We start from the raw sequence: 55,870 nt of genomic DNA on the forward strand, positions 1-55,870 counted from the left end.
GGGAGGTGGCTTTGGTGGGTGGGGTGGTGGGTGGGGCACTGGTTGTTTGGGCGGGGTTCATCTGGTGGTCGGGGGGAGTCAGGTTAGGTGTAATTGGTCCGGACCAATCTGACGATCATGCGGATTGTGGTGGTTGGTGGTGGTGTGCTGGGGATGTTTCATGCCTGGGAGGGGGTGAGGCGTGGGTATGACGTGGTCCAGATCGAGCGGGAGCGCGAGGGCCGCGGGGCCAGCGTCCGGAACTTCGGGCTGGTCTGGGTCAGCGGCCGGGCCGTGGGCGCCGAGCTGGAGGCCGCCTTGCGGGCCCGGGAGCTGTGGGAGCGCGTGCCCGGGATCGGTTTCCGCCCGGCCGGCTCGCTGACCGTCTGCCGGACCGAGGACGAGCTGGCCGTAGCCAAAGAGGCTGCCGGCAAGCCTGATGCGGCCGCACGTGGCTTCCAACTGCTCGACGCCGAGCAGACCACAAACCGCAACCCCGCGCTCAAGGGCGACCTCCTCGGCGCTCTCTGGTGTGAGCGGGACGCGATCGTCGAGCCGCGCAAGGTGCTCCGCGAGTTGCGGGCCGAACTGGAGAAGTCCGGTCGGTACCAGTTCGTCCCCGGCCGTGAGGTCCGCGACGTCAGTACCGGCGAGGTGCGGGACGACCACGGCAAGATCCACGCGGCCGACGAGATCTTCCTCTGCACCGGCGCCTGGCACAGCGGGCTGATCCGCGAGCTGGCCGGCGAGCTGCCGGTACGCCGGGTCCGGCTGCAGATGATGCAGACGGCTCCGCTCGACGAGCAGCTCACGACGGCGGTCGCCGACGCGGACAGTTTCCGGTACTACCCGGCGTACCAGGGAACGGCGCTCGATGCGCTCAAGCAGACGCCCCAGGCAACTGTTGCCGCCGACAACGCGATGCAGCTGCTGATGGTCCAGCGCGCCGACGGCGGGCTGACGATCGGCGACACGCACGAATATGCGGAGCCGTTCGGCTTCGACGTACAGAGCGATCCCTACGACTACCTGAGGTCGACGGTCGAGAGCCTGCTCGGGCGCGAGCTGCCGCCGGTCGTACGCCGGTGGGCGGGCGTCTACTCGCAGGCCACCGAGGCCGAGATCGCCGTACGCCGAACCGTCGCCGACAACGTCACGCTCGTCACCGGTCCCGGCGGCCGCGGCATGACGATGTCGCCCGCGATCGCCGAAACCAGCTACTCGGAGGCAGGACTGTGATCCAGCTCGTGGTGCTCGACATGGCCGGTACTACGGTCGCCGACGACGGCCTGGTCGAGAAGGCGTTCACCCAGGCGATCGGTGCCCAAGGCATCGAATCCGGCAGCCCGAAGTACGACGGGATGCTGGCCCATGTCCGGGCGACGATGGGGGAGTCGAAGATCACCGTCTTCCGGCATCTGCTCGACAACGACGAGGCGGCGGCGCAACAGGCCAACCAGGCGTTCGAGACCGCGTACGGGATGCTCGTCGACGGAGGTCACAGCGCCCCGGTCGACGGCGCCGAGGACGCGATCCGCGAGCTCAGGAGCCGTAGGATCAAGGTCTGCCTGACCACCGGATTCTCCGAGACGACGCAGCAGCGGATCCTCGGCGCGCTCGGCTGGAAGAACCTCGCCGACCTCACCCTCTGCCCCGCGCAGGCGGGTCGCGGCCGGCCGTACCCGGACATGGTCCTCAAGGCATTGCTCGAACTGAAAGCCGATGCCGTGGCCGACGTGGCCGTGGCCGGCGACACGGCGTACGACATGACCACGGGGGTCCGGGCCGGTGCCGGGATCGTCGCCGGGGTCCTTACCGGTGCCCATGGCAACGATCAGCTCGTTGCCGCGGGTGCCACCCATGTACTCGAGTCGGTCCGGGACCTGCCCGGCCTGCTAGCCAAAACGGAGTTGTGATGTTCCGCTCGCGTGCCCTCACCGGTCTGCTCGCCGGTGCCCTGCTCACCTCGCTCGTCGCCTGCGGTGGTACCGGCGCAGCCTCCACCAACGGGGCCGGTGACTCCAGCGGCAAGATCGTCACCGTCTACAGCGCTGATGGTCTGGCCGATTGGTACAAGACCAGGTTCGACGCCTTCACCAAGCAGACCGGTACCAAGGTGCAGCTGGTCGAGGCTGGTTCGGGTGAGGTCGTCTCCCGGCTGCAGAAGGAGAAGTCGAACCCGCAGGCTGACGTCGTCATCACACTGCCACCGTTCGTCCAGAAGGCGTCGGCCGACAAGCTGCTGCAGGACTATCAGGTTCCGGGCAGTGACCAGGTCAAGGGGCCGAAGGCCGCCGACTACGTGACGGTGATCGACAACTATCTGAGCTTCATCGCGAACCCGTCGAAGGGTGCGCTGCCGAAGACGTTCGACGAGCTGCTGGATCCGCGCTTCAAGGGCAAGATCCAGTACTCGACGCCTGGGCAGGCAGGCGACGGTACTGCGGTGCTGTTGCTGCTGCAGCACCTGCTCGCCAAGCAGGGGGCGCTCGACTATCTGAAGAAGCTCGAGGCGAACAACGTCGGGCCGTCCGCGTCCACCGGCAAGCTGCAGCCGAAGGTGAGCAAGGGTGAGATCTACGTGGCCAACGGCGACGTGCAGATGAACCTGACCTCGATCGCCAACGACAAGTCGGCGTTCCAGGTGTTCTTCCCGGCGACGGCTGATGGGAAGCGCAGTACGGTCGCTCTGCCGTATGTGATGGGGCTCGGCGCGGGGGCGCCGAACAAGGATGGTGGCGAGAAGCTGATGACGTACCTGCTCTCGCCTGAAGCGCAGCAGACGGTCTCCGGGGATGCCTTCGGGATTCCGGCTCGGGCGGACGTCAAGCCGACTGATGCGAACTACCAGTCGGTGCTCAAGGCAATGGCTGGGGTGGAGGTCTGGCAGCCGGATTGGAACGCGGTGCTTGCCTCGCTTGATGCGGATGTCGCGGCGTACGACAAGGCAGTTCAGGGATGACTGTTCGGCTCGAGGATGTGACCGTCCAGTTCGGTCAGACGGTCGCGCTGGAGGGGCTCGATCTCACGGTCGCGGCTGGTGAGACGGTGGCGTTGCTCGGGCCGTCGGGGTCGGGCAAGTCGACTGCTTTGAAGGCGGTTGCGGGGTTTGTGCGGCCTAGTCGGGGGCGGGTGTGGCTGGGCGGGCGGGACGTCACCGGCGTACCGCCGGCTCGGCGTGGGATTGGGGTGGTGGTGCAGCAGTATGCGCTGTTCCCGCATCTCCGGGTTGCAGACAACGTCGCCTTCGGGTTGAAGGCGGCTCGCAAGCCGAAGGCGGAGGTCGCTCGGCGGGTTGCTGAGATGCTCGAGATGGTGGGGATGGCGAAGTTCGCTCGCCGGTATCCGCGGGAGTTGTCCGGTGGGCAGCAACAGCGGGTCGCCATCGCCCGGGCACTCGCCATCCAACCGCCGGTACTGCTGCTCGACGAGCCGTTGGCTGCGTTGGATGCACAGTTGCGCGCCGACCTGCTGGGCGAACTGCAGAAGCTCCGGCGCGAGGTACCGGACGTGGCGATCATCTACGTAACCCACGACCAGTCCGAGGCGCTCGCGCTGGCCGACCGAATCGCCGTCATGCGAGATGCTCGACTTGTCGACATCGCGCCGGCAGCCGACCTCTACGCCACCCCACCCACAGCCTTCACCGCCTCCTTCCTGGGCGGCGCCAATCTCCTCCCGGTCGAGGTGGAGGAGGAAGAAGTCCGTCTTGCTGGACAGCAGGTCAAGGGCCTTCGGCCCCCAGCGGCAGGCGGGCGCCGGTACGACGTTCCCGCGCCGGGAGACGAGGGTGAGGCGGCCGCCGGCCGCCAACTCGGCGAGGAGTTGCTGCTTTGCATCCGGCCGCACGCCATCAAACTCACCGACCGCGCCGGCGGCGCCAGCGCGGTCGGCGGAAGTAGTGGGGGCGCGGCCGGAAGCGGTGGGACTGACGGTGGCGACGGCGTTGATCGGTGGGCGGCGCAGTTGGTGGCCGCGCAGTGGCGTGGGGCGTCCAGTCGGTTGACTTGTGCGATCGATGGGCTGCCGGGGGTGGCGGTGCAGGTCGACGTACCGGCTGGTGGGCGGGTGCCTGCGGTGGGGGCGAAGGTGTCGATCGAACTGCCGGTTGAGGCTTGTACTTTGGTCGCGGCGGAGGGGCGCTGATGGCGGTTGAGGCGTTGGGGACGCCGCTTGCTCTAGGCAACCAAGGGTCGTCGAGGCGGGTCGGTCGGTCGGTGTGGTTGGTGCCGCCGCTGCTGGTGTTGGTGGGGCTGGTTGTTTATCCGTTGGTGTTGGTGGCGCAGGAGTCGTTCACCGGCGGGTTCGCGACCTGGCGGGCGGTGGTGGGGTCGGGGGAGTTTCGGGCTGCGTTGGTGCGGACCGTGCAGATCGCGGTCTGTTCGACGGTTGGGTGCATGGTGGTGGGGACGTTTCTGGCGGTGGTGATCAGTTTCGTGCCGTTTCCGGGGGCTCGGGTGATCGCCGGGATGGTTGACGCGATGCTGGCGTTGCCGTCGTTCCTGGTGGCGTTGTCGTTCACGTTCGTTTACGGGTCGGCGGGAGTGCTGGGGGCGCTGGTCGGGGACAGCGGGTTCTTGACTACGCCGTGGGCGGTGATTCTGGCGGAGATCACCTTCTATACCCCGTTCGTGATGCGGCCGCTGCTCGGGGCGATGGGGCAGATTCCGCGGGTGCAGCTCGATGTCGCGGCGAGTCTCGGCGGTGGGCCTTGGCGAGTGCTCCGGCAGGTCGTACTGCCTGAGGTGAAGCCGGCCTTGGCGGCGGGTGGCGGGCTGACTTTGTTGTTGACGCTCAATGAGTTCGGGATCGTGTTGTTCCTCGGGGCGCGGGATACGACGACGTTGCCGATGCTGGTGCACACCAAGGGCATCGTGATGTTCGACTACCCGGGCGCGTGCGTGATCGCGGTCGTCCAGGTAGTGCTCTCGATCGGCCTGTACGTCGCCATGCGCGCCGTTCTGACCCGGCAAGGAGGCCGCCGTGCTGCTCTGGACTAAGCCGGGCAAGCTCGTCGCCTGGGTCGCGTTCGCACTCGTCTTCGGCGTACTCGTCCTAGCGCCCTTCATCGTCGTCGCGGCGGCCGCCTTCGCGGGCAGCTGGAACGGGGTGTTCCCGTCCGGCCCGACCGGGTCGCATCTGATTGAGGCGTTGTCGGGCGACGAGTTGGCCTCGCTCACGGTTAGTCTGCAGACGGCGTTCCTCGGCGGGTTGCTCGCGGTTGCCCTCGGTACGTGGGCCGCGCTCGCAGCACGCAGCGCGTCGAAATCCCTTGCCCGGTTGGCGGATGCGCTGCATCACCTGCCGATCGCAGTACCGTCAGTAGTCGTAGGCCTCAGCCTGCTCGTCGCGTTCTCGCGCCAGCCGGTACTGCTCAACGGCACCAAGTGGATCGTGGTGATCGCGCACCTGGTCCTGATGGTTGCCTTCAGCTACGGAACGGTCACCGCCGCACTGCAACGAACAGACGACGCGTACGCCGAAGTCGCCGCCTCGCTCGGAGCGTCGCCCGCGCGAGTGCTCTGGCGGATCCGGCTGCCGATGCTCCGTCCGGCGATCGTCTCCGCCGCGAGCTTGTCGATCGCGCTCTCGATGGGCGAGGTCGGCGCCACGATCATGGTCTACCCGGCGTCCTGGCGCACCCTGCCGGTCAGCGTCTTCGCCCTCACCGACCGCGGCCAAACCTTCACTGCAGCGGCCGAGTCGCTCGTGCTGCTCGCGGTAACGGTGGTACTGGTCGTCACGCTGGACCGGCTGCGGGGCCGCTCGGTCGAGCGCTGAGCGACGGTCCGTCTGAGCTTGCGCTGGCTGACCAGTCCGGCGGTCAATCGGTATGCCGACGAGCTCGGTCATCGCGGGCAGTCAGAGGAGTTCGTTGAGGAGGTTCGCGGCGCGGGTGGCACCGTTGGTGGGGATGGGGAGGTAGTCGATGGGTTGGGTCAGCTGCTTGGCGATCGCCTCGGCGAGGAGTTGCGGATTGCTGGCTGCTTCGTAGGGCAGGTGGTGGCCGGCGTTGTGGCGTTCGAGGCGGGCTCGGACGTGGAAGTTCTGCTCGAAGTGGTGCTCGAGTGGCACGTAGATGAAGGGGATGCGAAGGGCGGTCAGCTCCATGCAGGTGGACAGGCCGCCCTGGGTGACAGCGAGGTCCGCTACGGCCAGCTGCTGGTTCAGATCGGGTAGGTAGCCGTGGATGGTGACGCCTTCGGTGGGTGGCAGGTCGTTCGGGTCGATGCGGGGGCCGGTGACGAAGACGAACTCCAGGCCGGGCACCAGTCGGCGGGCCATGGGTACTGCGTCTAGTACTCGGTGCAGCAGAGCCTTGCCGGCTGCTGATCCGCCTACGCTCACCACACAGCGGGGCTGCTTGCTGCGTGGGCCTGCTGGGGTGGGTGGAGTGGCTCCGATGTAGCCGGTGAAGGTGTAGTTGGTGGTGGCCCAGTCGCGGATCGAGGGGAGGCCGGGGCCGAAGGTGGTGGTGACGATGTCTTCGGGGTCGCCGACGAAGATCGAGTGGTCGCGGAGACGCGGGTAGCGGGCTCGGTGTTCGAGCATCTCGGCGTTGTAGTCGGCGGTGAGGGCGGTTTCGGCGGGGCCGCCGTCGGGCATCGGGAGCCAGCCGATGAAGTCGGTCAGCCAGGCGTAGCCGAAATGCTTCAGCTCCGGGTTCTCGTGCAGGAAGTAGTCGACCTCCCACGCTTCGTCGGCGATCACCAGGTCGTAGTAGCGGTCGTCGACCACGTCGGCGAAGGTGAGGAAGTTCGCGACCAGGATCTCGTCCATCCGGCGGATCGCCTGGAACGCGTGCAGGTCGTGGTCGTCGGCCTCGAAGTCGACGTGCGCGGCTTCGCTGATCAACAGGCTGGATGCCGGATGCACGATTTCGCCGGCATCCTGCAGCACTCTGGTGACGGGATGCTGCGCGAGCCAGTCGAGCTGCAGGTCGGGGCGGAGCAGCCGGAGTTCTTGGGCGATGGCCAGGTCGCGTTTCGCATGGCCGAGGCCGATGGGCGACGAGAGGTAGAGAGCTCGGCGGGGGCGGTTGAGTGCGCGTACCCAAGTACGCCGTACCGGCTGCTGCCCAGCGGCGACTACAGGCTGCTGGGCGGTGATGAAGTCTTTCAGGAGGCGGTTGAAGAAGACGGGGTCCCGGGCGTGTGGGGCGTGGCCGCCGCCTTCGATGGTGACCAGGGTGCCGCCGGTCAGCTCGGCCAGGAGTCGAGCGTCGGCAAGCGGTCGTACCGGGTCGTCGGCGCCGTGGACTATGAGCACTGGGCACTGCACAGGTGGCAGCGACGGCTGCTGGGCTTGGCGGGCGGCTTCTGTGTCGACCAGGCGGTCGGGGCCGATCTGCAGACCCCAGCGGACGCCGTCCTCGATCTGCTTGCTCGAGTGCGGCTCGATGAAGACCTGACCGAAGAAGAACTTGAGGAACTCCTCGTAGTCGCCTTCCTGCCAGTAGTAGCGGTTGTACTTCGCCCAGCCCTCGCTGCTCGGCTGGCGCTCGCTCCACAACCCCTTGGGGTCCGGGACGAGGCCGGGTGCGCTCCCCACGCACACGACCCCGCGTACTCGACTTGGCTGAGCCGCAGCCACCTGCAATGCCCAGGGAACGCCACGGGAGAAGCCGACCAGTACGCACTCGCTGACCCCAACCGCGTCCAGTACTGCGAGCGTGTCGGCCACGTATTCCGCTTCGGCGTACGCCGCGGCTCCTACCGGCTTACTGGACGCCCCGGAACCCCTGCCGTCGATGGTGACCACCCGGAAGTGCCTGGCCAGGTACGGGACCTGCGCCTTCCACATGCGAGACGGCACGATCGACCAGGTCGGCATCAGTACGACCGTGGGCCCGCCGTTCCCCCTCTCGACGGCGGGCCCGTCCCACACCTGGTACGCGATGGTCACCCCGTCCCGCTCGACCGTCCCCACCTGGTCCGCCGGTCGAGCGAGTCGCTCCGGTTTCATCTCCCTAGCCCCCAAGGCCCTTCGATGTCAGCTATTTCGGCACTGTCTCAGGGCCGGACCTCGAAGACCAGGTTGAACGGGGTCTCGGCCGCAGTACGGAACCGGGTGAAGCCCGCCGCCGTGGTGACGTCGCGGATCCGGGCCGGTCCGGCCTGCGTTCCCAGCGCCAGGCCGACGTCCTGGGAGAGCGAAGCCGGAGTACAGAGCAGCGTGGAGAAGCCGTAGTACGCACGGCCGACCGGGTTGAGGTTGTCCTCGACTCGGTCACCGGCCATCGGCTCGACGACCATCCAGGTGCCGTCGGACGCCAGCGACTCGCGTACGTGCCTGGCGGCGCCCACCGGGTCGCCCATGTCGTGCAGCGCGTCGAACGTGGTCACCAGGTCGTACGCGGTTCCGCTGTACTTCGTCGCAGGCGCCACCTCGAACGTCACGCGGTCCGTGACACCTGCCTCGGCCGCACGCCGGCGGGCCGTCTCGATCGACTCCGGGTGGTAGTCCGAGCCGATGAAGGTGGACTGCGGGTACGCCTGTGCCATCAGGATGGTCGAGGCGCCGTGCCCGCAGCCGATGTCGGCCACCCGGGCTCCCGACTCCAGCTTCTGGACCACGTCGTCGAGCGCGGGGAGCCAGCCGGCGATCAGGTTGGCGTTGTAGCCGGGGCGGAAGAAGCGCTCGCAGCCGAGGTGTACGTCGGAGTTGTGCTCGTGCCAGCCGATCCCTGCGCCGCTGCGGGCCGCCTCGATGGTCTCGGTGGTGTGCTGCACGGTGCCGAGCGCGATCTGGAAGAAGCCGGGCAGGAACGCCGGGCTGCTCTCGTCGGTCAGCGCTACAGCCTGTTCCGGTGGCAGTAGGTACTTGCCCGTGTGCGGGTCGTACTCGACGAAACCGCCTGCTGCTTGGGCATTGAGCCACTCGCGGGCGTAGTGCTCACTGGTGGAGGTCTTCTCCGCCAGTTCGGCCGGTGTGGTCGCGCCACCGTCGGCCAGTGCGTGGTAGTAGCCGAGGCGGTCGCCCATCACCACCAGCGCGGCGTTGAGCGTCGCGCCTACCTCGCCTACTGCCTGGCCCACGAAGGCCATCAGTTTGTCCATGTCGATCGCAACTGTTGTCATCTCAGTTCCCTCCCTGGATCTGTACTGCGAACCTAGGAAGCGCGGGTAGGTGCTCGCATCAGGTGACCCACCTGGTGTGTACTGCCAGACATGCTGATCGGGCGGGACGCCGAACGGCGGGCGATCGAACGGCTGGTCGCGGGGGCGCGGGTGGGATCCAGCGGGGTACTGCTGATCACCGGGGAACCGGGCATCGGCAAGACAGCTCTCGTGACGGAGGCGGCGATGCTCGCCGCAGGTCTGCGCGTCCTCAAAGCCCAAGGCACCGAAGCCGAACAAGAACTCCCCTTCGGCACCCTCCTCCAACTCCTCCGCCCCGCCCTCGGAGAACTACCCCGCATCCCACCTCCCCAACGCAGAGCACTCTCTGCAGCTCTCGCTCTAGATGACAGTGCTGGTCACCCCAGTGCTGAGGAGCGGTTTGCTGTGGGGGCTGCGGTGTTGAGCCTGGTTTGCCGGTATGCGGAGGGGGCGCCGGTGGTGGTGTTGGTTGATGACGCGCAGTGGGTGGATCTGCCGTCGGCGGAGGCGTTGTTGTTTGCGGCGCGGCGGTTGGTGGCGGATCCGATTGGGCTGGTGATCGCTGCTCGGGCGGGGGAGACGCATCCGTTGGCTGGGGCTGATTTGCCGGAGCTGCGGTTGGGCGGGGTGGGGTTGGCGGCGGCTCAGGAGTTGGTTGCTGGGTTGCCGGTTGATCTGGTGGCTAGCTTGCATCGGACTGTGGCGGGGAACCCGCTGGCGTTGCTGGAGTTGGCTAGGGATCCGGAGCAGTTGCAGCGAGTGCCGCCGGGAGTGCCGGTGCCTGTGCCGGCTCTGCTTGCGGATGCCTTCGCTGCAAGGGCTCACAAGCTCAGCGACGCCGCACAGCGGGCACTGCTCGTTGCCTCGGTAGAGGACGGCGACCTGGGAGTGGTGGCGAGAGCTTGCGATGAGCTTGAAGTAGATGTTGCAGTGCTGGGTGAGGGCGAGCAGGCAGGGCTCATCCACCTCAGGGACGGCAGAGTGGAGTTCAGGCATCCTCTGGTGCGGTCGGCGATCTATGCGAATGCCGAGCCCGCGCAACGCCGCACTGTTCACCTCGCGGTCGCCAACGCAGTACAGGATGCCGACCGCCGGGCCTGGCATCTGTCGGAGACAGTGCTTGGCACAGACGACGTAGTGGCGGCAGCACTGGAGCTAGCGGGCGACCACGCCGTCGACCGAGGAGCACACGCAGTAGCAGCAACCGCCTACGAGCGAGCCGCCCGCCTCACCGGTACTCCGAGCGCTCGCGCGCTACGCCTGGTCGCAGCCGGCCAAGCAGCCTGGTTCGCCGGCATGCCCGACCGAGCCGACGCCCTACTCAACGAGGCGCTGACCCTCGACCCACCCGGCCCCGTCCGCACGCAGGCCGACGAACTCCGTGGTGACATCGCAGTGAAGTGTGGCTCCCCAGCACGCGCACGCGACATCCTCGTCGCCGCGGCAGCCGAGACCACCGACCCCGAAGCCGCCGTAGGCCTGCTGGCCGATGTGGTCAACGCCTGCTTCCGTCTAGGCGACGCAGCCACAGCACTGAAGACAGCAGACGACCTGAGCGACCTGCTGCAGCAGGTCGAGCGCCCAGGAACACGTGTCATCGGCCTGCTCGCCAGTGGTGTCGCCAAGGTGCTGTCCGGCCGCGGTGGTACCGAGGAGATCCGCCAGGCCATCGAGCTTGCGCCATCGGTCGCCTTGGACCACGACCGGCGACGGCAGGTCTGGATGATGCTCGCACCGATGTTCCTGCGCGAGACCGGCACCGGCAGGGCCCTGATCGAAGCGGCAATGCGCGAACGCCGTGACCAGGTCGCAGTAGGCGTACTACCGGCCGTCCTGTTCCAGCTGGCCCGCGACGACGCGACCACCGACCGGTGGGCCGATGCAGCGGCCTCGTATGACGAAGGCATCCGGCTGAGTCGCGAGACCGGGCAGACCACGGAGCTGGCGAGCAACCTGGCCGGCCTGGCGTGGTTGTTGGCGCACCAGAGTCGCACCGACGAGTGCCGGGCAGCCGCGGCCGAAGCAATGCAGATCGGCGCGGAACGGCAGGTCCACCTCGGGCTGGTCTGGTCGCTGTTCGCGCTGGGCGACCTCGAGCTGGGCAAGGGCGATCCGCAGCGGGCGCTACCGCAGTACGAGCGCTTGGCGGAGGTACTGGCATCGCTTGGCGTGTTGGATCCGGACCTGTCACCAGCGCCCGAGCTGGTGGAGGTCTACCTGCGCTTGGGGCGAGTTGAGGACGCGAGAACCGCGGCGCGGGTGTTCGCGAAGCAAGCGACCCAGAAAGGGCAGCCCTGGGCGCAGGCGCGTGCTGCCCGCGCGCTGGGGCTGGTCGAGGACGACGAGCAACAGTTCCAGGACGCGCTGGAGTGGCATGCGCGGACGCTGGACGTCTTCGAGTTCGCACGCACGCGTCTCGCCTACGGGGGTTGGCTGCGCCGGATGAGGAGGAGAGTGGACGCCCGCGAGCAGCTACGCGAAGCAGTGGCGGCCTTCGACCGGCTGGGCGCACCTGGCTGGGCTGACCAGGCCGCTGCGGAGCTCAAGGCGACAGGGGAGACAGCACGTCGGCGGGAGCCCAGTACCGCGGACGACCTGACTCCACAGGAGCGGCAGATCGCGCTACTGCTCGCGAGCGGCCAGAGCATCCGCAGTGTGGCGGCTCGGCTCTTCCTGAGTCCCAAGACGGTCGAGTACCACCTGCGCAAGGTCTACACGAAGCTGGGCATCCACTCCCGTCCCGAGCTGGCCGAAATCCTCGAGAAGGCCGGCCATCGGTAATTGGCGGGCGGTCTGGGCCGGGGCGTGGCATGGTCCGAGTGTGGATGCTGCGACGTGGACCTCTGAAGAGTGGCTCGGTCAGGCCCGGGCCTGGCTTGATGAGCAGTTGGTGGCTGCTGGTGTCGAGCGGGTGGGGGAGGTGGCTCAGCCGCGGGTGCGGGCGTGGGGGACCGTACTGCGCGCCGACACGACCGCCGGTCCGGTCTGGCTGAAGGCTCCGGGCCCGGCGACGGTCTTCGAAGTGCCGCTCTACCGGCTCCTGGCCACGATGGTCCCGCGCTTCGTACTGGACCCCATCGCCATCGACCTCCAGCGCGGCTGGGTGTTGCTGCCGGATGGCGGCCCGACGCTGCGCGAGCAAATCGGCGACCGGGACCTGTCCGAGGTGATGACGCGCGTACTTCCGCAGTACGCCGAACTGCAGCTCGAACTGCAACCGCACGCCGAGGACCTCCTCGCCGCCGGAGTCACCGACATGCGACCGGCTGTGATGCCCCAGCGCTTCGACGAGGCCCTGGAGGTCACCGGCCGGTACGCCGAGACGTCGGGCGACGCCGAGGCCAAAGAGCGGCACGCGTGGATCGCCGGGCAACGCGCGGAGTTCACCGCACGCTGCGCAGACCTGCCCGATCGGGCCAGCCTCGACCACAACGACCTGCACACCAACAACATGCTCGGCGGCCCGGACGACTCGGTGCGTTTCTACGACTGGGGCGACAGCGTGCTCGCCCACTCCTTCAGCAGCATGCTGATCCCATTGCTCGCACTGACCAAGCTCCTCGACGTCGGCCCGGACGACGACCAGGTACGCCGCCCGCGCGACGCCTACCTGGAGGTGTTCGGGAACCCGGCCGAACTGGTCGCCGAGCTCGACCTGGCCTGCTGGATCGGCAAGGTCGCCCGCACCCTGGTCTGGGAACGTTCCCTGCACGGCGACCCCGGCGAGTACGCCGACGCGCCGCTGGAAACTCTGTGGTCCCTGAGGATGAATTCCTGGCACTTCCCCGCCTGAGCGGCCGTCCGCCGATTGGGTCGAGGTTGACATCTGATGGCATGCTTCCTGGGGTGACAGAGTTGATGGAAGCCGCGCGGCACCTCCTCGGGATCGCCATGGCTTCGCATTGGCTGATCCTGGTGCTGTTCGTGGCCGCGACCGTCGACGCCGTCTTCCCGGTCGTTCCGAGTGAGGGTCTGGTCGTCACCGCGGGGATGGCGGCTGCCGCCGGCCACCAGAACCTGTTGCTGGTGATCGTCGCCGCGATGGTCGGCTCGGTCATCGGCGAGTCCGTCTGCTACTTCCTCGGCCGGGGCTCCGGTCCCGCGCTGCATCGCTGGATGCGCCGCCAGGAGAAGCGACAACGGATCTTCGAGAAGGTCTCCAAGGCGCTGCACTCACGCGGCGGGCTGATCCTGATGACGGTGCGTTACATCCCGGGCGCGCGGATGGTCGCGACGCTGACCGCGGGCGCCACGGCGTACTCGTTCCGCAAGTTCATCCTGTTCACCATCGCCGGCGTGACGATCGCCTACACCTACGTCGCGCTGCTCGGTTACCTGGGCGGCGACGCGTTCGCGCACGACTCGCTCAAGGCGCTCGCCTTCAGCCTCAGCCTGGCCTTCACCATCGGCCTGGTGATCGAGACCACCCGCCGGGTCGCCAACAAGCGCAAGGCGATGGCGGCGGCGAAGGTCACAGCCGGGTAACGATCAACCGTTCGCTTTCCGCGCGAACGCGTGTCCCCGGCCAACCCGGGCGGCGGTCCGTGCGTCAGTAGAGGCGTGGTGAGGCCCGCAGTACTGCGTTTGCTGACCTGTACCGTCGTGATGGCGGCACTGGTCGGTGGCTGTGCCGACGTCCCACTCGATGGGGCTGCACCCGGCGGCAACCCGTCTGCGCCCACCAAAACCCCGACCAAGAAGCCGAGCAAGCCGCCCACGAGCCACACCCCCAGCCATACACCGAGCGTGACGCCGGATCCGTCGACCACGCTTCCGCCGGGAGTGAAGGCCCCGGCCGCCGCGCCGGTCACGCGGAGGTTCCCGAAGACGCTGAGGAACGGCAAGCCACCGCTGTTCGTGGTCATCTCGTTCGACGGCGCCGGCGATCTGCCGCTCTGGGCGCACTGGCGGGCCGTCGCCAAGCAGGTCAACGCCCGGATGACGTTCTTCCTGTCCGGCCCGTACCTCTACCCGCAGTCGCACAAGACCAACTACAAGCCGCCGTACAAGAAGCCCGGCTCGTCCGACATCGGCTGGGGCGATCCCGAGAAGATCCTGCGCCGGGCGGTCGTACTGCGCCAGGCGATCGCCGAGGGCCACGAGATCGGTACGCACGCCAACGGGCACTTCTGCGGCAAGGACGGCATCGACCGCTGGACCGGCCCGCAGTGGACCAAGGAGCTGACCGCCTTCGACGCGATGGTGCGCACCGGCCCGACCGTGGCCGCGGGCAAGACGCTCGCGCCGCCGTTCGATCCGAGCACGGTCAAGGGGATGCGAACTCCATGCCTGGAGGGCAACAGGCCGGCGTACCGGGCAGTGATGAAGCAGCGCGGGATGCTGTACGACGCCTCCGAGCCCGGCTACATCGCCTGGCCGAAGAAGGAGGACGGGCTGTGGAACTTCCCACTGCAGTCCGTGCAGCTCGCGGGCACGCACAAGAACACGCTGACGATGGACTACAACCTCTGGTACAGCCAGACAGAGGCGCATGAGGCACCGGCTGCGCATGCGCCCGCCCTCAAGGCACAGGTGCTCGCCACCTACCGCATGGCGCTGGCCCGCTCCCGGGCGGGCGGCAACCCGCCGCTGTTCCTCGGCAACCACTTCAACCGCTGGAACAACAGCGTGTACTCCGATGCGCTCACCAGCTTCGTCCAGGAGACCTGCACGCAGCAGGACGTCCGCTGCGTCTCCAACATCGAACTGGTCAACTGGCTGACCCGGTACGGCGTACCTAAAGCCTGAGGTAGCCGAACGCGTTCTGCCAGGTGCCGCCGGCCTTGATGCGGGCGACGATCAGGCGCTGCAGGGTGGTGTCCTGCGGGAAGTCGTCCAGGTGGTCGAGGTCATGGCTGCGGAAGGTGAAGAAGATCGCGCTGTCCTGCGAGTCGCGCGGTACGCCGTACGGGGTGAAGCGGCGGCCGAAGCGAACCATGTTGGAGTCCTGCGGCAGGTTGTCGAGCAGGTACGGATCGAGCAGCCAGGAGCCGAGCGTCGCGGTCTTGACCGGGTACTCCGGGAAGACGCGCGGGAAGAACTCACGAGCCTGCGCGAAGCTGTCGTCGATCGCCTCGGGTGTCAGCGGGCCGGTCTCCGGGATGTGGACGCCGATCACCCATTCGCCGGGCTCGGTCCCCGGCACCGGGTTGCTGTCCGGCACCTGGTGGAGCATGAACTGCAGCCGGCCGAGCGCGAAGATCATCCCGGTCCAGTGGATGCCCAGCCACCAGTGCGTGGCCAGCCCGTACTCCCCGAAGGTGCGGCGATGGACGTCCAACTGCTTGCCGAGGTCGGCCAGGGTCGCCCAGCTGATCTCGTCGCTGATGCCGCGCTGCTGGTGGTACCGCCTGATGTCGGGCAGCGTCTCCAGGAGCGCCGCCACCGTGTTCCGCGGGTCGTCCGGCATCTTGACGGACTCACCCTCCGCCGGGAACGTCCCGATCGCGGCCCGGATCTGCCCGGCCAGCTCCGCGACGACGACCGGATCAGCCTCGAACTTCTCCGCGTCCTCCCGATCGGCATCGGTGAAACCCAGCAGTCGGTACTCCTCAACGGTGGTCACGCCCCAACCGTAGTCGTTGGATAGTTACGAGTCCCCGCCATTTCCCGCCAGTCCGCCCGCCAAGACGGCGGCGGGCGGCGGGCTCACGGTCCCTAGGATCGGATCCATGGTTGAGTTCCGGCCGGCGGATGCCGGCGATGCCGAGCAGGTCGCAAGGCTGCACGCGGACAGTTGGCGGCGGCATTATCGCGGGGCGTTCGCTGACGCGTTCCTCGATGGGGAGCTGGTCGCGGAGCGGGTAGGGGTGTGGTCGAAGCGACTGGGGGATCCGGAGGGGACGGCGACGATCGTCGCGGAGGTTGATGGGGAGTTCGTCGGGTTCGTGCATGTGATGTTCGATCTCGACCCGGTGTGGGGAAGCCTGGTCGACAACCTGCATGTGGATCACAGGCAGCAGCGGGGTGGGATCGGCAGGCAGTTGCTGGCGCGGGCGGCGCGGGCTGTGGTCGAGCAGGCGCGGGGCGACGCGATGTATCTGTGGGTGCTGGAGCAGAACGTTGCGGCGCAGCAGTTCTACATTGCGGTCGGAGCCAAGCATGTGGAGACCGCGCCGGTGGCACCGCCCGGCGGCGATCCGGCCCGCCTCAACGGAGAGCCCAACGGCTTCCGCATGGCGTGGCCGGACGCGGCGTCCTTCGGCTCCGCCTGACCGGCGCAGGCCGGCTCCGGCTGAGCTGCGGTAGAGGGTGCGCGGGTCAGCCTGCGGCGGTGTCGATGTGGCGGGCGAGGACCAGGTCGTCGTCGGTGAGGCCGCCGGCCTCGTGGTTGGTGACCCGGAAGGTGATCGTGGTGTAGCGGATGTCGATGTCGGGGTGGTGGTTCATCGACTCGGCCAGCTGGGCGACGGTCGCGACCAGCCGGATGCCGTCCATGAACGAGTCCTTCTTCACGCTGCGCACCAGCGCGTTGTCCACGACCTTCCACTCCGGCAGGTGGTCGCGCAACGCGGCATCGATCTGGTCATCGGTCAGCAGCTCAGACATGAGCCACACTCTAGTCCTACTTACTGTTTGGTACGGATACGGTTTGCGGCTCCAAGCGCGGCGAGGGCCAGGCCCGCGCTCGTCGCGATGATGGCGCCGAAGACCCAGGCGCCCGGGGCGTCGGCCTCGAGGGCGAGCAGGGTGCCGCTGACGGCGAGCGCGGTGGCGATGCTCATCGTGCCGGCCATCTGCGCGGCGCTGACGTTGCGGCCGGAGTTGTTGTCGTCGGACAGGCCGAGGGTGAGCACCGACAGGCTGGACGAGCTGAGCCCCATGCCGATGCCGGCGACCGTCCAGCCGATCAGACCGAGCCAGATGAGGCCGTCGGTCCAGGCGAGGAGCGACGTGCCGGCCAGTCCAACCGTCATCAGGGTCAGGCCTGTTCGGAGTACCGTCACTCGCTGGATGCCGTGGTCGCGGCCTTGCAGCCAAGAGCCGAAGGCCCAGCTGATGCCGGTGATCGACAGTGTGACGCCTGCGTGCGACGGGCTGAAGTCGTACCGCAGGGTCAGCAGCAGCGGTAGATAGGCGCCGGTTCCGGCGAAAGCCGCGCCGGTCAGTCCCCGTACTGCGACGACCGAAGGAAACCCGCGCCGGAGTACGAAGGTGCCGGCCGGCATCACCCGGACCGCAGCGACGCCTAGCACCAGCAAACTCACCAGAATCGTCAACCCTGCAAGGAAATGGTGCCGCTCCAGCTGATCGCCCGCCAGCGTCATCGAGAAGAGCGCGACGGACGCACCGAACGCCCACGGCATCGCCGCCCGCCACGCGGTCAGGGCCGCGGCATCCTCGGTACTCCGCTCAGGCGCGGGCGTCCGCTTGGAGAGCCGCATCGCCGGCTGGAGCAGGAACCAGCTCGGCACGAGCAGCGCGACCGCGCCGAGGAACACCCAGCGCCAGCCGACCTGCTCGGTCACGAACCCGGTCAGCACCGGACCGGCCACCGACGGGAGGATCCACATCGCCGCGAACAACGAGAACATCCGCGGGCGCAGTACGGCGGGAAGCGTCCGGGCGACGAGCACCATCAACGCGACGTCGAGCAGCCCTTCCGCCAGGCCGCTCAGCAACCGTCCGGCCACCACCATCGGCATCCCTTGCGCGGTACCGACGAGCAACTGGGCCAGAGCGAAAGCGATCGCGCCGGCCCGCAACGCCGGGATCGGCCCGCGACGATCGGCCCATTGACCGGCGATCGCGAGCGCGACCAGGTAGCTCGCGTTGGGAGCCGCGTTCGCCAGCCCGAACAGGCCCAGCGCGTCGAACTCCCGGACCATCGTCGGCAACGCGGTCCCGACCGCGCGGTTCTCGAACGCACCCAGCGTGACCAGCGCGACAGCGCCGAACACCAGTGGCAGATGTGGCCCGCTGAACAGTCGCGGCGGTTTCGTGGGGACCTCGGTCGCAGACATGGGCCCCATGGTTGAACTTAAAGTTCGCTTGAGGTCAATGGCGGGAACGGGTGTCGGGCAACCGGAAGACCAGGACGAGGACACGGAGTACCAGGACCGCGCAGACGACCAGCAAGTTGTAGGCGAAGAGCTGGTAGAGAGTCACGGTGTCGGTGACCTTGGGGCCACCTGGCGTGCCGAGCAGGAGCACTGCCATCAGGCCGGCGGTGGCGCCGAGGACAGCGAGCAAGGCCTGGTGGAGCAGTCCGGTCAGGTGGCGGCGGTCGCGTTCGTCGGCGAAGAGACGGACGTTGAGGCCGAGGCGGCCGCTCTCCGCGGCGGCGGCGATCCGGTCGATGCGGCGCGGGAGCCTGCGGAGCATCGGTAGCAAGGTGGCCAGTTCTTCGGTCGCGGTACGGCGAAGCGCGTCGGGCGCGAGCCGGTCGGTGACGCGGGCGGCCGCGAAGGAGCGGGACGCGGCGACGAGGTCGAAGGCGGGGAAGATCCGTGCGATCGTGCCCTCGACGGTCGCCAGTGCACGGAAGACAGCGGCGACCTCCGGCGGCACGCCCAGCTCATGCGTCGTGATGATCTTGAACAGGTCGTTGAACATGGCCGGCCCGATCGCCGCGCCGGCGCCCAGATGCCGGGCCATGAACTGCCCGACCGCGCGCTCCAGGCTCTGCTCGTCGATGACGTCCGGCCGGTAGACGATCTCCAGCAGCGCGTCGGTCGCGGCCACCGGATCGCCGTGGTCGACGGCGAGCAGGAACCGCTGCAACGACTCGCGGGTGGACGGGTCGAGTCGCCCGACGGAGCCGAGGTCGAGCATGCCGATCCGGCCGTCGGTGAGCAGCAGGAAGTTGCCCGGGTGCGGATCCGCGTGGAACACGCCGTCGATCGCGACCTGCCCGAGCAGGCAGTCGAACAGCACCTTCGCCAGCTTGGCCGCGTCCAGCCCGCGCTCGGCGATCGACTTGGCGGCGCTTCCGAGGCCGATCCCGTCGAGACGCTGCATGGTCAACACCCGGCGGGTGGAGTACTTGGGGTACAACTCCGGTACGACGATGTCGCGGTTGCCCACCACCGACTTGCCGGCCGCGACGCTGGCCATGTTGCCCGCCTCGACGGTGAAGTCGAGCTCCTCCCGCATCGCGTCGGCGAACCCGGTCGCGAGCGAGCGCACGCCCATCGACCGGCCCCAGTCGGTGTTGCGCTCGAGCAATCGCGCCAGCCGCTGGACGATGTCCAGATCCCGCTCGACGACGGACGCGATACCGGGGCGCTGAACCTTTACGACGACCGGTACGCCGTCGAGGTTGGCTGTGTAGACCTGAGCGACCGAGGCGGCGGCGAGCGGCTCGGTGGCGAAGTCGGCGAACACCTGTTGCGGTGGCGCGCCGAGTTCTTCAGTGAGTACAGACTCGATCTGACTCCACGGCGCGGGGGAGACCTGGTCCTGCAGGCGGCTGAGCTCCAGCGCGACGGATGGCGGGATCACATCACTGCGGGTGGACAGCACCTGGCCGAGCTTCACGAAGGTGACGCCGGCCTCGTCGAGGGCGAGCCTCAGCGATCGGGCGAGATCGGCCTGACCGGCCGCGTTCTCGTGGCCGGGGCGGCGGCGACCGCGCAGGTACGGGCCGAGGCCGTGCTTGATCGCGATCCGGAGGATCTGGAGGTACCGCCGGGTGCGGGCGAGCTTGCCGCCCAGGTCCCGCCGCAGATCACGGGCCCTGGGCAACGATCCGGTCGGGACCAGCGCCTCGGCCAGCACCAGGAAGATGAGTCCGGCAAGCATCGAGCACAACGCCGTCAACGCCAGCAGGGCGAAGGCCGCGCCGTTCGACCCGGTCCACGGCGGTGGTCCGGAGACCGCCTTCGCCAGCGGGCCGGCGAGCGCGAGTGTCAGCGCGGCACCGATCGCCAGCCGCCCCAACCCGAACCGAACCCCCAGCAACCGTTGCGATACCGGCACGAACAAGAACATGAAGATGCCGATATTGACCAGCCCGACCAACGCCACGTCCATGCCCGCACCCTAGAGCTCCGAACCGTCCACCCACCTCACCCACGCGGGGGAGGGCAACCATCGCTCAGGTGAGATCGCCGCGGCGGGTGGGCGCTGGGAGCGGTCTCCCCGCCCGGTATGGGCTGGGCGGGGAGACCGGATGGCGGGCGTCGAGGAACCCGCCTGCCCGGACCTACACAGTCCGGGCGGCCCCGGCCGACCCTGATTGCGGCCGAGGCTGCTGTTGGGTCAGTGCAAGGCCTCGTTGATCAACCTCGCCTGCTCTTCGGTGTGTTTCTTGGCCGAGCCGGTGGCCGGCGCCGCTGAGCGAGGACGCGAGACGACCTGGAGCGGCCTGGTCAGCAGTGGGTTGAGCTCCGAGTGGAGGAAGGTCCAGGCACCTTGGTTGCGCGGTTCGTCCTGCACCCAGAACGGCTCGGCGTTCGGGTAGGAGTCGAGGACCTCAGCCAGTTCGGTCGCCGGGAGTGGGTAGTACTGCTCGAGTCGAATCAGCGCGACGGCCTGGTCTGAAGTCTTCTCGAGTTCGTGCCGCAACTCGTAGTACAGCTTGCCGGAGACGACCAGGACTCGTTGGACGGACGACTTGTCGGTGATCCGGGGGTCGTCGATGACCGGTTCGAAGCGGCCTTCGGTGAGGTCGGCGATCGAGCTGGTCGCGTCGCGGGTGCGGAGCATCGACTTCGGCGTGAAGACGATCAGCGGCGTCGACGACTCGTGTGCCTGCCGGCGGAGCAGGTGGAAGTAGGAGGCAGGCGTCGACGGCTGTGCGACGGTGAGGTTGTTCTCGGCGCACAACTGAAGGAAGCGTTCGATCCGGGCCGACGAGTGATCGGGCCCACGCCCTTCGTGGCCGTGCGGGAGCAGCAGTACGAGCGACGACCGCTGGTTCCACTTCTGTTCGGCCGACGAGAGAAACTCGTCGACGACGATCTGCGCGCCGTTCGCGAAGTCCCCGAACTGCGCCTCCCACGCCACCAGCGCATCCGGCCGCTCAACCGAATACCCGTACTCGAAGCCCATCGCCGCGTATTCACTGAGCAACGAGTCGTACGCCGAGAACGCACCGAGCTTCTCCAACGGCACCCACTCCTGCCCGGTGACCCGGTCATGCAGCACCGCATGCCGCTGGACGAACGTCCCCCGGCGCGAGTCCTGCCCGGCCAGCCGGATCGGCGTCCCCTCCTGCAGCAGCGACCCGAATGCGAGCAACTCCCCGAACGCCCAGTCGACCCCACCGGCCTTGCTCATCTCCTGCCGCTTGGCCAGTAGCTGTCCGAGCTTGGGATGCACTGTGAACCCTGCTGGCAAGTTGGCGAACGCATCCCCGATCGCCCGGATCATGTCCTCCGATACTGCAGGTGTAGTACCAGTCTGTACGTCGACTACCTGGGTGCTCTCGATACCGGCGGTCTCACGTGTTTCCGCGAAGGCCTGATCGAGCCGGGCATGGAAGTCGTGGTCGGCCTGCTCGTACTCGGCCCGCGTGATGTCACCGCGCCCGACGAGCGTTTCGAGGTAGAGCGTGCGCACACTCTTCTTGCTCGCGATCAACGCGTACATCCGCGGCTGCGTCATCGACGGATCATCGGCCTCGTTGTGCCCACGCCGCCGATAGCAGACCAGGTCGATGACCACATCCCGATGGAACTCCTGCCGATAGGCGAGCGCCAGCTCCGCAACGCGCACCACCGCTTCCGGATCGTCGCCGTTGACGTGGAAGACCGGAGTCTGCGTCGCCTTGGTGACGTCGGTCGCGTAGACCGAACTCCGTGCGTGGGACGGCAACGTCGTGAAGCCGACCTGGTTGTTGAGGTTGATCCGGATCGTGCCGCCGGTCGTGTACCCCCGCAGCCGCGACATCTGCACGGTCTCGGCGACGATTCCCTGCCCCGCCATCGCGGCGTCGCCGTGGATGATGATCGGCAGCGTCGAAGACCCACGATCCTGCTTGCCCCGCGCGATCCCGAGCAGCACGCCGTCGACCGCGTCCAGATGCGACGGGTTGGCCGCCAGGACGACAGGCAGTTCCTCCCCCCGAGCGCCGCGATAGACGCCCTCGGTGCCCAGGTGATACTTCACATCGCCCGACCCGTCGACGTCGTCGGTGCCCTGGAACTCGCGGAACACCTGCGCGTACGTCTTGCCGGCGATGTTGGTGAGCACGTTCAGCCGGCCGCGGTGCGCCATCGCGATCGCGGCGCCGTCCAGCCCGGCCTCGGCGGCTCCCCCCAGCAGCGCGTCGAGCAGAGCGATCGCCGACTCACCGCCTTCGAGGCTGAACCGGGTCTGACCGATGTACTTGGTCTGCAGGAACGTCTCGAACGCCTCCGCCTCGTTGAGCTTGCCGAGGATCCGCAGTTGCCGGTCGTGCTCCGGTTTCGTATACGGCCGCTCCAGCCGTTCCTGGAACCAGAGTCGTTGCGCGGGGTCCTGGAGATGCATGTACTCGACGCCGACCGTGCGGGAGTAGGCGTCGCGGAGTACGCCGAGAATGTCGCGCAACGACATCGTCGGCTCCGCGCCGCCGAAGTCCCCGGTGACGAACTCGCGATCGAGATCCCAGAACGTCAGCCCGTGCCCGGACAGCTCCAGATCCGGATGCGACCGCTGCACGTACTCGAGCGGATCGGTGTCCGCCATCAGATGACCACGCACGCGGAACGCATTGATCAACGCCTGCACCCGAGCCGTCTTGTCGACCGCGCTCGCCTCGTCGACGTGGATGTCGCGCGCCCACTGGATCGGCGCGTAGGGGATCCGCAACGCGGTGAAGATGTCCTCGTAGAACTGGTTGCCCCCGGCCAATAACTCGTCGATCGTCCGCAGCAACTCGCCGGACGCCGCACCCTGGATCACCCGATGGTCGTAGGTGCTGGTCAGCGTCACGGTCCGCCCGATCGCCAGGTCCGCAAGGGCTGCTGGGCTCAGACCCTGGTACTGCGCCGGATACTCCAGCGCCCCGACCCCGATCACAGCGCCCTGCTGGTTCATCAGCCGCGGCATCGAGTGCGCTGTCCCGATTCCACCGGGGTTGGTCAGCGAGATCGTCGTTCCGGCGAAGTCGTCAACGGTCAGCTGATTGGCCCGCGCCTTCCCGACCAGTACTTCGTAGGCCGCCAAGTACTCCTGAAAGCCAAGACTCTCGGCCCCCTTCAGGTTGGGGACGACCAGCGTCCTGCTGCCATCCGGCTTGACCAGGTCGACGGCGATCCCGAGGTTGACGTGTGCCGGCGTCACCGCGACCGGCTTGCCGTCCGACTCGTCGTAGTACGTGTTGAGCACCGGGTTGGCTTTCACTGCCTGGATCAGCGCCCAGCCGATCAGGTGGGTGAAGCTGACCTTGCCGCCCCGGTTGCGGCGCAGGTGGTTGTTGATCACGATCCGGTTGTCGATCATCAGCTTGGCCGCGATCGTACGGACGCTGGTCGCGGTCGGCACGGTCAGGCTGCTCGTCATATGGGCAGCCAGGGCCTTCGCCGTTCCGCGCAGGGGTGATTCGGTCCCGGACTCAGGTCCGGTGACAATGGCCGTCACGGCCGATCGCCTTCTTTCGTTGAGGTTTCAGACGTCCTTGAGGGCGGCGTCGAGAATGCGGTTGAGCTGGGTGGGGTCGGCGCCGGACTTGGCCAGCACGCTGGTGCCGATGACGGCTGCCAGTAGAGCGCTCGCGGAGTCGGAGGGTGCGCGATCCCGGGTGAGCTCGCCGGTGGTCCGGGCTCGCTCGAGGGCGGCCCGGAAGGTGTGCTCGATCTGGAGGAAGAGGTCCTTGGCGACGTCGGCGACACCCTCGTCGGTGCTGCCGAGCTCGGCGACGGAGTTGACGATCAGGCAGCCGTAGCGGTGGTCGCCGATGCCGGCCAGGGTCCGCATCGCCTCACGGAGCCGCGGCAGGATCGGGCCAGGGCCTTCGAGTCCTGCTGCCAGGGCGGTGATGCGGCTCGCGGAGTACCGGTGCAGGGCCAGGTTGAACAGGTGATGTTTGCTCTTGAAGGTGTTGTAGAGACTGCCGCGGCCGATGCCGAGCTCGTCGGCCAGGGCCTGTGGAGTGGTCGCCGCGAAACCACGCTGCCAGAACACCTCGACCGCCTTGTCGAGCGCCTCGCCGGCCTCGAACTTCATCGGTCTGCCCATCGCCATGCGGCCATAGTAGGCACTTGTTGAACTCAAGGTCAAAAAGTCCGGTACGCTGGCAGCGAACCGTTCTGGAAGGAGAGCGATGTCGCTGATCGGCACCCATGTGGCTGTCGCGGGTGGGCTGGTGAAGACCGGGCTGGGTGAGGCGGACGAGGTCGGGGCCGAGATCATCCAGCTGTTCGCGGGCAACCCCCGGAGCTGGGCGCCGCGAGCGGCCGACCCCGCTGCCGACGAGGCCTTCCGGGCGGCGTGTGCCGAGCGCGCGCTACCCGTGGTGGTGCATGCTCCACACCTGATCAACCTCGGTGCTCCGTCGGAGCTGGTGCTGTCCCGCTCGCTGGCCGCCCTTGAGCTGACGCTGCAACGAGCCGCAGACCTCGGTGCCATCGCAGTCGTCGTCCACGCCGGCTCGTCGGTCACTCCAGGAAGACGTAAGACGGCCTTGGCTGCCCTGCCCAAGCTGATCCGCCCGCTCCTTGACCAGGCCCCGTCCGTCCGGCTGCTGATCGAGCCGACCGCCGGCGCGGGCGAATCGATGGCCTCGACGATCGCCGGCACGGTCGAGTATCTGCAGGCTGTGAACGACGAGCGGGTCGGCCTCTGCCTCGACACCTGCCACCTCCATGCGGCCGGTGAAGACCTCGCCGACCCGCACCTGCTCGATGACCTGGTGAGTACGGTCGCACTGGTCCATGTCAACGACAGTCGTGATCCCCGTGGTTCACACCGTGACCGGCACGAATCGCTCGGCGCCGGTACCATCGGGCTGCCGACCCTGGCAGCCTTCCTGGCCAATCCGGTGCTGGCGGAAGTACCGATGCTGGTCGAAACGCCCACTCACCAGCGCGATGTCGCCTTGCTCAAGAGCGTGAGGAGGCCCAGTGGTACTGGTGCTCCGGACGTCCTGTCGATCCGTACCGCAAGCTGAGGACCGCGCGTCCGTCGTCGACCAGGGCGGCTAGATACCGCTGAGCAGTCGCCCGCGAGATACCGAGTTGCGAAGCCAGATCAGCCGCTGTCCGTGGCTCCCCGGCCTTTCGCAAGGCGCTCGTCACCAGCCGGGCAGTCACTGGTGACTGGCCCTTGGGCGTCGGCGGGCGGTCGGCGTCGTGGAGGGCATCCACCGCGCGGTCGATGGCCTGCTGGGTCAGTTCCTCCAGTTGGCCACCCAGCAGGGTCCGGTAGCGGACGTACGCCCGCAGGCGCGAGGTCAGTTGCTCGGAGCTGAACGGCTTGATCAGGTAGTTCAGTGCACCTGCAGCGAAGGCAGCGCGGACCGACGTCGCCGACGAATCCGCGGTGACCATGAAGATGTCCGCGCTCAGCTCCGCCGCGACCTCGATCCCTGGCCGGTCGGGCAGATAGCTGTCGAGTAGCACCAGATCAGGCTTCACCTCGGCAGCAATCCGCAGCGCGTCAGCCGCCGTGTGCGCCACCCCGACGACCTCCAGACCGATGACCTGGGCGACGAACAGCGCGTGCACCTGCGCGACCCGGAAGTCGTCCTCCACCACCAGTACGCCGATCATGCGCCGGCCTCCTCGAGTACGTCGGGGAGTTGGGCGACGAAGACCGTCTCGCTGCCGTCGCAGCCCGGATTGGCCAAGGTGATGTCGCCGCCCAGTCCACGAGCCGTCTGCCGGGCGATCGCCAGACCGAGCCCGCGATCGGTGCCCCGGGTGGAGATGCCCTCGACGAAGATCGCCTCGGACTGCTCGGGCGAGACACCGTCACCGGTGTTGGCCACCGAGATCACCAGCCGCGTTCCGTCGGACAGCAGGTCGACCTCGACTCCACCAGGACGTCGGGTCGACACATGCGCGGCGTCCAAGGCGTTGTCGACGAGGTTGCCGAGCACGGTCACGACCTCGACCGGGGCGACCAGGCGCTGCTGGACCCAACTCGCCTCGGACAACTTCAGCGTCACGCCCAACTCGGCGGCCCGAGCGGTCTTGGCCGCCATGAACGACCGGATCGTCGCAGACCGGACAGCCGGTGACTCACTGATCGCATCGGCCTCCTGGAACTGGGTCACGGCCCGCAAATACTCCAGCGCATCGGCCTGAGCGTCCGCCTGCAGCAGCCCGAGGACCGTATGCATGCGATTGGCGAACTCATGCCGCTGAGCCCGAAGAGCTCCGGTCATACTCCGTACCGCGTCCAGCTCGCTGGTGAGCTGCTCGAGGTCGGTACGGTCCCGCAACGTCAGCACGCTGCCCAGATCGCGGCCGTCGCGGCTGACCGGCCGATGGTTGGCCACCAGCACCCGGTCGCCGGCCACGGTCAGAATGTTGTCCGCCCGGTCGCCGTCCAGCACGGATCTCAACCGAGGTGGAAGATCGAGGTCGTCCAACGGCATCCCCGCCCGCACCGGGCGACCCAGCAGCCGGACCGCCTCGTCGTTGCACATCGTCACCCGGCGATCGGTGTCGACGGCAAGTACTCCTTCGCCCACACCGTGCAGGACGGCCTCCCGCTCGCGGACCAGATCGGCCAGATCGGCCGGCTCGAGTCCGAACGTCCGGCGCTTCAGCACCCGGGACAGCCAGGTGGATCCGGCGACGCCGAGCGCGAGGGCGCCGACGGCGAAGGGAGCGGTCGCGCCGATCAGGTCCAGTAGGGCGTGCCGGATGTCGGCCGCGTCGAAGCCGACACTGACCTCCCCGACGATCGCGCCCGCTGTGTCACGTACCGGGACCTTGCCGCGGGCCGACAATCCGAGCGTGCCGCGCTCGATGTTCACGACCTCCTTCCCGGACAGCGCGCCCGACGGATCTGTACTGACCGGTTTGCCGATCTGGTCGGGGGTCGGATGGGCCAGCCGGATCCCGCGCGCGTCGGTCACCACGACGAACAGCGCGCCCGTGGCCCGCGAGGCGGCGATGGCGATCTCCTGAACAGCGGGCTGGTCGCCGTCGCGGACCAGGTCGCCCAGGTGCTGTTCGGCGGCGACCGTCCTGGCGACGTTGAGCGCGCGTTGCTCGTACTGGTGCTCCAGGCTCTGGTCGAGCAGCCAGGCGACCAGCCCGAAGCCGATCCCGACGACCAGCGTGACCAGGCCGATCTGCAGCAGCAGGAGCTGCCGCGTGAAGCGCATCCCGCGCAATCGAGCCATCATCCGCCCACCGTAAACCCGCTCGTGAGCGGAATGCGCAGAACGCGAACTATGGGGATTGGGCGGGTAACGACGGCAAGGGATCCGCTGCCGCCCGATCCTCCCTACCTTTCGAGCAACAGAGCTGTCATCCGCCGGTAACACCACAGGCGGGTTGGACGACAGGTAGGAGGCTCCATGACTTTCCTGGTCGACATCGACCACGCGACCAAGCGGTTCCTGACCAGCGCGGGGACCGCCCACACCGCAGTACAGGACATCACCCTGCAAGTGGACGCCGGTGAGTTCGTGGCCGTCGTCGGTCCGACCGGGTGCGGCAAGTCCACCACCTTGTCGCTGGTGTCGGGGCTGGAGCCGCCGTCCGAGGGCACCGTCACCGTCAACGGCCAGCCGGTCCGGGGCATCCCGGACGGAGTCGGGTACATGTTCCAGGCGGACGCGATGCTGCCCTGGCGGACCGTCCTGGCGAACGTTGCCTCCGGCCCGCTTTGGCGAGGCAAGCCGAAGGAGCAGGCAGAGGCGGCGGCCCGGGACTGGGTCGCTCGGGTCGGGCTGGCCGGGTTCGAGGACTACTACATGCACCAGCTGTCCGGCGGCATGCGCAAGCGGGTGGCGCTGGCTCAGACCCTCGTCAACGAGCCCTCGATCCTGCTGATGGACGAGCCGTTCTCGGCGCTGGACGTGCAGACGCGGGCGTTGATGCAGAACGAGCTGCTCGATCTGTGGTCCGGGACCAGCGCCGCGGTCATCTTCGTGACCCACGACCTGGAGGAGGCGATCACGCTGGCCGACCGGGTCGTCGTGATGACCGCCAGCCCGGCCCGGATCAAGGACACCTTCCCGATCGAGCTCGAGCGGCCCCGCAACGTCGAGGAGATCCGGATGACCCCCGCGTTCATCGCGATCTACCGCGAGGTGTGGAGCTCGCTGTCCGACGAGGTCGCGATCGCCCGCCAGACAGGAGCCACCCGTGTTGCGTAAAGCCCCCACCCGGACGGTCCAGTCCGCTGTCGTCGTACGGCGCAAGCACAAGGCCCTCGTCTACTCGCTCAGGTTGCTGTTGCTGCTGGTGATCCTCGGCGGCTGGGAACTGTCGGTCAGCCTGTGGCTCGATCCGTTCTTCTACTCCAAGCCCAGCCTGATCTGGGACAAGCTCGTCATCTGGTTCACCGACGGTACGGCCCAGGGCTCCATCTGGGCGCAGATCGCCGTCACGCTGGAGGAGGCGGCGGCCGGCTTCGTGCTCGGCTCGCTGGCGGGCGTCGTACTCGGCATCCTGCTCGGCCGGGCCCGGCTGCTCGCCGAGGTGGTGTCGCCTTACATCCAGGCGCTCAACGCCGTACCGCGGATCGTGCTGGCCGCGCTGTTCGTGATCTGGTTCGGGCTCGGGATGGAGTCCAAGATCGCGACAGCGTTCGTGCTGGTGTTCTTCCCGGTGTTCTTCAACGCCTTCCAGGGTGCTCGCGAGGTCGATCGGAACCTGGTGAACAACGCGCGCATCCTGGGCGCCGGCCGGGGCCAGGTGCTCTGGTCGATCGTGGTGCCGAGCTCGACCTCCTGGATCCTGGCGTCGCTGCACACCGCCTTCGGGTTCGCGCTGATCGGCGCCATCGTCGGTGAGTACACCGGCGCCACCCGCGGCCTGGGCCTGCTGATCAGCACCGCCCAAGGCTCCTTCGACGCGGCCGGCATCTACGCCGGAATGCTCATCACCACCGTGCTCGCACTACTGGCCGAGGTCGTCCTGGGCCTGGCCGAACGGCGGTTGCTGCGCTGGCGGCCACCCGCCCAGGCATCCTTCGCCGCCGCCATCTGACTTCCCTAGGAGACAACCATGAAGATCCGCCCTGCTGTACTCGCCGTCCCGGTCCTGGCAGCCCTCGTCCTGACCGGCTGCCAGACCCAGAACAAATCCGGTACTTCGGCCGGCCCGGGCTCGTCGTCGGACAAGGTGACCATCATGGTCGGTGGCGCCGCCAAGGTGATCTACATGCCGGCCAAGCTGACCGAGCAACTCGGCTACTTCAAGGACCAGGGGCTCAACGTCGAGCTCGTCGACACCCCGGCCGGCGTCACCGCCGAAACGGCACTGCTGGCCAACCAGGCCCAGGGCGTCGTCGGCTTCTACGACCACACGATCGACATGCAGGCCAAGGGCAAGTGCCTGCAGAGCGTCGTCCAGTTCGCGAACGTGCCGGGCGAGGTGGAGATGGTCTCCAAGGCCCAGGCCGGCACGATCAAGAGCCCCACCGACTTCAAGGGCCGCAAGCTGGGCGTGACGAGTCCCGGATCGTCGACCGACTTCCTCACCCAGTACCTGGCGGGCAACGCCGGAGTCGCCACCGCCGACTACACGACCGTGAAGGCCGGAGCCGACTCGACCTTCATCGCCGCGATGAACTCCGGCGGCATCGACGCGGGCATGACGACGGACCCGACGGTGGCCCGGCTGACCAAGACCGGCGACGGGCAGATCCTGCTCGACATGCGTACTGAACAGGGTACGAAGGCGGCACTTGGTGGGTTGTATCCGGCCAGCTCGCTCTACATGGCGTGCGACTATGTTGCCGCGCACAAGGACGTCGTACAGAAGCTCGCGAACGCCTTCGTCAAGACGCTGGCCTACATCACCGGCAACGACGCGGCGACCATCGCCGCCAAGATGCCGGCCGACTACGCGGGCACCGACAAGGAGCTGTACGTCAAGTCGATCAACGACTCCAAGGGCATGTTCACGGCCAACGGCGTGATGGATGCCAAGGGCGCCGAGAACGCGCTGGCGGTGCTCGGCAAGTTCTCCCCGGCGGTCAAGCCGAAGAGGGACAGCATCGACATCACCAAGACCTACACCACCGAGTTCGCCACCGCCGCCAAGAGCTGACAACGCGAAAGGCCGCCCGCAGCTTCTCGGCTACGGGCGGCCTTTGCCTGTACTACGTGCTCAGCCTTCGCGGCGGCGGATCTTGTTGCCGAGCCAGACCAGCGGGTCGTACTTGCGATCGGCGACGCGTTCCTTCATCGGGATGAGGGCGTTGTCGGTGATCTTGATGTGCTCGGGGCACACCTCGGTGCAGCACTTGGTGATGTTGCAGAAGCCGAGACCGTGGTCGTCCTGGGCCGACTTCTGCCGGTCCGCGGCGTCCAGCGGGTGCATGTCCAGCTCGGCGATCCGCATCAGGAAGCGCGGACCGGAGAAGGACTCCTTGTTCTCCTCGTGGTCCCGGATCACGTGGCAGGTGTCCTGGCACAGGAAGCACTCGATGCACTTGCGGAACTCCTGCGAGCGCTCCACGTCGACCTGCTGCATCCGGTACTCGCCCGGCTTCAGGTCGGCCGGCGGTGCGAACGCGGGCACCTCGCGTGCCTTCTGGTAGTTGAAGGACACGTCGGTGACCAGGTCCTTGATCACCGGGAACGTCCGCAGCGGGGTGACCGTGACGGTCTCGCCCTCCTCGAACGTGTTCATCCGGCACATGCACATCAGCTTCGGCATGCCGTTGATCTCGGCGCTGCAGGAGCCGCACTTGCCGGCCTTGCAGTTCCAGCGGACCGCCAGATCCGGGGTCTGGGTCGCCTGCAGCCGGTGGATGACGTCGAGGACGACCTCGCCCTCGTTCACCTCGACCTCGAAGTCCTCGAGGTCACCACCGTCGCTGTCCCCACGCCAGACCCGGAACTTCGCCAGATAACTCATGCCGGCAGCTCCTCTTGTGTCAGGTACTTCTTCAGCTCGTCCAGCTCGAACAGTTCCAGCAGGTCCTCGCGCATCGGGATCTGGTCCTTCCTGACCACGGTCACCCCGTCGCCGCTGCTCTCCAGCGAGCAGACCAGCAGCACCTTGCGCCACTCCGCGTTCATGCCCGGGAAGTCGTCGCGGGTGTGACCCCCACGGGACTCCTCGCGCAGCAACGCGGCCTTCGCGACGCACTCCGACACGGTCAGCATGTTGCGCAGGTCCAGCGCGAGGTGCCAGCCCGGGTTGAACTGCCGGTGCCCCTCGACCGTCATCTTCGCGATCCGGCCGCGGAACTCGGTCAGCCGCGCCAGCGCCTGCTCGATCTCGTCGGCCTTGCGGATGATGCCGACCAGGTCGTTCATCGACTGCTGCAGTTCCTGGTGGATCGTGTACGGGTTCTCGCCGCCCTCGAGCTCGAACGGCGCGAGCGCCGCCGTGGCCGCCGCGTCGACGTCGGCCTCGGAGATCTTCGGGCGGTTCTCGCCGAGCGACTCGACGTACATCGCCGCGCCCGCTCCGGCGCGACGCCCGAAGACGAGCAGGTCGGACAGCGAGTTGCCGCCCAGCCGGTTCGACCCGTGCATGCCACCGGCGACCTCACCGGCGGCGTACAGGCCCTTGACCGACGACTGCGCGGTGTCCGGCTCGACCTCGACGCCACCCATCACGTAGTGGCAGGTCGGGCCGACCTCCATCGGCTCGGCCGTGATGTCGACGTCGGCCAGCTCCTTGAACTGGTGGTACATCGACGGCAGCCGGCGCTGGATCTCCTCGGCGGGCAGCCGCGAGGAGACGTCCAGGAAGACGCCGCCGTGCGGGGTGCCGCGGCCGGCCTTGACCTCGGAGTTGATCGCCCGGGCGACCTCGTCGCGGGGCAGCAGCTCCGGTGGGCGCCGGTTGTTGTCGGCGTCCTTGTACCAGCGATCGGCTTCTTCTTCGGTCTCGGCGTACTGCGCCCGGAACACGTCCGGCACGTAGTCGAACATGAACCGCTTGCCCTCGGAGTTCTTCAGCACCCCGCCGTCACCGCGGACCGACTCGGTGACCAGGATGCCCTTCACCGACGGCGGCCAGACCATGCCGGTCGGGTGGAACTGGATGAACTCCATGTTGATCAGCGTCGCGCCGGCCCGCATCGCGAGGGCGTGACCGTCACCGGTGTACTCCCACGAGTTCGAGGTGACCTTGAACGACTTGCCGACGCCGCCGGTGGCCAGGATGACCGCGGGTGCGTCGAACAGGACGAAGCGGCCCGACTCACGCCAGTAGCCGAAGGCGCCGGAGATCGCGTCGCCGTCCTTCAGCAGCTCGGTGATCGTGCACTCGGCGTACACCTTGAGGTTGGCCTCGTAGTCGCCGGTGGCCTTGAAGTCCTCCTGCTGCAGCGAGACGATCTTCTGCTGCAGGGTGCGGATCAGCTCCAGGCCGGTCCGGTCGCCGACGTGCGCGAGCCGCGGGTAGGTGTGACCGCCGAAGTTGCGCTGGCTGATCTTGCCGTCCGGCGTCCGGTCGAACAATGCGCCGTACGTCTCCAGCTCCCAGACCCGGTCGGGGGCTTCCTGCGCGTGCAGTTCGGCCATCCGCCAGTTGTTCAGGAACTTGCCGCCACGCATGGTGTCGACGTAGTGGGTCTTCCAGTTGTCGTTGGAGTTCGCGTTGCCCATCGCCGCGGCACAGCCACCCTCGGCCATCACGGTGTGCGCTTTGCCGAACAGCGACTTGCAGATGATCGCGGTGCGCTTGCCCTGCTCACGGGCCTCGATCGCGGCCCGCAGACCGGCGCCGCCGGCGCCGATCACGATCACGTCGTACTGGTGTCGTTCCAGTTCAGTCATAAGTGTTCAGACGTCCGTATCAGTTGAAGAAGCGCAGATCGGAGAACCAGCCGGCCGAGACCGACATGATGTACGCGTCGGTGATGATCACGGTGAAGAGCGAGATCATCGCGTACGTGCCGTGCTTGGGGTTCAGCTTCGACACGAAAGTCCAGTACCGGTAGCGCAACGGGTGCTTGGAGAAGTTCTTCAGCCGGCCGCCGACGATGTGCCGGCAGGCGTGGCACGACAGCGTGTACATCCACAGCATCACCAGGTTGATCCAGATGATCAGCGTACCGAGGCCGATGCCGAAGCCGCCGTCCTTGCCGTGGAAGGCCTGGGTGCCGTCGTAGACGTTGAGCAGACCGAACAGCAGCGCGCCGTAGAAGAAGTACCGGTGCAGGTTCACCGCGGTGATCGGGAACTTGCGCTCACCGTTGTACTTCTTGTGCGGCTCCGGCACCGCGCAGGCGCCCGGGGCGATGAGCAGCGAACGCCAGCCCGCCTTGCGGTAGTAGTAGCAAGTGCCGCGGAAGCCGGCCAGCACGGCGAACGTGATGATGCTGAACGGAAGGACCCGGGGGAAGTCCCCGAACCAGGTGCCCAGGTGACTCGAGCCCTCGACGCAGGACGAGGTCACGCACGGCGAGTACAACGGGGTCAGGTAGTGGTACGCGTCGACCCAGTAGTACTTGTTCATGAAGATCCGGACCGTCGCGTAGACGACGAAGAAGCCCAGGATCACGCCGATCCGCAGCGGCGCGAGCCACCAGCGATCGGTTCGTAGAGTCTTCTGCTTGATCTGTGCGCGACCCGGCGCGCTAACTCCGGTCGCCATCAGGGAGCGCGCCGGTCAGGGGCGCCGAAGCCTTCATGCTCCGCGTCGGTCCACATGGACGCGTCGTATTCCACGTCGGGGATCTCCTCGAGTTCCTCCGGAACGGGTCCGGGTCTGTGATGAGGGTCGGGAGGGCCGAGCTCGGCCAGGTCGTCACTCAGCCTGGCCACGTCCGACACCAATCGGCGAACGCCGAGGGTGTCACCGTACTCCTGGCTCAGCTTGCCGACGCTGGCGTGTAGCGCTTCGAGCGCGCGCTGCACCGCTGCCACGGTGCTGTTGCCGTCACCCATACCGACTCCAGTGATGGTTTTGTCGCTGTAAGTATGGGCACACTTTGCCCTCGCGCGGCGCACAACGGAAGACCCCTCGGTACGGCGTGTTCCTACTTAGGTTTACCTCAGTTGCCGATGGCCGTCGGGTGGAGTAAAGGGGCGAATCCGGCCTTCAGGACAAGGAGATTCGCGGGCGGCGTCAGTACTTCGACCTCGCGCGGCCCGGCCGGCCGGGCCGGTGTGTTGTATCCCTCCCACGACCAGCCGAGCACTTTGCCGTCCAGTACCAGGGCAGGCCGGCCGTCGAGGCGGATCATCGCGCCGTCGGGCAGCTCGTCGAGCTCGGCGATCGTGGTGCGCTGCTGCCGGGTCCGCGGTTCGACCCGTTCGAGATGGAGCTGGGCGTCCATCGCGGTGGCCCGGGGCCGTTCGGGCAGACCACGGCCGGCGGCCCACGCACCGGCGTACAGGAGGTAGTCGCGGCGGCGGCAGTAGGCGCACGGGCGGTGGCCGGCGGCGAGGGCGACCGCCTCGTCGAAGAAGAACAGCGCGGTCCAGCGGCCGGGTGGCATCGGATCGCGCTGGACGCCCTTCCAGTCGAGGACACAGCAGATCCAGGCCTTCGACCGCCAGCGGGTGGCGCCGAGGGTGCGGTCGGGGTGGTGGATCGTGCCGCGGTTGCCCATCAGCAGGCCGCGACCGGCGTCGGCCACGATCTCCTGGGTCGGCAGCACTCTGTTCTGTAGCGGCACCCCGCCATCATCCCCGGCCGCGTCGACAAGTTCTGACAGAGTGCGGCCCATGAGCGAGCGGCAGGTGGTCGTCGGGGTGGCCCTGATCCGGGACGGGCTGGTGCTGGCCGCGCTGCGCCCCGGTCCGGACGGCGGCTGGGAGTTCCCGGGCGGCAAGGTCGAGCCGGGGGAGACCGATGCACAGGCCGCGATCAGGGAATTACGCGAAGAGTTGTCCGTCGAGATCGAGCCGGGGGCGTCATTGGGTCCGGCCCAGCCCATCGGAGATCGATACCAGTTGCGCGTGTACGCTGCGGCGCTGATACGTGGTGAACCGGTTTTGTCCGAACACAGCGCGATCCGATGGGTCGGCGCGGCCGAGTTGGCACTGCTGGATTGGTTGCCAGCTGACCGTCCGTTCCTTCCCGCTCTACGCCAAGTAGTCGAAAACGGCACATAAGTGCGGGTGGCACTGAATACCCCGGTAACCGTGGCACTAATCCGTCACGATTCCGTGACATCGGTGAGTGCCCGGTGGCGTCCACACTGCGAGATCCGTAGGGTTCCCGGCAACTCGACCGTCGGGGTGACGACGTGCGATTCAAGGGGAAGGGTAGGCAACAGCGATGACGCTGGGGGTTACAGAAGACCTGTCTCCGGACGGCGGTCTTCCGGCAGACGGCTTGGCCGAGACAACTGAGGCCAAGCAGATCGAAGGCCGGTCCCTAGGGCAGATCGCCTGGGCCCGGCTGAAGAAGGACAAGATCGCCGTGATCAGCGCGGTCATCATCCTGCTGATCATCGCGGTGGCGATCTTCGCGCCGCTGATCGTGAAGATCAACGGCTTCCCGCCGGACCAGTTCAACAAGCTGAACAAGGACGGCACGCCGCTGCTGAACACGCGCGACGGCAGCATCCCGATCGGCGGTCTGTTCGGCAGTGGCTCGAGCAGTGAGCACTGGCTCGGCGTCGAGCCGCAGAACGGCCGCGACGTGTTCTCCCGGCTGGTCTACGGCACCCGGGTCTCGCTGCTGGTCGCGCTCGGTGGCACGATCATCGCGATCGTGCTCGGCACGGTCATCGGCATGGTCTCCGGCTACTTCGGTGGCTGGATCGACACCGTGCTGAGCCGGCTGATGGACATCATGCTGAGCTTCCCCTCGCTGCTGTTCATCATGGCGCTGACGCCGGTGGTCGCCGACCGGGGCCAGGCCCTGTTCGGGATACCCGACGACAACAGGCTCCGATTAGGCGTGCTGATGTTCGTCCTCGGGTTCTTCGGCTGGGCCTATCTGGCCCGGATCGTGCGCGGGCAGACGCTCTCGCTGCGGGAACGCGAGTTCGTCGAGGCCGCCCGCTCGCTCGGGGCCGGCCCGATGTACGTGATCTTCAAGCAGATCCTGCCGAACATGCTGCCGACCCTGCTCGTCTACACGACGCTGCTGATCCCGAGCAACATCACCGCGGAGGCCGCGCTGTCCTTCCTCGGTGTCGGTATCAAGGAGCCCACCAGCTCGTGGGGCCGGATGATCAGCGACGCCTCGCAGTGGATCGAGAGCAACCCGCTGTACCTGTTCTTCCCGGGCATGGCGCTGTTCATCACCGTTCTGGCGTTCAACCTGCTCGGTGACTCCGTGCGTGACGCCCTCGACCCGCGCGCCGGGAGGAGCTGACCCATGGGCCGCTATCTGATCCGCCGCCTGCTGCAGACCGTCCTGATCCTCTGGGTGATCTCTGCCATCACGTTCTTCCTGTTCTGGATCACCCCGGCGAACCCCGCCCTGCTGATCTGCGGCAAGAACTGCGACACCGCGACGATCCAGACGGTGAACGAGACCTACGGTTTCGACGACCCGCTGATCGTCCAGTACGGCACGTACATGAAGGGCCTGGTCAACCCGGGCGGCCGCGACATCGGCACCGCCGGCAGCGAGCACAACTGCGCCTGGCCGTGCTTCGGCGAGTCGTACCAGAACGGCATTCCGGTCTGGACCTCGATCTCCGACGCCTTCCCGCCCACCCTGTGGCTGGCCGTCGGCGCCGCGGTGATCTGGCTGATCGGCGGCGTCCTGCTCGGATTGCTGGCCGCCCTGCGGAAGGGCAAATGGCTGGACAAGCTGAGTGTCGGGCTGGCGCTGTTCGGCGTCTCGTTCCCGACCATCGTGTTCGGTTATCTGCTGTTGTTCCTGTTCATCGTCAAGCTCAAATGGCTGCCGTTCCCGGACACGGCCAATTCCGAGTTGTTCACCGTCGGGCCGTTCAAGTGGCTGCAGTTCTACATCCTGCCCTGGCTGACGCTGGCGCTGGTCTACGCGGCGCTGTACACCCGGATCACCCGGGCGAACATGATCGACACGATGAACGAGGACTACATCCGCACCGCCCGGGCCAAGGGCCTGGGTGAGGGCACGGTGATCTTCAAGCACGGCCTGCGGTCGGCGCTGACGCCGATCGTGACGATCTTCGGCCTCGACCTCGGTGGCCTGCTCGGCGGCGCGGTGATCACCGAACAGGTCTTCAGCATCACCGGCCTGGGCAAGTTCTCGATCGACTCGGTGCTCGGCAACGACCTGCCCTCGATCATGGGCGTGGTGCTGTTCGCCGCCATCTTCGTGGTGCTGGCCAACGTGATCGTCGACGTCCTGTACGCCTTCATCGACCCGCGCGTGCGGTTGTCCTGACCCGTCGAGGAGACGACAAGTGACCGAGACTGTGACGACCACAGAGTCCACGGACCGTACCGGCAAGCCCTTCCTCGAGCTCAAGGACCTGCAGGTGCACTTCCCGACCGACGACGGCCTGGTCAAGGCCGTCAACGGTCTGAGCTTCACCCTCGAGCGCGGCAAGACGCTGGGCATCGTGGGCGAGTCCGGCTCCGGCAAGAGCGTGTCCAGCCTGGCCATCATGGGCCTGCACAAGGGCAGCCGGGCCCAGGTGAGCGGCGAGATCTGGCTGGACGGCGCCGAGCTGGTGGACATGTCCATCCCGGAGATCCGCCGGCTGCGCGGCCAGCAGGTCGCGATGATCTTCCAGGACCCGCTGTCGGCGATGCATCCCTTCTACCGGGTCGGCGACCAGCTGGTCGAGGCCTACCGGGTGCACAACGACGTGACCAAGGCGGTCGCCAAGAAGCGCGCGGTCGACCTGCTCGACCGGGTCGGCATCCCGTCGCCGGACAAGCGGTTCTACGACTACCCGCACCAGTTCTCCGGCGGTATGCGGCAGCGCGCGATGATCGCGATGGCGCTGATGTGCGACCCGCAGCTGCTGATCGCCGACGAGCCGACCACCGCCCTGGACGTCACCGTCCAGGCGCAGATCCTGGACCTGATGCAGGACCTGCAGAAGGAGTTCAACTCCGCGATCGTGATCATCACCCACGACCTCGGCGTCGTCGCCCAGATGGCGCAGGACGTGGTGGTCATGTACGGCGGCCGGGTGGTCGAGTCCGGCCCGGTCCGGGACATCTTCTACCGGCCCGAGATGCCCTACACCTGGGGCCTGCTCGGCTCGATCCCGCGGGTCAACCGCGGTGGCGATCACCGGCTGAAGGCCATCCGGGGTACTCCTCCGTCGCTGATCAACCTGCCCAAGGGCTGCCCGTTCCAGCCGCGCTGCGACTACCAGCAGTACGTCGAGGGGCACTCCTGCTCGGGTGAGGTACCGGAGCTGCTGCAGGTCGGCACGGATCCGCACCGGGTCCGCTGCCACATCGACCACGCGCAGCGCACAAAGCTGTTCACCGAGCAGATCAAGCCGAACCTGTGATGCCGGCCGTCAAGTTTGAGGAGCGATCGTGAGTACGTCGACGTCGGCCGAAGAGGTCGTCCGGCCTGAGCAGGGCGAGGCACTGCTCGAGGTGAAGGGGCTGCAGCGGTACTTCCCGGTCACCCGGGGCATCGTCTTCCAGCGGCAGACCGGCGCGGTCAAGGCGGTCGACGGGGTCGACTTCACCATCCGCTCCGGTGAGACGCTGGGCGTGGTCGGTGAGTCGGGCTGTGGCAAGACGACCACGGGCCGGCTGGTGACCAGGCTGGACGAGCCGACCGGCGGCTCGATCCGGTTCGAGGGTGTCGACATCACCCACCTGAACCGGCAGAAGATGCGGCCGATCCGGCGCCAGGTCCAGATGATCTTCCAGGACCCGTTCTCGTCGCTGAACCCGCGGCAGACGATCGGCACCATCATCGCGGCGCCGTTCGAGATCCAGGGCGTCAAGAGCGAGGGCGGCACGAAGAAGGCCGTCCAGGCGCTGATGGAGCGGGTCGGGCTGAACCCCGAGCACTACAACCGGTACCCGCACGAGTTCTCCGGTGGCCAGCGGCAGCGGATCGGGGTGGCCCGGGCGCTCGCGCTGCGGCCCAAGCTGATCGTCTGCGACGAGCCGGTCTCCGCGCTCGACGTCTCGATCCAGGCGCAGATCGTGAACCTGCTGGAGGACCTGCAGGACGAGTTCGAGCTCGCCTACATGTTCATCGCGCACGACCTGTCGGTGATCCGGCACATCTCGGACCGGGTCGCGGTGATGTACCTGGGCAAGGTCGTCGAGATCGCTGAGCGTGACGAGCTGTACAACCACGCCCGGCACCCGTACACCCACGCGCTGCTGTCGGCGGTACCGGAAGCGGACCCCGACGCGGTCGCCCATCGGGAGCGGATCCGGCTCACCGGTGACGTCCCCAGCCCACTGAATCCGCCGTCCGGGTGCCGATTCCGGACACGTTGCTGGAAAGCGCAGGACATCTGCGCCGAGCAGGAGCCTCAGTTGGTGCAGATCGGCGGGCCGGATCACCAGGCAGCCTGCCACTTCCCCGAGGAGCGCGATGTGATCTGAACATTGCGGAGAGTCACCATAAGTCTATCGATGGCAATGAACCAATCACGATCTGGTCACCGAGCCGCAAGCTCGTTGCACCACCTGTGAATCCGTGAGTTGATAACCGCGAATTGTGACGCCAGATGACCTATCCGGCCGCCGCGACCCGGCGTGGAACGTCATGACAAGGAAGGAATTACTGGCTATGAAGTACGCCAAACGAGTAGGACAGGTAGTTGCGGCAGGAGCCTCGGTGGCCCTGCTGGCGACTGCTTGCGGCGGCGGCAGCGATGACGCCGGCAGCAAGTCCACTGCAGGCAGCGACACCGGCACCGGGGCCAAGGGGGGCACCGTCACGGTTTACCACGTCAACGACGTCGAGCACTTGGACCCGGCGCGTAACTTCGTCACCGACTCCGGGATGATCGGCAAGCTGATCACCCGGACGCTGGTCGACTACCGTTACGACGCGAAGTCCAAGAAGATCGTTCTGGAGAACGACCTTGCGGCCAGCTACGAGGCCACGCCGGACTTCAAGACCTGGACCTTCAAGCTGAAGGACGGCCTGAAGTACGAGGACGGTTCGCCGATCGTTGCCGCCGACATCAAGTACGGCGCGGAGCGTTCGTTCGCCGCCGACATGGCAGAGGGTGCGCCGTACGCTCACCAGTACCTGGACTGCCCGGGCTACAAGGGCCCGTACGTGAACAACAACAACGGTGGCAAGGGCTGCACCGCGATCGAGGTGCCGGACGAGAAGACCATCGTCTTCAAGCTGAAGGAGCCGGTTGCCACCTTCGAGGGCGCGGCCAGCATGAAGATCTGGTCGCCGGTCCCGAAGGCCAAGGACACCCACACGGCCTACGACAACCACCCGGTCGCGACCGGCCCGTACAAGATCGAGTCCTACGTCCGCAAGAAGTCGCTGACGCTGGTCCGCAACACCAACTGGGACCAGAAGACCGACCCGCTGCGCAACGCGCTGCCGGACAAGTTCGTCTTCAAGTTCGGTGACGCCGAGGCGACCGTCGACCAGCGGCTGTTCGCCGACGGTACGGCCGACAAGAACTCGATCAGCTTCGCCGGTGTCCAGCCGGAGAACATCGCCAAGACCAACCAGCCGAACGTCAAGGACCGGGTCGTCACCGGTACCGACGTCTGCCGCCGCTACATCGCCTTCAACCAGCAGAAGCCGCTGTTGAAGAACCAGAAGCTGCGCGAGGCGCTGTACTACGGTCTGGACCGCACCAGCTACCGCGACGCCCGTGGTGGCGAGCGGCTGGCCGCGGTGGTCGACTCGATCATCCCGCAGGACCTGAACGGCTACACCAAGGAAAGCTTCTTCAACTCCCCGCCGGAAGGCGACCAGGCCAAGGCGAAGGCTGCCCTGCAGGAGTCTGGCTACAAGGGTGAGAAGCTGACCCTGGGCACCGCTGACTCGGGTCTGGCCACCAAGGCCGCCGAGGCCGCGCAGGCGTCCTGGAAGGCTGTCGGCATCAACGTCGACATCCGCAAGATCCCGGGCGACAACTACTACTCGACCCAGCAGCAGGACGCGTCGGCGACCGATCTGATCACCGCCGGCTGGTGCTACGACTGGGCGACCCTGGCCACCATCGTCCCGCCGGTCTTCGGACCGGACCTGACCGCCCCGAACAAGGCGGCTCAGAACAACTACGCTCGCAGCAACGCGGGCTGGGACAAGATGGCTGAGCTCTCCAAGGAGACCGACAAGCCGAAGATGGAGCAGGGCTACTCCGACCTGTACACCGAGATCATGAAGACGGCGCCGCTGGTGCCGACCGTTCAGGACCTCAACGTGTACGTCACCGGTTCGAACATCACCGACGCGGTGGCGGACCCGAACACCGGTGGAATCCTGGACCTGACGCAGATCGGCCTGAAGAAGCCGACCAACTGATCGACCAGGTAGCACCACCACCTGACAAGTGAGGAGGAGGCGGTTCCCTTCGAGGAGCCGCCTCCTTCGCTGTTGTGGTGCCGTGCTCAGGTGCCGCGGAGGAGCTGCTGCAGTGCCGCGGCGCCGTGGGCGTCGTGTTGTTCGTGGATGGAGAGGGCGATCCGCCATTCGCGCCGGGCCTCCGGGAGGTGGCCGCGGGCGTGGTGGACCTCGCCGAGGCTCTTGCGGATGTCGGCCTCGACCAGCCAGTCGCCGTACTGGCCGGCGATGGCCAGGCCCTCGCTCTGGGCGGCGATGGCTTCGTCGTACCGGCCCTCGGCCAGGCGCAGGCGGCCGAGCTCGTTCAGCACCTCGGCCTCCGGGATCGCGGCCCCTGCTGTCCGGTAGAGCTTGAGGCTCTCGCGCAGGGACTCGCCGGCGACCTCGTACTGCCCGGCCTCGCGATAGGCGACGCCGACGTTCTGGGCGATCATGCCGCGGTACTTCTCCAGGCCGGGCTCGACCAGGAGCTCCATCGCCTCGTCGAAGTGCCGTCGGGCGGACTTCGGCATCCCTGTCTTCAGGTACAGCATGCCGAGCGCCAGGCAGGCCCAGGCGGCTCGTGGCGGGATGCCCAGCCGCAGACCGATCTCGCGGGCTCGCTCGGCGTACGGGATGCCGTCGGTGGTGCGGCCGGTGCGCTCCAGTACGTGGCTGAGGCTGCTCAAGCAGAGCGCCTGGAGGTTGCCGTCGCCGGAGGCGTCAGCAGTGTCGACCGCCCGGCGCAGGGGAGCGACGGCCTGCTCGTACTGGCCTAGCTCGGCATGGGCTGCGCCGAGGTCGTGCAGGACGAGGCCTTCGGCGATCCGGTCGGGGCCGCCGCTGACCAGGCGTAGTACGGCCTCGTTGACCTGAAGCCACTCGAGCCAGGCCCGGCGGACCGCGTAGTACACGTTGAGACCGACCGCCAGCTGTACTGCGAGGCTGGGCTGGTCCACTGCGGCCTGCTGCACGATGCCGACCAGGTTGGCCCGCTCGTTGTCCAGCCAGTTGAGCACGTCGTCCTGGTTGACGAGGTCCTGGGCGCCGATCAGCCACTCCTTGTCCAGCCAGCCGTCGCGGGTCACGCCGTGTCCGGCGTACTCGCTGGCCTTCCAGACGACGGCGGAGACCCGCCTGATCCACCGGGTGTTCGCTGCTGCCTTGTCCTGCTCGCTCAGCATCTGGTCCGCAAGCTCGCGTGCTGCGACCCGCACCAGGTCGTGCAGCCTGTACCGCCCTGGTCCGGGCGTAGCGAGCAGATGCACGTCGACCAGCCGCTCCAGTACTACGACAGCCTCCGGCTCCGGGCTGTCCGACAGGGCCGCCGCCAGCGCGGAAGTGAGGTCAACGGAGTCCGACAACCCGAGCAGCGCGAACATCGTGACGGCCTGTACGTCGATCGGGTCGTCACTGCCGGCCAACTGCTCGATCGACAGCACCAGAGTCGCCCGTACGCCGGAATCGTCCAGCTGCAGCTCGTCGAGCCGGCGCCGGCCGTCGGCCAGCCGCTCGGCGAGGTGGGCCACCGGCCACGTCGGGCGGGATGCCAGCCTGGCGCCGGCCATCCGGATCGCCAGCGGGAGTCCGCCGCACTGGCGTACGACCTCGGCGCACTCGTCCTCTGGCGCGTCCGGGCGTTCTGAGATCCGCCGGAGCATCTCGATGGACTCCTCCAGCGGCGGCTCGCCCAGCTGGAACTGGCGACCGCCCAGGCCGGCCATACTGCGCCTGCTCGTCACGATGACCGCGCAGCCGCCCGAACCAGGGAGGAGCGGCCGGACCTGGTCCTGGTCGGAGGCGTTGTCGAGCACCAACGCCATGCGGCGCCCGGCGAGCGCAGTACGGAAGCGGGCGGTTGCTGTGGCCAGGTCGACGGGAGGTGTCTCGCCCAGGTCCTCCAGTAGGTAGGTCAGGGCGTCCAGTGGCTCTAGTGGCGGGCCGATGCCGAAGCCGCGCAGGTCCAGGTACAGCTGGCCGTCCGGGAAGTGGTCCGCGACCTGGTGGGCGGTGTGGATGGCGAGCGTTGTCTTGCCGATGCCACCCATGCCTGTGATGGCGGTCACGCTGACGCCCTTGGAAGTGGTCAGGTAGTTGGTGAGTAGCTCCATCTCCCGGACCCGGCCGGTGAAGTCGCCGCTGGCGAACGGCAGCTGCCTGGGGGAGGCCGCCAGGGACGGCTTCGGCGCCGGCTTCTCGGACTTGCCGCGGCGGGAGGCGGCAGCGGCCAGCGCTGCCGTCTGGTCGGCGTCGAGGTGGAGCGCCTCGGCCAGCGCGTCGACCGTGCTCAGCTGGGGGTAGCGCCGGGTCCCGCGCTCGAGGGTGCTGATCGCCTGGACGCTCACGCCGGAGCCTTCGGACAGCTCCTCCTGGGTCAGCCCGGCGGCCGCCCGGTGCCGCCGGAGCAGCGCCGCGAACTGCGAGTCCACTCCCGTACCTCCCGATCGACACTTTCGGCCAGGGCCTATTTGTATGGGTGAACTGTATGGGTTGTACCTGGTGACCCGGTTTGCAGCGGTCGAGAATTGAACTCGCACGACGACTGGGGAGGAGATGTGCATGTCGGTTTACCAGGCTGTTCCTGCGGTGCGACGCGAGGACTTCGCACCGGAGGTCGTCTGTGAGGTCTACGAGCTGGGCACGCATCGCAAGACGCAGGCCGCGGCCAACGAGCTCACCAGCCGCCAGGTCACCATCGGCCGGCTGATGGCCACGGGCGCCAAGGACGCCGCGATCGCCCGCCAGCTCGGGCTCTCGCTGCGGACCGTCCGGGCCGAGATCAGCGCGCTGATCGCCGGACTCGGCGCCCGGTCGCGCTTCCAGGCGGGCTGCCTGCTGGTCCGCCGGTTCGGGTGAGGACCGGTGGTCTAGCTACCCCGGGAACTGTCCGCCGGCCCACGTAGGCTGGCGGTATGAGTGAGCTTCCCGACCGCCGCCTGCTGCTGGTCCACGCCCATCCTGACGACGAGACGATCAACAACGGCGCGACGATGGCCCGGTACGTCGCCGAGGGCGCGCAGGTCACGCTGGTGACCTGCACCCTCGGTGAGGAGGGTGAGGTCCTGGTCCCCGAGCTGGCGCATCTGGCCGCGGACCAGACCGACGAGCTCGGCAAGCACCGGATCGGCGAGCTGGCCGCGGCGATGGCCGAGCTGGGCGTCACCGACCACCGGTTCCTCGGCGGGCCGGGCAAGTACCGCGACACCGGGATGATCTACAACGCCGAGGGCAACGCGGACGTCCCGCCGGACACCCGGCCGGACAGCTTCTGGAAGGCCGACCTGCTGGCCGCGGCGAACGATCTGGTCCCGGTCATCCGGGAGATCCGCCCGCAGGTCCTGGTCACCTACGACCAGTGGGGCAACTACGGCCACCCCGACCACATCCAGGCGCACCGGGTGGCGACCTACGCGGCCGCCCTGGCCGCGGCTCCGGCGTACCGGGAGGACCTGGGCGAGGCCTGGGAGATCACGAAGATCTACTGGCCGACGATCGCCGAGACGAGCATGCGGGAGAGCCTCCGCAAGCTCCGCGAGGCCGGCGACACCACCACCTTCGAGGGGATTGACCCCGAGGGTCCGATGCCGCCGATGATCACTCCGGACCGGCTGGTCGACTGCGTCATCTCGGCCGGTGAGTACCTCGACCGCAAGATGAACGCGATGAAGGCGCACGCCACCCAGATCACCGTCGACGGCCCGTTCTTCGCCCTGTCGAACAACACCGGCAACGAGATCTTCGGCGACGAGGCCTACCGCCTGGTCAAGGGCACCGCGGCCCCCGGCCCCAGCGGCGTCGAGACGGACCTCTTCGCCGGTCTCTGATCCGCACGACGTCCAGTCCGGCCGGCCGGGATTACCATCGCCGGTATGGCCTTCGCCCCGGGGTTCGGAGTGGTCTTGCGCGGCTTCCGCCGGGAAGCCGCGCTGACGCAGGAAGCACTGGCCGAGCGGGCTGGGCTGAGTGTCGAGGCGGTCCGTCTCCTCGAGGCGGGTCGCCGGCGTAATCCGCGGCCGAGCACGGTCCGGCAACTGGTCGAAGCGCTCGGACTGTCCGAGCAGGATGGCGCGCGTCTGCTGGAGGCCGCCCGTCGGCGGGTTGCGGCGACCGGCCACGAGCTGCCCCCGGACATCGACGACTTCTCCGGCCGGGCGACCGAACTCCAGGCGCTACTGGATTCGCTGACCAGTACCGCGCCCGCGGTCGCGCTCGTGTCTGTCGCGGGGATGGGCGGGATCGGAAAGACAGCGCTCGCGGTACGCGGGGCACGGCTCCTGAAAGGCACCTTCCCGGATGGCTTCCTGTATCTGAACCTCGGGGCGCATGGCGGCGGCGAACCGGCTCAGCCGCTGGAACTGCTGCAGAGGCTGCTCCGGGCACTCGGGGTCGACGAGGGGCAGATCCCGGACGAGGTCGAGATGGCGGCCGCGCGGTATCGCTCGGTTCTGGCCGGCCGGAGGGTCCTGGTTCTCCTCGACGATGCGGCCGGCACCTCTCAGGTCTCGCCACTCATTCCGGGCAAGGGTGGTTCGGCCGCGCTGATCACGAGCCGCAAACAGCTCACCGAGCTGCCAGGCCTACGGCAGCTGCGGCTGGATGTGTTGTCGGACGCCGAGGCGCTGGAGCTACTGGCGGCGCTGCTGGGCGAAGGCCGGGTCGAGGAGGAACAGGAAGCCGCGCTCGCGGTGGCCCGGTTGTGTGGGCATCTTCCGTTGGCGCTGCGGATCGCGGCCGGCTATCTGTCGGGGCAGCACGAGAAGAGCATCGGACACCTGGTGACCGAGCTCGAGTACTCACGCACGAGGGTTCTGTCCGCCGACGGAAACGGGGTTCGCGCGAGCGTCGACCTGTCCTTGCGGGCCCTCGCCGACGACCCGCGGCCGATCGCCCGGACGGCTGCCGAGGTGTTCCCGATCGCGGCCCTGCTCGGTGCCGATGACTTCGGACTGCCTGCGGCGGCAGCCGCGATGGACCGGCCGACGCGCGAGGTCGAGGACGCGCTCGAGCACCTGGTGGACATCAGCCTTCTCGAGACCCCGCAGCTGCATCGCTACCGGATGCACGACCTGGTCGCGGAGGTCGGCCGCGAGTTGGCGCAGGCGACTCTCGGGACGGCTGGTACCGAGGTTGTCCGGCTGCGGATCCTCGACCACTACCTGGCGCTGGTCTGGCGGATCGACGAGCATGCGGCACCACGTGAGGCGCTGGGCCAGTGGCCCGACCCACAATGGTCGTCGGCGGCCAAGGACCTCGATCTCGAGGCCGCGATCGAACTCCTCGACGCGGACCGCCACAGCTTGGTGGCCATCGCCCGCGCGGCGGCCGGCGGCTCCGAGGCCGAGCGTCGTGCGGTGATCCGGATCGCCGCCGGGATGAACAACTACGGCTTGTCCCGCAAACGGTGGAGCGAGTGGCGGGCGGTCCTGCAGGCCGCGGTCACCGTCGTCGGCGAGCTCGACGAGCCGGTCGCCGCGGGCATGGTGCATTTCGATCTGGGCATCGTCCACAAGGAGCTGGACGACTTCGAAGCCGGCGCCGCGCAGCTGGCTCAGGCGGTCGGCTATGCCCGCGAAATAGCAGTGGCGGCGTTCCAGGCGGCCGCCGAGCTGCATCTGAGTCACGCTCTGGAGCGAGCGAACCGGCTGGCCGAGGCCCGGGCGATCGTGGAACGAGTGCAGCAGCAGCAGTGGGACGAGCAGATCGCCTCCTGGATCGCCTTGATCCTGGGAATGGTCGCCGGCAAAGAGAAGGATCTGTCCGGGCAACGCGCGGCCTTCGATCGCTCGATCGAGCTGTACCGCGTGGCGGGGGCGCCCGCGCGTGCCCTGGCGATGCGTTATCGAACCATCGGCGAGTCATTGGCCGAGGCCGGCGAGTACGAGGAAGCCGAAGCGGCCTTCCACCAGGCGCTGTCCCTCTATCGTGCCGAGAACGACGCCATGGACATCGCCGCGATCCTCGAATGCCTGGGTACTGCCTATGTCGCCGCCGGTCGCTTCGACAAGGCGGAGGCGGTTCTGCTGGAGGCACTGCCGCTCGTCCGGGAGCAGCAACAGTGGGACTGCGAGGCCCGTGTCCAGGTTGCCATCGGCCGGCGTCTGGCCGCGCTGGGGCAGTTTGGCGAGGCCGAAGACGTCTGGCGGGAGGCGTTACGGATCTATCAGGACCACGGGGCGGCGGCAGCTGATGGCGTGCGTGAGTTGTTGGCGTAGGGGCAACTAGGATCGCTGGTATGAGCACCCGGCTGGGTGGATTGTTGCGGGCGCACCGGACTGCGGCTGGGTTGAGTCGGGAGGCGCTGGCTGAGCGGGCCGCTTTGAGTGTCGAGGCGATCCGGGCGCTGGAGAACGGGCGGCGGCGGTATCCGCGGGCCAGCACGATCGAGCACTTGGCCGGGGCGCTGGGGCTGCCGGAGGCCGAGCAGGAGTTGCTGGTGCAGGCCGCGCAGAGGCCGGTGGCGCAGGCTGTTCCGCGACAGATGCCGGCGGATCTCGCCGACTTCGTCGGCCGGGAGCAGGCGCTCGACGAGCTGGTCGATGCACTGACGGCTGTTCCGGGCCATCCGGGCGGAGCCGTGCTGGTGGCGATCGCCGGGATGGGTGGCATCGGCAAGACCTCGCTGGCGGTCCGCGCCGCCCAGCAGACCGTCGATGAGTTCCCCGATGGTCAGTTGTACGTCGACCTGCGTGGGCACGGTGGTGACCCGGTCCCGCCGCTGGAGGCGCTGGGCCGGGTGTTGTGGACCCTTGGCGTGCGCGACGTACCGGATGAGCTGGCGGCCGCGTCTGCGCGGTACCGGTCCCTGCTGGCCGGACGGCGCGTGCTGCTCATGCTCGACAACGCGGCCAGTACTACCCAAGTGGGACCGCTGCTGCCCGGTACTGCGGAGACGGTCACCCTGGTCACCAGCAGGCGAAGGTTGAGCGGGCTGGACGGAGCCAAGCATCTACCTCTCGACCTGCTCTCCGAGGCCGAGGGGCTGGAGCTCCTGGCGTCAGTGGCCGAGAACCGGACGGAGCAGGAGCCCGCTGCGGCCGCCGAGGTTGTCCGGCTGTGCGGGCGGCTGCCACTGGCCCTGCGGATCGCCGGCACCTACCTCGCCGACCGGCCCGGACTCTCAGTCAAGCAACTGGCTGCAGCACTGGCCGACGAGCAGTCCAAGCTCGGCGTGCTGTCGTCCACTGGGCTGGGCGATGGCGTGCGGTCGAGCCTTGGCGTCTCCATCGAGGCCCTAGCGGCGAGTACCCGCAAGGTCGATCAAACGGCTGCCCGGGCACTCCCGCTGGTGTCCCTGCTCGCGGGGGACGACTTCTCGCTGCGGGTTGCCGCTGCTGCGCTCGATCTGCCCGTGTTCGAGGTCGAGACGGCGCTCGAGCACCTGGTCGACGTCAATCTGCTCGAGACGCCGGCGCTGCGGCGGTACCGGATCCATGACCTGATCCGGGCTGTCGGGCACGATCTGGCCTTGTCGATGACGACCGAGGAGGACCGGGCCGCGCTGAGGCTCCGGGTGCTGGATCAGTACGTCGCGACGCTCTGGCGCGCGGATGAGCTGGACCCCCAGTCGCCGGTGCGGGTCAAGTGGCACGACTCGGCCTGGGTGGCCGGCGCGCTGGACCTGCCCGATCTGGAGAGCGCCCTCGAGGAGTTCGACGCGGACCGTAACAACCTCGTCCTGGCGACCCAGGCCGCGGCGGCCGGGTCAAGGGCAGAACGCGAGCGGGTCGTGCGGATCGCGGCCGGCGCCAGTCTGGCGTGCCGGTACCACCGGCGATGGCTGGAGTGGAAGCAGCTCAACCAGTTCGCGGTCGGGCTGGTCGACGAGCGATCGGATCCGATGGCCGCCTTCATGATCCATTTCGACCTGGGACTGGCACAGGCCGAGCTGGGCGACTTCGCCGGCGGAGCGGAGCATCTGGCCGTGGCTCGCCGGCTGGCCGCGGAGCTGGGGGACGGCGAATACCAGGCCAAGAGCCTGATGAACCTGGCGCACGTGCTCGAACAGGCCGACCGGCTGGAGGAGGGACGGCAGGCCGCGCAGGACTCGATGGCTCAGGCGATCAAGATCGGCAACGAGAACGTGGAGGCCTATTCGCGGCTGATCCTCGGCCAGATCGCCGGGAAGGAGGGCGAGTTCGAGGCTCAGCGGGCGGCCTTCGAGGCGGCGCTCGACGTGATCCGGCGGACGGATCGGCCGTCCCGGGTGGCGGCGCTGCAGTTGACGATCGCCGAGGCATACCGCACGACCGGCCGGTACGACGATGCCGTCGACGCGTTGCGGCAGGCCGAGGTGATCCATCGCGCGAGCGGTTCGGACGGCGGCGTGGCCGAGGTGCTCGATCATCTCGGCGCCGTGTGGTTCGAGCTCGGGCGCTATCAGGACGCCCTGAGAACCCAGCAGAACGCGCTGAAGCTGGCGGTGGAGGTCCAGGAGCAGGATCGGGAGGCGAGCGTGCGGCTGCGGATGGGACAGACGCTGGCCGCGCTCGGCCGGGCCGACGAGGCGCGCGCCGAGTGGCAGGCCGCGTTGCGCTTCTACGACAGCCACGGCAGCCCGCGATCGGAGCAGGCGAGGAAGCTGCTGGCCGGGCAGTGACTGGTTCCACAGCCGTGAGTTGAGGCGTCAACCTTCCCGGGGTCATAGAGTGCTGGAGTGACGACAGACCCCGGCGGCAGCATCGATTCCGGGGAGTTCCGTACGGCGATGGGCCGGTTCGCCTCCGGGATCACCATCATGAGCACCCTGCAGGACGGCGTCGCGCACGCGATGACCGCCAACGCCTTCACCTCCGTCTCGCTGGATCCGCCGCTGGTCCTGGTGTGCGTCGACCACGGGGTCCGGATGCACGATGCGGTCCTCGACTGCGGATACTGGGCGCTCTCGGTGCTGTCCGACGCGCACCGGGAGATCGCCGAGCGGTTCGCCAAGTCGGGCCGGGACCTCTACCGGCAGTTCGACGGGATCGCCACCCAGACCGGTCCGAAGACGGGCTGCACGCTGATCGAGGGAGCGCTCTCCTGGCTGGAGTGCCGGACCTGGGCGACCTATCCGGGCGGCGACCACACGATCGTCGTCGGCGAGGTTTTGAGCCTGGGTACCGGGCCGGCCAGTGACGCTTCGGCGCTGATCTACTACGCAGGCGGATATCGGGCACTCAAGGGCAGATAGGCCTGCCCCTTCCGGTAGTCTTTGCCGTTGCTGTTACCTGGTTACGAGCAGGAGGACTCTGTCCGGTGGGGAGAAACAAGCTCGCGGGGATCATCGCCGCGGCAGTGTTCGGGGTGCTCGTAGTCGCTTACGGTCTCGCGTTCGCGCTGACCGGCGACAAGGTACCGGGGGATACGACAGTCCTGGGGATTCCCCTCGGTGGCCTGTCCGAGAACGACGCGAAAGCCAAACTGCAGGCCGGGCTGAAGGATCGCCTGGTGCTGCCGATCAAGGTCAAGGCCGGTGAGTCGACCTTCGCGGTGAAGCCCGCCGACGCCGGACTGACCCTGGACGTCGACGCGACCGTCGCCGCGGCGGGTGCCGGGCGCAGCCTGAACCCGGCCCGGATCTGGCGCGCGATGACCGGTGGGGACGCGATCCAGCCGGTGATCGCCAAGGACGAGACCAAGCTGAAGGCCGCCGTCGAGACGCTGGCCAAGCAGGTCAACCGGCCGGCCACCGAAGGCACGATCACCTTCGTCCAGGCCAAGGCCGTCAAGCACCCGTCCGCCGACGGGCTGCAGCTGGACAACGACAAGGCCGCCGAGACCGTCGTCTCCGGCTTCCCGTCGGACGGCAACCCCAAGGATCTCCAGGTCAGCGTGACCAAGCCGAAGGCCGGTACCGAGGCCATCGACAAGGCGATGACCGAGTACGCCGTACCGGCGATGTCCGGCCCGGTCCGGCTGACCGTCGGGGACAAGAGCGCCGACCTGCAGCCCGAGGAGCTCGCTCCCGCGCTGACCCTGGTCGCCAAGGACGGCGGCTTCACGCCGAGCCTGAACGCCAAGCTGCTCGAGCCGCTGTTCGCTGAGCGGTTCAAGACGCTGGAGACGCTGCCCAAGGACGCGACGATCGGGATCGTGGCCGGCAAGGCCAAGGTGATCCCCGCCGTCGACGGCATGGTGGTCGCCCGCGACAAGGTGGTGCCGGCGATCCTGGAGATCCTGCCGAAGCCGGCCGGTCAGCGGACCGCCGCGGTCGGCCTGGCGCACACCAAGGCCAAGGTCACCACCGAGGCCGCGACCGCGCTCGGGGTCAAGGAGGTGATGGGGGAGTTCACCACGCACTTCCCCTACGCCGAGTACCGCAACGTCAACATCGGCACCGCCGCCCGCAAGATCAACGGCACGCTGCTGAAGCCGAACGAGATGTTCAGCCTGAACAAGATCGTCGGCGAGCGGACCCGGGAGAACGGCTTCACCGACGGCAACATCATCAGCGGCGGCAAGTTCGTGCTGGATCTGGGCGGCGGCGTCTCGCAGTCGGCCACCACCACCTTCAACGCGGCCTTCTTCGCCGGCCTGAAGGACGTCCAGCACAAGGCGCACAGCGTCTACATCGACCGCTACCCGGTCGGCCGCGAGGCGACCGTGGCCTGGCCGTCGGTCGACCTGAAGTTCCTCAACGACTCCGGTCACGGGATCTTCGTGCAGACCATCTTCACCGCCGCCAAGCCCGGTGGGCAGGGCACCCTGACGGTGAAGATCTGGGGCACCAAGGTCTGGGACATCACCGCGGGCAAGTCCGAGCGGACCAACTTCCGCGCGCCGGGCGAGGTCTGGGACACCGCCGCGAACTGCCGGCCGCAGGCGCCGACCGGTGGCTTCGACATCAAGATCTTCCGGTACTTCGCGAAGAACGGCGTCCGGGTCAAGACCGAGTCGTTCACCACGAACTACAACGCGGCCGACACGATCCACTGCGGCCCCAAGCCGGGCACGCCGCCGGCGACGCCGACCACTCCCGGTCCGCCCGGGATGGGCAAGCCGTCGGGCCCCAGCACCACGCGTCCGCCCAGCTGATCACTCTGTAGCGCGTTTCGGGCCGTCCCCATGCTTTGGGGGCGGCCCTTTCGCTTGGCCCGGGCGGTGCGGTTTCAGGCGCGGTGGAGTTCGTGCAGGTGGGCTGCGACGTCGTTGAAGATGTCCTCGCCGATCGCCGCGCCCTCGCGACGCACCTCGGCCGGGTCGATCCGTAGTACCCGATCGATGCGTACCTCGCTGTTGCGGCCGGCCTTGTCCCACGGGCCGCTGCCGATGTCGAGCCAGACCCGGCCCCAGCGGGCCTCGTCGGCGGCATCGCGGTCGTGGTCCTTGCTGGTCAGGATCAACGCGAGCAGCCACGGGCCGTCCGAGCCGACAACCAGTACCGGCCGGTCCTTGCCCTGGTGGTGGTCCTCCTCGAACGGCACCCAGGTCCAGACCACCTCGCCCGGATCGGCCACGCCGTCGTCGGGGTGCGGCGTGTACTCGACGTGCACCGTGCCCTCGTAGTCACCTGCGTACTCCGGTCGCACCTGCTCAGTCATGGGCCGACCCTACCGACTGCCTGCCCTCACACGACGGCGTCGCGACACGTTCCCTCCCTATGCAGATACTCACGGCGACCCGCGGCCGCACGGCGATCCTGGCGATCCTGCTGACCGGTCAGTTCATGGCCAACGTCGACACCGCGGTCGCCAACATCGCGGCTCCGTCGATCGGCGCGACGCTGGGCGCCTCGGAGGGGCAGGTCGCGCTGGTGGTCTCCGGGTACGTCGTCGCGTTCGCCGTCCTGCTGATCACGGGCGCGCGGCTCGGGTCTTCGCTGGGCTATCGCCGGGTGTTCCTGCTCGGCCTGCAGGTGTTCACGGTCGCCTCGCTGGCATGCGGGCTGGCGCCGGAGATCTACTCGCTGACCGTCGCGCGGTTCGTCCAGGGCGCCGGGGCAGCGCTGATGGTGCCGCAGGTCCTCAGCGGGATCCAGCTGTACTTCGCCGGCCGCGACCGCGTGAAAGCCCTCGGCTACTTCTCCATAGCCCTGTCCGGCGGAGCAGTAGCCGGACAGGTCGTCGGCGGCCTACTGATCGCCGCAGATCTCTTCGGTACTGCCTGGCGCCCGATCTTCTTGATCAATGTGCCCATCGGGGTCGCGCTGGCCTTAGTGGCCCGGCGGTACCTCCCCGCCGACGCCGCCGACGCCGCCGACGCCGCCGCGGGCGGCGCGGGCGGCGCCGGTGAGCAGCGGCAGGCGATTGATCTGCGCGGCGTGCTCACGCTGTCGATCACCGTGCTACTGCTGATCGTCCCGCTGCTGCTGGGCTCCGAGCGTGGCTGGCCCGCGTGGGCGTGGGGCTCGCTGGTCCTCAGCCTGCCCATGGCGTTGCTGTTCGAGCGCGGCGAGCGCCACACGGCAGCCCGCGGCGGTCGTCCGTTGATCGCTCGTCCTCTGCTGCGCACGCCGGCCGTCCGGGCCGGGTTGCTCGCTCATGCGCTGACCACTGGTGCGTACTTCGGGCTGCTGTTCGTGCTGGCGTTGTATCTCCAGCAGGGGCTGGGGAAGGGGCCGGCCTACTCGGGGTTCGCCATGGTGGTGTGGGTGGCCGCGTTCGGGCTGGCCGGGCCGATCCTGCCGCGGCTGCCGGAGAGCTTCCGCTGGATGCCTGTGATCGGCTGTCTCCTCCTGGTTGCGGGCTATCTGGCCGTGCTCGTCTATCTGCTGCTCGGTGGCTCGGCTGGGCCGTTGCTGTTCGCCCTGCTGGGGATCGGCGGGCTTGGGCTCGGGTTCAGCTCCAATACGCTCATCGGCGCCGTCACGTCGGCGGTGCCGACGCAGTACGCGGCTGATGCTTCCGGGGTCATTGCCACCAACGCGCAGCTGTCCGGGGCGCTAGGGGTGGCGGTGGGCGGTGCGGTCTACGTGGGGATCGCAGTGCCTGGGCGCGGGCTGAGCGTAGTACTGGCTGGGTTTGCCGGGCTTGCGCTGGCTGCGGCTTGGTCAGCTCGTCGGCTGGTTCGTTAGGTAGCGATAGCGGTACGCCATGGCGTACCCGAGGTTGGTGTAGGTCGTCATGGCCGGCTTGTTGTCCTCCACAACCTCCAGGTAGCTACGGCGGCCGCCCAACTGTCCAGACCAGCGCGCAAGCTCCTGCAGGATCGCTGTAGCGAGCCCACGTCTCCTGTACTCCGGATCGACCCGCACAGCATCCACACCGAGCCAGTGGCCGGTCATCGACCCGCGCCCAACCGCGACCACCCGGCCGTCCAGCTCCACCGAGGCGAAGGCCGCCTTGGGAGCGCCCTCCATCACAGCCGGCGCCACAGCCGGAGGAGCGCCTTCGAAGGCGGCCTCGTACCACGCAGCGTCCGGCTTATCGCTGACGGTGACCTCGTAGTCCGGGGACGCATTCACCAGCTCCAGCGTCGTGTGCATGACCTGTACGTCGGCCTGCTCCGGCCGAGCGTCGACCCAGCCCAACTGGCCTAGCTCCTGCGCCGCAGGGCTCTCCAGGCGGACCAGGGCCAACGGCTGCAGCCCCCGGTCGGTGTAGAACGCCTCAGCCAGCTTGAGAGCCTCCGAGACGGGCATCTCGGGGTCACCGGCCGGCAGGAGGGAGTTGGCGCGGCCAGTCCAGCCGTCAGAGGCCCGCAGGAGCCACTGGCCGACGTACGAGGTCTCTACTGCGGGGCGGCCCAGGGCAGTGGTGAGGAAGAGCTGCTCGACGTCCACGGGGCGCAACGGCATCGGCGGGATCCGCTTGGCTGCTGAGACGTCCTGCAAACGCACCCGGTGCAGCGTACTGTCGGAGTGCCGGACCACCAGCCAACCCGCGTCATAGCCCTGCAGCACCCCGATCACATCGGTCGACTGGCCGCCCGGAAGCCGGTGGCGGACGACGACACGGTGGCCGATATCACGGGCACTGAGGTCTGACACGATGCGGACTCCTGGCAGAGTGGGGCTGGTACTACCGTGATACTAGGTAGCCGCACCACCATATGAGCATCGGGAACACCGCACCGCAGCACCCAGTCCGCTGCGCCTGCTGGCTATAGGAGGAGTACCAGTGACCTACGTCATCGCGCAGCCGTGTGTTGACCTCAAGGACCTCGCCTGTGTCGAGGAGTGTCCGGTCGACTGCATCTACGAGGGCAACCGGATGCTTTACATCCACCCCGACGAGTGCGTCGACTGCGGAGCGTGCGAGCCGGTCTGCCCGGTAGAGGCGATCTACTACGAAGACGACACCCCGGAGCAGTGGAAGGACTACTACACCGCCAACGTCGACTTCTTCAACGACCTCGGCTCGCCGGGCGGCGCCTCCAAGATGGGCAAGATCGACAAGGACCACCCGTTCATCGCCGCGCTGCCCCCGCAGGAGCACGACGAGTAGAACCTGCCGGCCCCAGCCGACCACAAGTCGGCACCTCGAACACCCAGTGGCG

Annotated in this window: 47 protein-coding genes; 29 read left to right on the plus strand and 18 right to left on the minus strand. The window is 68.0% G+C overall.

Annotation, left to right across the window (positions count from 1 at the left end):
• Positions 1 to 117: 117 nt before the first annotated feature.
• Genes ABD116_RS38205 through ABD116_RS38230 form a run of 6 tightly spaced genes read left to right on the plus strand, consistent with a single transcriptional unit; the run spans position 118 to position 5,760 of the window.
• Positions 118 to 1,218 carry a TIGR03364 family FAD-dependent oxidoreductase gene (locus ABD116_RS38205; protein ID WP_343982461.1) on the plus strand — a complete coding sequence of 367 codons (1,101 nt, stop codon included), beginning with the start codon at positions 118 to 120 and terminating at the stop codon, positions 1,216 to 1,218.
• Positions 1,215 to 1,895 carry a phosphonatase-like hydrolase gene (locus tag ABD116_RS38210; RefSeq protein ID WP_343982464.1) on the plus strand — a complete coding sequence of 227 codons (681 nt, stop codon included), beginning with the start codon at positions 1,215 to 1,217 and terminating at the stop codon, positions 1,893 to 1,895. The genes ABD116_RS38205 and ABD116_RS38210 overlap by 4 nt, the downstream gene beginning before the upstream one ends.
• Positions 1,895 to 2,941 carry a 2-aminoethylphosphonate ABC transporter substrate-binding protein gene (locus ABD116_RS38215; RefSeq protein WP_343982467.1) on the plus strand — a complete coding sequence of 349 codons (1,047 nt, stop codon included), beginning with the start codon at positions 1,895 to 1,897 and terminating at the stop codon, positions 2,939 to 2,941. Before ABD116_RS38210 ends, ABD116_RS38215 begins: the two co-directional genes overlap by 1 nt.
• Complete coding sequence (locus ABD116_RS38220; RefSeq protein WP_343982470.1) at positions 2,938 to 4,125, plus strand: ABC transporter ATP-binding protein; 1,188 nt, start codon at positions 2,938 to 2,940, stop codon at positions 4,123 to 4,125. Before ABD116_RS38215 ends, ABD116_RS38220 begins: the two co-directional genes overlap by 4 nt.
• Entirely contained in the window at positions 4,125 to 4,979 is an 855-nt protein-coding gene (locus tag ABD116_RS38225; RefSeq protein WP_343982473.1) for a 2-aminoethylphosphonate ABC transporter permease subunit, read from the plus strand. Before ABD116_RS38220 ends, ABD116_RS38225 begins: the two co-directional genes overlap by 1 nt.
• Positions 4,963 to 5,760, plus strand: a complete 798-nt coding sequence (locus ABD116_RS38230; protein WP_343982477.1) for an ABC transporter permease — start codon at positions 4,963 to 4,965, stop codon at positions 5,758 to 5,760. The genes ABD116_RS38225 and ABD116_RS38230 overlap by 17 nt, the downstream gene beginning before the upstream one ends.
• Before the next feature lie 81 nt (positions 5,761 to 5,841).
• Here ABD116_RS38230 and ABD116_RS38235 read toward each other — a convergent pair whose 3' ends face one another.
• Positions 5,842 to 7,944 carry an alpha/beta hydrolase gene (locus ABD116_RS38235; protein WP_343982480.1) on the minus strand — a complete coding sequence of 701 codons (2,103 nt, stop codon included), beginning with the start codon at positions 7,942 to 7,944 and terminating at the stop codon, positions 5,842 to 5,844.
• A gap of 47 nt (positions 7,945 to 7,991) precedes the next feature.
• On the minus strand, positions 7,992 to 9,059 hold the full coding sequence (locus ABD116_RS38240; protein ID WP_343982483.1) for a class I SAM-dependent methyltransferase: 1,068 nt from the start codon (positions 9,057 to 9,059) through the stop codon (positions 7,992 to 7,994).
• Positions 9,060 to 9,149: 90 nt separating this feature from the next.
• Here ABD116_RS38240 and ABD116_RS38245 point away from each other — a divergent pair, with 90 nt between their 5' ends.
• The 4 genes from ABD116_RS38245 to ABD116_RS38260 all read left to right on the plus strand — a co-directional run bounded on the left by ABD116_RS38245 (position 9,150) and on the right by ABD116_RS38260 (position 14,828).
• Positions 9,150 to 11,861 (plus strand): helix-turn-helix transcriptional regulator, encoded by a 2,712-nt coding sequence (locus tag ABD116_RS38245; RefSeq protein WP_343982486.1) that lies wholly within the window; start codon positions 9,150 to 9,152, stop codon positions 11,859 to 11,861.
• 40 nt (positions 11,862 to 11,901) lie between these two features.
• Positions 11,902 to 12,873 carry a phosphotransferase family protein gene (locus ABD116_RS38250; protein ID WP_343982490.1) on the plus strand — a complete coding sequence of 324 codons (972 nt, stop codon included), beginning with the start codon at positions 11,902 to 11,904 and terminating at the stop codon, positions 12,871 to 12,873.
• Between the two features lie 53 nt (positions 12,874 to 12,926).
• A complete protein-coding gene (locus tag ABD116_RS38255) occupies positions 12,927 to 13,565 on the plus strand; it encodes a DedA family protein (protein WP_343982493.1) in 639 nt (212 codons plus the stop codon).
• A gap of 78 nt (positions 13,566 to 13,643) precedes the next feature.
• Positions 13,644 to 14,828, plus strand: a complete 1,185-nt coding sequence (locus tag ABD116_RS38260) for a polysaccharide deacetylase family protein (RefSeq protein ID WP_343982496.1) — start codon at positions 13,644 to 13,646, stop codon at positions 14,826 to 14,828.
• Here ABD116_RS38260 and ABD116_RS38265 read toward each other — a convergent pair.
• Complete coding sequence (locus ABD116_RS38265; protein WP_343982499.1) at positions 14,818 to 15,645, minus strand: acyltransferase domain-containing protein; 828 nt, start codon at positions 15,643 to 15,645, stop codon at positions 14,818 to 14,820. The two genes, ABD116_RS38260 and ABD116_RS38265, sit on opposite strands and share 11 nt — an antisense overlap.
• Before the next feature lie 106 nt (positions 15,646 to 15,751).
• Between ABD116_RS38265 and ABD116_RS38270 the strand changes: the two genes are divergently transcribed.
• On the plus strand, positions 15,752 to 16,294 hold the full coding sequence (locus ABD116_RS38270; RefSeq protein WP_343982502.1) for a GNAT family N-acetyltransferase: 543 nt from the start codon (positions 15,752 to 15,754) through the stop codon (positions 16,292 to 16,294).
• 46 nt (positions 16,295 to 16,340) lie between these two features.
• Here ABD116_RS38270 and ABD116_RS38275 read toward each other — a convergent pair whose 3' ends face one another.
• The 5 genes from ABD116_RS38275 to ABD116_RS38295 all read right to left on the minus strand — a co-directional run bounded on the left by ABD116_RS38275 (position 16,341) and on the right by ABD116_RS38295 (position 24,191).
• A complete protein-coding gene (locus tag ABD116_RS38275; RefSeq protein WP_343982505.1) occupies positions 16,341 to 16,628 on the minus strand; it encodes a 4a-hydroxytetrahydrobiopterin dehydratase in 288 nt (95 codons plus the stop codon).
• 20 nt (positions 16,629 to 16,648) lie between these two features.
• Entirely contained in the window at positions 16,649 to 18,043 is a 1,395-nt protein-coding gene (locus ABD116_RS38280) for an MFS transporter (protein ID WP_343982509.1), read from the minus strand.
• Positions 18,044 to 18,077: 34 nt separating this feature from the next.
• Complete coding sequence (locus tag ABD116_RS38285) at positions 18,078 to 20,054, minus strand: ABC1 kinase family protein (protein WP_343982512.1); 1,977 nt, start codon at positions 20,052 to 20,054, stop codon at positions 18,078 to 18,080.
• 228 nt (positions 20,055 to 20,282) lie between these two features.
• Positions 20,283 to 23,588: a multifunctional oxoglutarate decarboxylase/oxoglutarate dehydrogenase thiamine pyrophosphate-binding subunit/dihydrolipoyllysine-residue succinyltransferase subunit gene (locus ABD116_RS38290; protein ID WP_343982516.1), complete on the minus strand. Its 3,306-nt coding sequence runs from the start codon at positions 23,586 to 23,588 to the stop codon at positions 20,283 to 20,285.
• 27 nt (positions 23,589 to 23,615) lie between these two features.
• A complete protein-coding gene (locus ABD116_RS38295; protein ID WP_343982518.1) occupies positions 23,616 to 24,191 on the minus strand; it encodes a TetR/AcrR family transcriptional regulator in 576 nt (191 codons plus the stop codon).
• A 79-nt stretch (positions 24,192 to 24,270) separates the two neighbouring features.
• On the opposite strand from ABD116_RS38295, the gene ABD116_RS38300 reads away from it, so the two are divergent.
• Complete coding sequence (locus ABD116_RS38300; protein ID WP_343982521.1) at positions 24,271 to 25,116, plus strand: deoxyribonuclease IV; 846 nt, start codon at positions 24,271 to 24,273, stop codon at positions 25,114 to 25,116.
• On the opposite strand, the gene ABD116_RS38305 is transcribed toward ABD116_RS38300, so the two are convergent.
• Entirely contained in the window at positions 25,049 to 25,717 is a 669-nt protein-coding gene (locus tag ABD116_RS38305; protein WP_343982525.1) for a response regulator, read from the minus strand. The genes ABD116_RS38300 and ABD116_RS38305 overlap by 68 nt on opposite strands.
• Positions 25,714 to 27,306, minus strand: coding sequence for an ATP-binding protein (locus ABD116_RS38310; RefSeq protein ID WP_343982528.1), 1,593 nt, complete (start codon positions 27,304 to 27,306; stop codon positions 25,714 to 25,716). Before ABD116_RS38310 ends, ABD116_RS38305 begins: the two co-directional genes overlap by 4 nt.
• Positions 27,307 to 27,480: 174 nt before the next feature.
• Between ABD116_RS38310 and ABD116_RS38315 the strand changes: the two genes are divergently transcribed.
• Genes ABD116_RS38315 through ABD116_RS38325 form a run of 3 tightly spaced genes read left to right on the plus strand, consistent with a single transcriptional unit; the run spans position 27,481 to position 30,184 of the window.
• A complete protein-coding gene (locus ABD116_RS38315; RefSeq protein ID WP_343982531.1) occupies positions 27,481 to 28,284 on the plus strand; it encodes an ABC transporter ATP-binding protein in 804 nt (267 codons plus the stop codon).
• Positions 28,274 to 29,119, plus strand: coding sequence for an ABC transporter permease (locus ABD116_RS38320; RefSeq protein WP_343982533.1), 846 nt, complete (start codon positions 28,274 to 28,276; stop codon positions 29,117 to 29,119). The genes ABD116_RS38315 and ABD116_RS38320 overlap by 11 nt, the downstream gene beginning before the upstream one ends.
• Positions 29,120 to 29,137: 18 nt before the next feature.
• A complete protein-coding gene (locus tag ABD116_RS38325; RefSeq protein WP_343982536.1) occupies positions 29,138 to 30,184 on the plus strand; it encodes an ABC transporter substrate-binding protein in 1,047 nt (348 codons plus the stop codon).
• Between the two features lie 60 nt (positions 30,185 to 30,244).
• Here ABD116_RS38325 and ABD116_RS38330 read toward each other — a convergent pair whose 3' ends face one another.
• The 5 genes from ABD116_RS38330 to ABD116_RS38350 form a co-directional block, all read right to left on the minus strand.
• On the minus strand, positions 30,245 to 30,997 hold the full coding sequence (locus ABD116_RS38330; protein WP_343982539.1) for a succinate dehydrogenase/fumarate reductase iron-sulfur subunit: 753 nt from the start codon (positions 30,995 to 30,997) through the stop codon (positions 30,245 to 30,247).
• Positions 30,994 to 32,874 carry a fumarate reductase/succinate dehydrogenase flavoprotein subunit gene (locus ABD116_RS38335; RefSeq protein WP_343982542.1) on the minus strand — a complete coding sequence of 627 codons (1,881 nt, stop codon included), beginning with the start codon at positions 32,872 to 32,874 and terminating at the stop codon, positions 30,994 to 30,996. Before ABD116_RS38335 ends, ABD116_RS38330 begins: the two co-directional genes overlap by 4 nt.
• A gap of 19 nt (positions 32,875 to 32,893) precedes the next feature.
• A complete protein-coding gene (locus ABD116_RS38340; RefSeq protein WP_343982545.1) occupies positions 32,894 to 33,694 on the minus strand; it encodes a hypothetical protein in 801 nt (266 codons plus the stop codon).
• Positions 33,694 to 33,987 carry a hypothetical protein gene (locus ABD116_RS38345; protein WP_343982548.1) on the minus strand — a complete coding sequence of 98 codons (294 nt, stop codon included), beginning with the start codon at positions 33,985 to 33,987 and terminating at the stop codon, positions 33,694 to 33,696. Before ABD116_RS38345 ends, ABD116_RS38340 begins: the two co-directional genes overlap by 1 nt.
• Positions 33,988 to 34,094: 107 nt before the next feature.
• Complete coding sequence (locus ABD116_RS38350; protein ID WP_343982551.1) at positions 34,095 to 34,721, minus strand: hypothetical protein; 627 nt, start codon at positions 34,719 to 34,721, stop codon at positions 34,095 to 34,097.
• 49 nt (positions 34,722 to 34,770) lie between these two features.
• On the opposite strand from ABD116_RS38350, the gene ABD116_RS38355 reads away from it, so the two are divergent.
• The 6 genes from ABD116_RS38355 to ABD116_RS38380 all read left to right on the plus strand — a co-directional run bounded on the left by ABD116_RS38355 (position 34,771) and on the right by ABD116_RS38380 (position 41,437).
• The gene (locus tag ABD116_RS38355; protein WP_343982553.1) at positions 34,771 to 35,160 is read left to right on the plus strand and encodes a (deoxy)nucleoside triphosphate pyrophosphohydrolase; all 390 of its coding nucleotides are present in this window, start codon (positions 34,771 to 34,773) and stop codon (positions 35,158 to 35,160) included.
• 166 nt (positions 35,161 to 35,326) lie between these two features.
• Positions 35,327 to 36,373 (plus strand): ABC transporter permease, encoded by a 1,047-nt coding sequence (locus ABD116_RS38360; RefSeq protein ID WP_343982555.1) that lies wholly within the window; start codon positions 35,327 to 35,329, stop codon positions 36,371 to 36,373.
• Positions 36,374 to 36,376: 3 nt separating this feature from the next.
• Positions 36,377 to 37,381 carry an ABC transporter permease gene (locus tag ABD116_RS38365; protein WP_343982558.1) on the plus strand — a complete coding sequence of 335 codons (1,005 nt, stop codon included), beginning with the start codon at positions 36,377 to 36,379 and terminating at the stop codon, positions 37,379 to 37,381.
• Between the two features lie 19 nt (positions 37,382 to 37,400).
• Positions 37,401 to 38,468, plus strand: coding sequence for an ABC transporter ATP-binding protein (locus ABD116_RS38370; protein WP_343982561.1), 1,068 nt, complete (start codon positions 37,401 to 37,403; stop codon positions 38,466 to 38,468).
• Positions 38,469 to 38,496: 28 nt separating this feature from the next.
• The gene (locus ABD116_RS38375; protein ID WP_343982564.1) at positions 38,497 to 39,534 is read left to right on the plus strand and encodes an ABC transporter ATP-binding protein; all 1,038 of its coding nucleotides are present in this window, start codon (positions 38,497 to 38,499) and stop codon (positions 39,532 to 39,534) included.
• Between the two features lie 187 nt (positions 39,535 to 39,721).
• Complete coding sequence (locus tag ABD116_RS38380) at positions 39,722 to 41,437, plus strand: ABC transporter substrate-binding protein (RefSeq protein WP_343982566.1); 1,716 nt, start codon at positions 39,722 to 39,724, stop codon at positions 41,435 to 41,437.
• 86 nt (positions 41,438 to 41,523) lie between these two features.
• Here ABD116_RS38380 and ABD116_RS38385 read toward each other — a convergent pair whose 3' ends face one another.
• Entirely contained in the window at positions 41,524 to 43,884 is a 2,361-nt protein-coding gene (locus ABD116_RS38385; protein WP_343982569.1) for an ATP-binding protein, read from the minus strand.
• Between the two features lie 130 nt (positions 43,885 to 44,014).
• Between ABD116_RS38385 and ABD116_RS38390 the strand changes: the two genes are divergently transcribed.
• The 6 genes from ABD116_RS38390 (at position 44,015) to ABD116_RS38415 (ending at position 52,468) form a co-directional block, all read left to right on the plus strand.
• Positions 44,015 to 44,311: a response regulator transcription factor gene (locus ABD116_RS38390; protein WP_343982572.1), complete on the plus strand. Its 297-nt coding sequence runs from the start codon at positions 44,015 to 44,017 to the stop codon at positions 44,309 to 44,311.
• Positions 44,312 to 44,367: 56 nt separating this feature from the next.
• Positions 44,368 to 45,279, plus strand: a complete 912-nt coding sequence (gene mshB, locus ABD116_RS38395; RefSeq protein ID WP_343982575.1) for an N-acetyl-1-D-myo-inositol-2-amino-2-deoxy-alpha-D-glucopyranoside deacetylase — start codon at positions 44,368 to 44,370, stop codon at positions 45,277 to 45,279.
• Between the two features lie 45 nt (positions 45,280 to 45,324).
• Complete coding sequence (locus ABD116_RS38400) at positions 45,325 to 47,667, plus strand: tetratricopeptide repeat protein (protein ID WP_343982578.1); 2,343 nt, start codon at positions 45,325 to 45,327, stop codon at positions 47,665 to 47,667.
• A 20-nt stretch (positions 47,668 to 47,687) separates the two neighbouring features.
• Entirely contained in the window at positions 47,688 to 50,051 is a 2,364-nt protein-coding gene (locus ABD116_RS38405) for an ATP-binding protein (protein ID WP_343982580.1), read from the plus strand.
• A 57-nt stretch (positions 50,052 to 50,108) separates the two neighbouring features.
• Positions 50,109 to 50,624, plus strand: a complete 516-nt coding sequence (locus ABD116_RS38410; protein WP_343982582.1) for a flavin reductase family protein — start codon at positions 50,109 to 50,111, stop codon at positions 50,622 to 50,624.
• Positions 50,625 to 50,689: 65 nt separating this feature from the next.
• Positions 50,690 to 52,468, plus strand: coding sequence for a VanW family protein (locus ABD116_RS38415; RefSeq protein ID WP_343982584.1), 1,779 nt, complete (start codon positions 50,690 to 50,692; stop codon positions 52,466 to 52,468).
• 74 nt (positions 52,469 to 52,542) lie between these two features.
• Here the strand turns inward: ABD116_RS38415 and ABD116_RS38420 are convergent, their stop codons facing one another.
• Positions 52,543 to 52,974, minus strand: coding sequence for a type II toxin-antitoxin system PemK/MazF family toxin (locus ABD116_RS38420; protein WP_343982586.1), 432 nt, complete (start codon positions 52,972 to 52,974; stop codon positions 52,543 to 52,545).
• Positions 52,975 to 53,033: 59 nt separating this feature from the next.
• On the opposite strand from ABD116_RS38420, the gene ABD116_RS38425 reads away from it, so the two are divergent.
• A complete protein-coding gene (locus ABD116_RS38425; RefSeq protein WP_343982589.1) occupies positions 53,034 to 54,446 on the plus strand; it encodes an MFS transporter in 1,413 nt (470 codons plus the stop codon).
• On the opposite strand, the gene ABD116_RS38430 is transcribed toward ABD116_RS38425, so the two are convergent.
• On the minus strand, positions 54,423 to 55,361 hold the full coding sequence (locus tag ABD116_RS38430; protein ID WP_343982592.1) for a GNAT family N-acetyltransferase: 939 nt from the start codon (positions 55,359 to 55,361) through the stop codon (positions 54,423 to 54,425). The genes ABD116_RS38425 and ABD116_RS38430 overlap by 24 nt on opposite strands.
• 130 nt (positions 55,362 to 55,491) lie before the next feature.
• Between ABD116_RS38430 and fdxA the strand changes: the two genes are divergently transcribed.
• Positions 55,492 to 55,818: a ferredoxin gene (fdxA, locus tag ABD116_RS38435; protein WP_131285641.1), complete on the plus strand. Its 327-nt coding sequence runs from the start codon at positions 55,492 to 55,494 to the stop codon at positions 55,816 to 55,818.
• Positions 55,819 to 55,870 lie beyond the last annotated feature (52 nt).

Source organism: Kribbella koreensis (assembly GCF_039525325.1).
GTDB classification, from domain to species: domain Bacteria; phylum Actinomycetota; class Actinomycetes; order Propionibacteriales; family Kribbellaceae; genus Kribbella; species Kribbella koreensis.

What these genes read in the sequence shown, in the direction of transcription:
- ABD116_RS38300 (WP_343982521.1), top strand. Translation starts at nt 24,271, where the DNA reads ATGTCGCTGATCGGCACCCATGTGGCTGTCGCGGGTGGGCTGGTGAAG.
- ABD116_RS38360 (WP_343982555.1), top strand. Translation starts at nt 35,327, where the DNA reads ATGACGCTGGGGGTTACAGAAGACCTGTCTCCGGACGGCGGTCTTCCG.
- ABD116_RS38355 (WP_343982553.1), top strand. Translation starts at nt 34,771, where the DNA reads ATGAGCGAGCGGCAGGTGGTCGTCGGGGTGGCCCTGATCCGGGACGGG.
- ABD116_RS38280 (WP_343982509.1), bottom strand. Translation starts at nt 18,043, where the DNA reads ATGTCTGCGACCGAGGTCCCCACGAAACCGCCGCGACTGTTCAGCGGG.
- mshB (WP_343982575.1), top strand. Translation starts at nt 44,368, where the DNA reads ATGAGTGAGCTTCCCGACCGCCGCCTGCTGCTGGTCCACGCCCATCCT.
- ABD116_RS38400 (WP_343982578.1), top strand. Translation starts at nt 45,325, where the DNA reads ATGGCCTTCGCCCCGGGGTTCGGAGTGGTCTTGCGCGGCTTCCGCCGG.
- ABD116_RS38365 (WP_343982558.1), top strand. Translation starts at nt 36,377, where the DNA reads ATGGGCCGCTATCTGATCCGCCGCCTGCTGCAGACCGTCCTGATCCTC.
- ABD116_RS38330 (WP_343982539.1), bottom strand. Translation starts at nt 30,997, where the DNA reads ATGAGTTATCTGGCGAAGTTCCGGGTCTGGCGTGGGGACAGCGACGGT.
- ABD116_RS38275 (WP_343982505.1), bottom strand. Translation starts at nt 16,628, where the DNA reads ATGTCTGAGCTGCTGACCGATGACCAGATCGATGCCGCGTTGCGCGAC.
- ABD116_RS38215 (WP_343982467.1), top strand. Translation starts at nt 1,895, where the DNA reads ATGTTCCGCTCGCGTGCCCTCACCGGTCTGCTCGCCGGTGCCCTGCTC.
- ABD116_RS38245 (WP_343982486.1), top strand. Translation starts at nt 9,150, where the DNA reads ATGCTGATCGGGCGGGACGCCGAACGGCGGGCGATCGAACGGCTGGTC.
- ABD116_RS38315 (WP_343982531.1), top strand. Translation starts at nt 27,481, where the DNA reads ATGACTTTCCTGGTCGACATCGACCACGCGACCAAGCGGTTCCTGACC.
- ABD116_RS38295 (WP_343982518.1), bottom strand. Translation starts at nt 24,191, where the DNA reads ATGGCGATGGGCAGACCGATGAAGTTCGAGGCCGGCGAGGCGCTCGAC.
- ABD116_RS38220 (WP_343982470.1), top strand. Translation starts at nt 2,938, where the DNA reads ATGACTGTTCGGCTCGAGGATGTGACCGTCCAGTTCGGTCAGACGGTC.
- ABD116_RS38285 (WP_343982512.1), bottom strand. Translation starts at nt 20,054, where the DNA reads ATGGACGTGGCGTTGGTCGGGCTGGTCAATATCGGCATCTTCATGTTC.
- ABD116_RS38425 (WP_343982589.1), top strand. Translation starts at nt 53,034, where the DNA reads ATGCAGATACTCACGGCGACCCGCGGCCGCACGGCGATCCTGGCGATC.
- ABD116_RS38225 (WP_343982473.1), top strand. Translation starts at nt 4,125, where the DNA reads ATGGCGGTTGAGGCGTTGGGGACGCCGCTTGCTCTAGGCAACCAAGGG.
- ABD116_RS38335 (WP_343982542.1), bottom strand. Translation starts at nt 32,874, where the DNA reads ATGACTGAACTGGAACGACACCAGTACGACGTGATCGTGATCGGCGCC.
- ABD116_RS38405 (WP_343982580.1), top strand. Translation starts at nt 47,688, where the DNA reads ATGAGCACCCGGCTGGGTGGATTGTTGCGGGCGCACCGGACTGCGGCT.
- ABD116_RS38340 (WP_343982545.1), bottom strand. Translation starts at nt 33,694, where the DNA reads ATGGCGACCGGAGTTAGCGCGCCGGGTCGCGCACAGATCAAGCAGAAG.
- ABD116_RS38325 (WP_343982536.1), top strand. Translation starts at nt 29,138, where the DNA reads ATGAAGATCCGCCCTGCTGTACTCGCCGTCCCGGTCCTGGCAGCCCTC.
- ABD116_RS38240 (WP_343982483.1), bottom strand. Translation starts at nt 9,059, where the DNA reads ATGACAACAGTTGCGATCGACATGGACAAACTGATGGCCTTCGTGGGC.
- ABD116_RS38235 (WP_343982480.1), bottom strand. Translation starts at nt 7,944, where the DNA reads ATGAAACCGGAGCGACTCGCTCGACCGGCGGACCAGGTGGGGACGGTC.
- ABD116_RS38420 (WP_343982586.1), bottom strand. Translation starts at nt 52,974, where the DNA reads ATGACTGAGCAGGTGCGACCGGAGTACGCAGGTGACTACGAGGGCACG.
- ABD116_RS38305 (WP_343982525.1), bottom strand. Translation starts at nt 25,717, where the DNA reads ATGATCGGCGTACTGGTGGTGGAGGACGACTTCCGGGTCGCGCAGGTG.
- ABD116_RS38345 (WP_343982548.1), bottom strand. Translation starts at nt 33,987, where the DNA reads ATGGGTGACGGCAACAGCACCGTGGCAGCGGTGCAGCGCGCGCTCGAA.
- ABD116_RS38270 (WP_343982502.1), top strand. Translation starts at nt 15,752, where the DNA reads ATGGTTGAGTTCCGGCCGGCGGATGCCGGCGATGCCGAGCAGGTCGCA.
- ABD116_RS38205 (WP_343982461.1), top strand. Translation starts at nt 118, where the DNA reads ATGCGGATTGTGGTGGTTGGTGGTGGTGTGCTGGGGATGTTTCATGCC.
- ABD116_RS38380 (WP_343982566.1), top strand. Translation starts at nt 39,722, where the DNA reads ATGAAGTACGCCAAACGAGTAGGACAGGTAGTTGCGGCAGGAGCCTCG.
- ABD116_RS38390 (WP_343982572.1), top strand. Translation starts at nt 44,015, where the DNA reads ATGTCGGTTTACCAGGCTGTTCCTGCGGTGCGACGCGAGGACTTCGCA.
- ABD116_RS38310 (WP_343982528.1), bottom strand. Translation starts at nt 27,306, where the DNA reads ATGATGGCTCGATTGCGCGGGATGCGCTTCACGCGGCAGCTCCTGCTG.